The following is a 57671-nucleotide window of genomic DNA, read 5'->3' on the forward strand; positions in this document are numbered from 1 at the left end:
TCACTTATGCTCTGGACTGAGCGCGGTGCTGCCAATCACGCGAAGATGTTAGAAACGGATCAGGCGTGGGAATACTACAACGACCTCACCGAGTTTTACTTTACTCGACGTGATGCTTTGCCTGCAACAGTAGATCAATCTTCCGTTGGTCGTAAGCAATTAGCACTGATGGTATTGGAGGCTGAGGAAAAAATAGAAGCTCTGGGACTGCACAACCAAGAGCTGGCTATTGCCGTCGATAGTCTGGAAAAGCACTTTGCCAAGGGCATGACAATTCCCTCGTTCTGCAAATGCCTGAATGGTGTGAATACCAGCAAAGTTATGTGGTGGACATTCGAACGTGATTGGATTTTCAACGAACAGCGCGATCCAGAGAAAGACCCTCGCTGGCGGGTGGCTTCTTATGCTCGTGATAAATATCTCACCGAAGAAGAAACCGAGATCAAGCCACACGGTAAAGAACCTTTCCGTAAAAAGACTCCTGTGCTGCTTGAAAAGGGCTGTCACCGAATTTATGCGCTCTATCTGAAAGGTGAATTGCCAATGAAACAGACATGGAACGGCGATTTTAGTCACGACAAAGCGGTTTATACCCCGGAGGCAAAATAATGGAAAACCAATTACTCCCATGCCCGCTGTGTGGCAATGATGAAATCGAACTTAACCCAGTAATACATGAAGGTGAACCCATGTTTATTGTTCGCTGTGATTGCTGCGGAGTACATCTGCCCCCTGACACCAGAAGTCGCAACGTTATGGTTTGGAACCAACGAGCGCCGCGCCCAGTTGATGCCTCAGTACCTTATGAAGTGCGTGAGCATCCAGTAATGGGACGCTTTCAGATTATCAAACCAGGGGAGACAAAATAATGTTTATTCCAACTGATATCCTTCGCGCCGCCCTGCTCTGTGTTGCTGGGGAGAAAGAAACCCGCGAATACCTGAAAGGGGTGTACATCACCCCAACCCATATCAAGGCTACTGATGGTCGTGCGCTGGTGATGATGGAGCATGGCTGTGAAGTCGGTAATGATATTGATGGCGTGTTTGTCTTTGATGGTGACATTCCTGACGAAGCCGTCGAGGCCGAAATGACTGCGATTATCGCTGACGGCGGCAACTGGTATGCAGTCCATTACGATGAAAACGAGAAGCCAATTTGTTCAAACATGCTGGAACTACTCGATTGCCAATATCCCGACTTCAGCAAGGTGCTACCGCCAGATCCTGAGCAATGCGACGAGTTACCCATGTTTGGCGCTCAACTTCTGGCATTGCCTTACCTTATGTTCCGTCACGGCTTTGGCCCTGTGAAATTTAAACCTTACGGGAAAAGAGCACCGTGTCAGCTACTACTCGACCCAGCCACTAATCACCTGTACGGAAATCCGTTCCTTGTGATTATGCCGCTACATTCAAATGCCTTTGAACTCTGCCAGGAGGCGCTCAATGAAAAAGGTATTTGAGCTGATCATGTGGACGCTGTTCTTTTCTACCCTCGGCGGCGTTGGACTTACTTCTGGTTTCTATGCCTGGCTTGGCTGGGTCACTTGGTTGCGGGAGGTGTTGGCATGAAATTCGATTATCAAGATTTTGGCGCGGTGGCCACTATCACAATCACCAGCACGATATTTGAGTTTCGTAAGCATAACCGTGTGGTTGATACGACGCTGCTCATGGCAGATGTCAGCCCACACAGAACGGGCTCATTCTTTATGAAAACCGTGCTTTCAGGTCGCACTGCGGCGGTGCTCAGGGCTTACAAGGTTGTTGTTCGGGAGGCTACGCGATGAAGATTATCACTAAAAACTTCCGATTGAATGCGCTGGCTAACCAATATTCAGCAGCAATTTATGACCATGTGAAGCAACAGAACGGCGGTGATTTCTTCATGGTGGATGCTGGCAGCTTCCCTTTGCGTATTGAGATTGTCGGTGGTGTGTCTGGGGTTCGTAGCTTGGTTGACGCCTACTACTTGGAGGCCTTAAAGCTGAATTACACAGAGTGGGAAAAGCTGGCAATCAAATTACTGAGTAAATTCCTTGATGGTAACAACCTGACGCAAGACGGCCGTGAAATATGGGAAAGCATGGCTTCTGACATTGGTTCTACGGTATCCGGAGGTGCACAATGAAGGCAATTGAAGAACTCATTTGTAGTAAATATAAAGGGGTTGTCGCACCAGCTCCCGCCAATAGCAAGGCTTGCAGCCCACTTGTGCAGCAAAGCATTTTCCAACTGGCAAGCATCATCAAATCAGCCGGCAGTGATCCAAGTGATATCACAACCGCTATCTGGGCCGCCCACTATCGGAAGCCAGAGCGCAGCGCTGATGAAATTACTGATTTGACAATGAATATCATCGGTAACCACTGCATGGATTTTCTACCTACCGATGTCTGGCCGGAAACACTAGACGGGGTGTTTCAATTTGAACTTGGTGTGTTGGTTGACGAATTCTATTCGGTAAACCCACTTCCGGGCAAAATCGCTAAAGCAGTATTGGCAGCCGGTTACCGTCTGAATGAAAGCATTGCAGCACAGAGAGCCACAGAAAGAGATATAGCGGTCGATGAAATGCACGTCATGTATGTCAATGCGCCTGATACCACCAGCGTTCGACAGTACCTTGAAATGCTATATGACGCCGGATATCGCAAGGGGGTTACCAATGGGTAAGCAAGCCGATATCCATGATACCCAGGTGCGGGCCACTGTGATTGTTGATGATGGGTGTGATTGGACGAAATACCTTAACTGGCTAGCCAAGGCAAAATACCGCATCCGAAACGGGATAAATGAAGCTCCACCAGCCAGGCCAAAGGTAGCACCGGTAAGTTTCAAGTCGGTTAAGAAGCCCCGTAAAAAGGGCCACCGAGTGGTTCAACAAGCGATAGGGGCGGTGTGACATGAGCGAATTAACTTTGAGACAGCGGGAAGTTCTGGATTTGATTAAGGCATACATCAACACCCACGGCATGGCCCCGACAATGACTGAAATTGCTGACGGAATGGGGTTTAAATCTCCAAACGCTGCCAGCGTCCATATTGCCGCGCTGAAGAAGAAAGGGGCTATCAATGTAAGGCGTGGAGCCTCTCGCGGCATAACGCTCACTGACCCAACAAAAAAGACCGAAATGGTGCCGGTAATGCTCCCGCCCATGATTGATATCGAAGGGCTTGAGGGTGAGGATCTGAACGCCGCGAACCATTTCAACGCTGCTATTGCCATGTGCTCTATAGCAATACGGAAAGCGGGCTATCCGTCAGAGTGTTCACCAATGTTTTACCCTACAGATAAGCAAGGCGGCGTTATGGAGGTATCTGATGTCTAGCACCGATATGATTGAAGAAAAAGAAGTGATGGCTAAGCTCAGGATCTCTTCTCGTATGACAATTTGGAAATACACCAAGGTGTATAATTTCCCTCTACCAGTGAGGACGCATCCAAAGCAATACTTACTGGCAGAGGTTGAGCGGTGGATTCTTAACGGCGGGGTTAACCAGCGAGCTTCTTGATATGCCAAAATATCTTCTCGGCATAGAGTTCATAAGCAATACGCTGTTCTTCAATCCAGTCATGTTTGTTGTAAACAGCCATGATACCTCCAAGTTCGTGGCCCAGCATTTTCTCAATAACATGCGGGGCCACCCCTTCCTCCGACAATCTAGTAGCCAGGGTTCGGCGGAAATCATGCGCCGTCCACACCCCGGCATCAACAACCCCTCTGATCCTGCCAATATATCGATTAGCGGCAGCGATCGTCATTGGAGTGTTCAGCTTTTGCCCCGGAAATAGAACGTTTCCGTAAGTCAATTTTGCCTTTTCAAAAAGAGGGAGTACCTGAGTAAAAAGTGGGCGTCTAATTATTTTTTTAGTTTTGGACTTTTCCGCAGGAACTATCCAGAGCTTATCCTCTTCGTTAAAGTCACTAAGTTCTGATAGCCTTAATTCACCATTCCTTGCACCCCATAGCATGAGCATCTGGTGAAGCAACTTGTTAGATGTTGACGCCCTACTACGTTCAATCGCCAGCCATATGCGGGCTAGCTCATTATAAGTAAGAACCTTGTCACCTACTGCTGGCTTCTCACCAATATCCCGAGGGCTGATCTTCATAAGGCTACAGTCATCAATATATTGACGCCTAATACACCAATTAATCGCTGATCGAAGTTGTACTAAAAGATGGCGAGCTCGTCTCTGATTTATTTTTTCTTCTTCTGTAAATAAATCCATCCAATTTCGAACTGTTATTGCATCAACTGGCACGCCGGGGAAAGCGTTAGACATATGTTTTATGACAGTATATTTATAGAGTTCCTTTGTTTTCTCTCTCAATGATACGCTTACATAAGTCTCGTCCCAATAAGTAAGGCAGTCTTTGACGGTTGGTTTTTTCGTGCTTTTGTTTTGGTTGATAAGTAGCCGAGGATCTAATCCTCGAGCTAAATTCTCTCGGAAGTCAGCAACTTTGTTTCTTGCATCTTTTAATGTTACAGCCGGATAGCGCCCGATACCTATACGATGCTGCTTCCCCTGCCACCGGAAGCGATACTGAAAAGTGATAACGCCCTTTGGTGAGACCCTTATTCCAAGCCCATCCAAATCCGTGACTTCTGGCGCCCCTGAATATGGTTTACCATACAGAGAGCGTAACTTTGTATCACTGATAGCCATTTTATTTTTTGTACTCAACATTAATGATGGTTTTGTACTAACTTGGTACTCAATATCACATGGACTATCTTAAACATCAATATACCAATATGTACTATGAGTTACATGGATATACAAAAAACACATTAAGATATTGAAATTAATGTACAAACTTGGCAAATAAAGAGCATATGAATACAGTGAAAGACAAGCCAATACATAAGACATTTTACATTGGTGATTATCTGCCTTACCCTCTTGCTGCCTCTAAGTAGATTAATTTTCGGTTTTTATCTTCTGTCACTTCAGTTTTTTTGATAAAAACCGACAGTTTTACTTGCTAACAACTTCTCAACTTCTCCACTAACATTATTCCATCAACTCAGGGAACTGACGGAGTAATACCGGCCGGTAACCACACACAAAACATTTTTTATTAACTTTCAAAACAATTAACGCCCGCCGAGCCTGGCATTAATGGAGAAGTCTTCAATGAATAAATTACAAGATACTGGCCTGTTGGTTGCACGCATTCTGATGCCAATTCTGTTTATTGTGGCCGGTTACGGCAAAATGGGTGATGCCTATGCCGGTACCCAACAATATATGCAAGCAATGGGTGTTCCGGGCTTTTTCCTGCCACTGACTATTTTGTTGGAATTTGGCGGCGGTCTGGCAATTCTGTTTGGTTTCCTGACCCGTACTACTGCGCTGTTTACTGCCGGCTTCACTATTCTGACCGCATTGATCTTCCACACTAACTTTGCGGATGGCGTTAACCAACTAATGTTTATGAAAAACCTGACCATTGCGGGCGGTTTCATCGTACTGGCGGTAGCTGGCCCAGGTGGTTTCAGTATCGATCGCCTGCTGGGTAAGACGTGGTAAGACTGCTTTATCGCCACTATATAGCCAAGAGGTGAGGCCCATGGAAGGGCCGAGTAATGAGGGCAGCTAACAACGCTGCAATTTCAACAACCAAGGGGATTCGATGGGGCAGCTCGTAGACGGCATCTGGAAAGATACTTGGTATGACACCAAATCTAGTGGTGGTCATTTCAAACGCAGTACCTCACAGTTCCGCAATTGGGTGACTGCTGATGGACAAGCGGGTCCCCAAGGTAAAGCCGGTTTTAAAGCCGAAGCGCACCGTTACCATTTGTATGTTTCTCTCGCCTGCCCATGGGCGCACCGTACCTTGCTGATGCGCACCTTAAAAGGCCTGGGATCACTGATTTCAGTTTCTGTGGTGCATCCGCTGATGCTGGAAAATGGCTGGACGTTCGGTAACGATTTCCCTGCCACCACGGGCGATGAGCTTTATCATCTTGATTACCTTTATCAACTCTACCTGCGTGCTGACCCAGATTATAGCGGTCGGGTGACGGTCCCGGTGTTATGGGATAAACAGCAGCAAACTGTCGTCAGCAACGAATCAGCGGATATCCTGCGGATGTTCAATAGTGCTTTTGATGGGGTTGGCGCTAAAGCCGGCGATTATTACCCGCCCGCATTGCGCGACAATATTGATGATATTAATGGCTGGGTTTACGATCGGGTCAATAATGGCGTGTATAAAGCAGGATTTGCTACGACCCAGCAAGCCTATGACGAGGCAGTCAATACCTTGTTTGATGCATTGACCCAACTGGAACAGTTGCTGGGAAAACACCGCTATCTTAGCGGTGACCAACTGACAGAAGCGGATTTACGCTTATGGACCACACTGATACGTTTTGACCCAGTATATGTCACGCATTTCAAGTGTGATAAACGCCGTATCAGCGATTATCTCAACTTATACAGCTTTTTACGGGATATTTATCAAATACCAGGTATCGCCGAGACGGTAGATTTTGCCCATATCCGCCATCATTACTACCGCAGCCATGGCACCATAAACCCCTATGGGATTATCTCCATCGGCCCACAGCAAGATCTGCTGGAGCCACATGGCCGAGATACCCGCTTCGCTTAATTAACAGGTTAACGCGCAGCAGCCGCTTAACAACTCAAGGTGTAGCGAGCGAAAGTAGTTTGGGTGCGGCCTGCGCACAGCCACCGGAGCGTACACGCAGTACGTGAGGATGGTGAGCACAGCCCAAGCTCAAAATACGCACGCGCAGCAGCCGCTTATTTATTCGCAAACAACTTAGGGATCTCGCGTAAACACCACGACTTAGCCTCTCCCATACTATCGCGTCGCCACGCCATAATAATATCGGCCTCACGGCGGTATTCAGGCCCTACCACCCTTAACCGCCCTGCTTCAATATCTTTTTCCACCATGTCATAAGGCATGGTTGCCACCCCTAAACCGGCTAATAATGCCCGCCGTTTATCTTCAATAGTACTGACCGTCAGCCGCTGCTGTTTATCCAGCAACTGCACCGTAATAACCGGCCGCTCACGGGCGGTATCTGCCACGGCGACGGCACGGTATTTAACCCGAGTTAGCTCAGAGAGCGGTTCCGGCTCCAGATGGATTGGATGGCCAGGACTGGCCACATAAACGCTGGTCACTTTGTACAGTTTACGGCTGTTAATCTCCGAAGATGCACGAAAGTGCATATCAGGTGCAATCACGATATCTGCCCGCCCCTGCTCCAAACGCTCCCATGCACCCGCCAAGACTTCGGTGAGAATAGAAACCTGAGTGTTGGCTTTGAGTGCCAGTTTGTCGATAAGTGGGAACAGTTTCCACGCCGGAGACAACGCCTCGCTAACGATGGTGATATGGGTTTCCCAGCCGCGTGCCAATGCCTCGGCATCGGTAGTCAGCTTATCTGCCGCTTCCAGCAGTACCCGCCCGCGATCCAGCAGCATGCGACCCACATTGGTAAACTTGGTGCGATGCCCGGAACGGTCGAACAGTACCACATCCAGCTCTTCTTCAAGCTTCTGCATGGTGTAGCTTAGCGCTGAGGGTACCCGCCCCAATTCATCGGCAGCCGCTGCAAAACTACCACGGCGATCAATGGCATCCATCACTCTCAATGCTTCTAACGTCAGCGCCCGATCTTTGGCCATCATTTTCTCAATCAGGAAATTTGAATATAGCGACCAGATTAACTGGCTAACAATCCGGCGTCCAGACGCTTACCATTTGTTTACAGATTAATGTCTACAAATTATGCCCAAAGTCATTATGTTTGAATACAGCCAACACACCTGCAACTTGAAGGATGACGGGTATAGGAGCCATCATGATCACATGCAGAACAGCAAAACAGTGCGGGCAAGCTGACTTTGGTTGGCTTCAAGCCCGTTATACCTTCTCATTCGGCCATTATTTTGACCCAAAGTTATTAGGTTATGCCTCACTACGGGTTTTGAATCAGGAAGTGTTAGCGCCCGGTGCTTCATTCCAACCGCGAACTTATCCGCAGGTTGATATTTTAAACCTTATTTTACAAGGAGAAGTCGAGTATCGGGATAGCCTGGGTAATCATGTGCGCGGTAAAACCGGCGATGTACTGCTATTTTCTACGCAGCCAGGTGTCAGTTACAGCGAGCATAATCTCAGTACTGATAAGCCATTAACCCGAATTCAGTTATGGCTCAATGCCTGTCCAGAGCAAGAGAGTCATCTCGCTCAGCGCATGTCTTTATGCACTCAGCCATTGCGGTTATTGGCTTCCCCTGACGGTGAGCAAAGCAGCCTGAAGCTGCGCCAACAAGTCTGGATCCATCATCTGGACCTAGCCGCTGGGGAACAATATACGATTAACCTGCACGGCCAGAGGGCTTATCTGCAATCGATTCACGGAACTGTTACGGTGGATGGCCCGCAAGCCGGTGAAGCTCAGTGTCTAACCTGCGGCGACGGGGCTTTTGTGCAAGAAGAACAGCATCTGGTGATTAAAGCGGAAACACCACTACGGGCACTGTTAATTGATTTGCCTGAGTGAGAGCGGGCAGTCAATATTGCCGATATTTAATGGGCGGAACAAGACGTTCCACCCGAGTTGGCCCTGTATATGATTATGCTTTTAAAGAAGCCATATCAATCACGAAGCGGTATTTCACATCGCTTTTTATCATGCGTTCGTAGGCGTGGTTAATATCCTGAATATTGATCATTTCTATATCAGAGGCGATGCCGTGTTTGGCACAAAAATCCAGCATTTCCTGGGTTTCAGCAATACCACCGATACATGAGCCAGCCACCGAACGCCGCGCCAGAATCAATGGCATGGTGTTCAACATCGGGCTAAGATCCCCCAAGAAACCGACGAACACCAGCGTACCATCGACATTCAGTGTCGGCATATATGGGTTGATATCATGTACATAAGGCACGGTATCGATAATCAGATCAAATTGCCCTTTGGTCGCCGCCATTTGTTTATCATCGGTGGATAACACAATGTGATGGGCCCCCAAACGGCGGGCATCGGCTTCTTTACTCGGTGAGCGGGTAAATAACGTCACTTTTGCGCCCAGCGCATTCGCCAGCTTCAATGCCATATGGCCCAAACCACCCAGACCGACTACCGCCACTTTGCTGCCTTTACCTATTTTCCAATGACGCAACGGTGACCAGGTGGTGATACCGGCACACAACAGGGGCGCGGCAGCTTTCAGATCCAAACCGGCCGGGACTTTCAGCACAAAATCTTGTGATGCAACAATAGTTTGTGAATAGCCACCGTAGGTTGGCAGATGATCATGGCGATCAACACCATTGTAAGTTTGCACATTGCCTTCTTCACAATACTGCTCCAGGCCCTGCTTACAGGGCTGGCACACACGGCAGGAATCCACCATGCAGCCAATGCCAGCGGGATCACCCACTTTAAATTTAGTGACATCCTTGCCGACCGCAGTAACTCGCCCAATCACTTCATGACCGGGTACCAGTGGATAGGTGCTAACCCCCCAGTCGTTACGGGCTTGATGCAAGTCAGAATGGCAAACACCGCAATAGAGCACCTCCATGACCACATCATCAGGGCGAGGATCTCGGCGGGTAAATTCTAACGGTGCAAGAGGAACTTGTGCTGACTTGGCAGCATAACCGAGTACTTTCATTGTCATGTTGTATCTCCGGTATCATAAACACTGTGATTTTAAGCTCGATAAGCCTTAAAGAACGTCGAGGATAAACTGTTTGAGTATAAGGACAGTTGGCTTCAAGGAGATGGTTACCGGGAGAGCAGAAGCATACCAGGTCACCATCCTACCTCTATTTCTGATACTGCTCGTCGCTGACTTTTTCCATCCACTCAACCGGGCTGCCATTGAGGGATTCAGCGATAGCAAGGTGAGTCATGGCGGTGTCCGGTGTCGCCCCATGCCAGTGTTTAACCCCTTCGGGGATCCAGACGATATCACCTTGATTCATCTCTTTAATTTCGCTACCCCACTCCTGGATCCAGCCGCGCCCTTGGCGAATAATCAAAGTCTGACCCAGTGGGTGAGTATGCCAGGCAGTACGAGCACCAGGCTCGAATGTCACTGAAGCGCCGCCGACACGAGCAGGTGGTGTTGCCTGGAAAGGAGCATCAAGACGAACCTGACCGGTAAAGTAATTTTCCGGGCCTGGTTGAGAAGGTTGGGAACCGCTACGGATAATTTTCATTTTTCCACCACTCCGACAAATGCTGCTGGGTTTAACATAGACAAGATAACTGTAGACGCTATGAGTGATTTCATCGTTATTACTGGTCATGTTCAGATGGCAGATCGAAGACCAATAAGTTTTCCAGTACTTCGGAATAACGAAAGACTCCGGTGTGAGTCGCGAAAGCCATCACGGGAAAGGCGGTGGTCAGGGGGGATCAGGATAAACATTAATTAGACCTTATTCTGTTATAAACAGAGAATACAACAATGCAAAAATAAGGAGATAACGCGGTGACAGAGTCAGAAATGGAAAAAAATCCATTAGATAATGGATTTACGGTCAAGAATATTGAGCACATGAGAAAAATAATTTCGCGCGATGAAATGAAAAAAGAAACCTATTCCAGGTTACTCCAAGATTTAAAAAAGCGTTTATTTTTCTGTAATAATCAGCAGGTAAATATCTGTATAGTCTCCATGCATCAGGTTTTAACGACAGTTTAATTACACCATAGAAGGATGTGATTAAATTCATCGTATAATAGGCCAACATACCGGTTTTTCTTTCAAATCCAATATACGCTCCATACTTTAGGATTATTGCTCGGTAAAAATAGGATTTATTCAGATATTTGGGGAGGGGGTAAAACCAAGCGCACCGCAAAGAAGATCGGCAATACAGCGAGGTATGAAACCTATAGCCCAAAAAATAGGTGTGCAGGTACCTTTAACCGAAAATGAGGACCCTGTTAAATAAATCGAACTCAGAACAAAAAAATTCGTTGAAACCTATGATAAATTTCGGAGTAGCGGTGCTCTACTACCGAACGAGAAAACAGGTTGATGCAGTTAACTAACATTGCTCAGATTGAGCAAACACACGGGTCTTGTAATAATGTCATCTCTCTATCGCAGTCAAAAATTCAGTACCAACCAATTTACCGGGGATACTGTAGAAAATTGTCAGTTTATTGAATGCGATTTTTCTGGCAACGACTTAACCGATACACAGTTCATAAACTGCCAATTTTACGATCAAGAAAATCAGGTAGGATGTAACTTTAAGCGCGCAACATTAAAAGATGCCAGTTTTAAAAACTGCGATTTAACCATGAGTAACTTCATGAATATTAATGCATTAGGCATAGAAATAAGAAATTGCAAAGCGCAAGGCACTGATTTTCGCGGTGCCAGTTTTATGAATATGATCACCGCACGGAGCTGGTTTTGTAGTGCCTATATCACTAACAACAATTTAAGTTATGCTAATTTTTCAAAGGTGGTGCTGGAAAAATGTGAGTTATGGGAAAACCGTTGGGTTGGTACCCATGTTTTAGGGGCAACCTTTAGCGGCTCTGATTTATCTGGCGGTGAATTCTCATCTTTTGACTGGAGTTCAGCAAATTTTACCCACTGTGACCTGACTAATTCTGCGGTAGGTGAACTCGACATTCGTAGAACCGATTTGGAGGGAGCCAAACTCGATACTTATCAGGTATCAGAGCTAATGGGGCGTCTGGGGATCATCGTTATAGAATGATCGGCACAGCCAGGTTAGCGGAGAAGCCAGTGCCTGACTGGCTCCCGTTGCATCTGCTGTTTTTTAACCCCCAGCGTGCCCCACACCTTTCATGGTCTGCAATATCACGGATAAAGAGGGTTAAAAAGCATAAACCAAGGCTAAGTTACCACCATAACCGTGATGACCTTGGCCTCCGGTTGCATCACCGCCGGCAATCAAAGTGAGTGGGCCACGGCTGACCGCCATATTTACCCCCCCTTTAAACTGATTACGGCTATCGAATGCAGCACGTTGTTCTATACCGTAATCATAAATTTGCCCTTGGCTACGGACGTCAGGTGAACTGAGGGTGTGTTCATAACCCAGCTTAATCATAGGTGCCACTGTCCAGCCAGCAGAAATGAAGGGTTTAACACCCAAATTGATATTGGCGACTGCACTGGTCATTGTTTTATCAAAACCCTGCACATTGAGCGCCAATTCACTGCCGGTCTCTTGGAAATTATTGAGATGGAGGTGTGACACTCTCATTCCTACTGAGGGTTCCACCGTTATAGTGGATGTTGTATACACATATCCCAGCGCTATTTTGGCACCCAGTTGATTACCCCGTGTATCGCCATGGGTTCTACCCAGCCCATCGCCTATTTCGCGTTGGCTCTGGTAGTCGATGACTCCCGCATTAAATCCTAGCTCGGTGTACAACCCCTGTTCAAGACGATTAAAACCGTAACGGCCACCAAAGCCGATAAAGGTCGTATTGGTATCAATATGACCGCCACCGCTTTCCACCTTCCCACGCGCATATCCCAGATCACCGTAGGTACTCAAGTTCTCATTTAGCCGGTGGGTCAAGCCTAATAATATTCCATAAGTCTGTTCGTCACTACTGACTGCCTGTTTCGAACCATCGGCACTAATATAATCTGCCAGCATATGTGCCCACACTTTATTTTGGCCGACATCAAGTTCAATACCATTAATATAAGGTTGTAACGCGCGATCAATAGTTGCGGGCTGCCGTAGCAAGTAGCTGGCAGTATCAGCATAAACTTGGCCACCCACGGTGGTCTCAACGCCGCCTAATGTTTCTGCTTCGATAGCCGATTGTAAATAATAGTTATAAGCCGTATAGCGACCGGATAATTCACTATTCTGCAACTTCTTCAATAAATTAATCCCAGCGGCGGCATTACCTATACTGTTTTCCTGGCCTGGCAGAGCATGATATTCAACCATTCTTGCACGCAATACATAGATCGTTTCTTGCGAAAGACCCAGACCGGTTTTTAAATAGTGGTCCATATCACCATATTGTTTTATAACCTCATCCAAACCAGCTTGAAGATAACTGGCATCTACGGTGAGCATAGGTTCATACACAGCAGCGGCTTCAACAGGTAGCGCGGCCAGCGTAGCATCGACCCGCGTTTTGGCATATTCATTAGTCGCCAAATAATCTGCCATAATAGTCTGGCTGTCCACGCCAGCAATACTCTGCAAGATTGCCGCTGTCCAACCGGTACGGTCTTTACCCGCGGTACAATGGAATAATGCCGCACCTTCTGCGGTCGCCAGTTCATTAAACAATAAACCGAATTTATCACGCATCTCGTCATTGCTGACAAAGTCGACGTTAACGCGTTGCATCATTGCCATGGATTCAGCAGCCGTCGTCGGCCTTACGCTACCTATATTACTGCCAGAATCATTATTGCCGAGAATATCTATATGCTGATAACTCGCTCCCGTGGGCAATATATCGGGAATTTCAGCTATTTCATCCTGCGTACGCAAATCAAAAACTGTATTAATGCCAACAGCATTAAATGCAGTTAACTCACTATCAGATGGCACCAATGCATTGGAACGATAAAATACGCCTGAGCGCATGGTTCCATTATAACGGGTACTGTTGGCGGTTTGAGTCCCTGCTACATCGCGGAAATTATCAATACTACTGAACCTTGGCGTGTCGAGCACCATATCAGCGGCAAGAGCAGTAGTCATTGATAAACTGATTAATGATAAGGAAAAAACGAAGCGATTAATCATAATAAACTCTCCATGTCAAAATATTAATGAGACTTTCTGCGAGCATTATCTATATAAAATAGGGATTAATACATGTGCTTAAGTAAGCTATTTTTTGAGTTTTTACTCATTAAAATACCAAGGTTATTGCTATTTTTAGCCTAACCATAATTTTATGTACAATATAAATAGCCAGAACAATTAAATACACTTACCGAATTTAATTCAGAAATATATCTAATTTTATATCCGACGGATAGCGTCTGGAAGTCAGTGTACAATAAATATAATTATTTATACAACATTAGCGCGCATTATAAATAAAGTAAAATACCTTACCTATATGTTGCAATATTTGCCATTTATTTAAGATAAATGATTGATATATTATAACTTACGAAAATAAATATTACATCAGGATACATCGCTGTAATATTTATCACTCGTTTTTAATATTTCAATAAAGTATCAATGTGAATATATAATAAATAACACTCTTAATGTTTAGGTTGTTAACAACAAAAACACGAATTTATTACATTCACTTTTGAATAAAATAAGTGATTATTTTATTACTTATTAAGTATAATAAGTATTTACGCCTCCTTTGTCAGTTATTTCCTACATTATATTGGCGAAATTTCTTACGTGATGTGGTGCGGGAAGGAAGCCAACTTATTGATATTAGCCATGAGAGTGCGGTAAAAATAGTCGTACTGGAGGCTAAACTCGTCAGTCACATCCCGCTAAAAACATTCACCATTACCCAGGCATAATGTATTCATTCCATACCTGACCGGCCGAGTGAGACCACTCTTAATAATTAACATTTATCTGACACTATTAATTAACTACTCTCGCGCTAAGTAATATTAATGTAATCTTCATGGGCGTTATTTGTTATTGAATTGGCTTTGGGAAATTTCCTACAAATAAATAGCATGGTCTTATTATTATCACCCCATAGCCCTGTTAGTCTTCGTTAAGAACATCCCACCTTAGAAAGTCAATCGTCGACAGACGTAACTTTAAAAATTAATCAGACGCCTCACTTTTTGCTGACAATGTTTAGAGAGAAAGAGAACAATTCTTTTTCATCCGAAATAAGCTAAGGATCTGCAATAAATTGGGCAAGTTAATATGGTAACTTTATGTTCAAACACTTCAGACAATATCTTTCTACCACGAGTATTCAACCCGATGCAGAGTGCAAACAAGTTTCCTCGCGAGTTCCTGCCGCCGCGATCAACCCCATAACATTGGCGATGGTGGTTGCGTTCTCTGCCATTGCTTTACCACAAACCGCACTGGCAGCCTGTACCAGCACTGGAGTGGGCACCTATCTCTGTGAAGGCGTAAATACGGCTGGGATCACCCTGAGCGGTACAGACATCGCGGTTGAGACCCAACCGGGTTTCAGTATAATCGAGCCGAGTAATACGGACTCTGCGCTGTCGTTAATCGGTTCTGGTGCCATCAGCTACCTGGATACCCACGGCTCTGTACTCGATACCGCAGGTGCCAATTCCCTGCATATCGAGAATGATACCTACCCAACCGGGCAATCGGCGTCCACTCACGTTCAGGCCAACGGTTCGATGGGCCGTGGTATATTCATCAACAACAGTAGCGCTACCGACTCCGCCATACGGGTGGATGCTTCCGCGATGATATCCAGCGGCCTGGGTGACTCTACCGCCCTTGACATCTATTCATATGCGATGGGAGACAGCACTGTCTCACTGAATACCCATGCTATTTCTGGATTTGTCGGTATTCAAAGCTCCAACTATTCAACCAACGGAACAGCCATCACCAACATCAATATTGCCGATGATATCAACGTCAAAAATATAGGTGCGTTTATCAACAATAGTAGTTATGGTTACGCCGGTATAGTTAATTTCGACTCAAAAAACATCAGTGCAGAATCCGGTGCTTTGAGTATTTATAATACCGGTAGAACGGTTATAACCAATATCAATGTTGATGGTGATATTAATTCAACAGATAGCCAAGGCTCCTATTTTTATAACTCTGCGGACGACGGTCTTTCAAGCTTTACGCTGCGGGCAAATAATGCCACTGATTTATTATATGTCCTTAATAACAGCGATCAGGGCGCGGTGATAACCGATATTATATTGACCGGTGATCTTACCGGTATTTCAGGGGGGCTGGGTGTCGATACTTATTCGAACGACGGAGACGTCAAGACATCAGTCAAATTAGCGAACGTTAATATTGAAGACGGTAATATAAATATTAACGCCAGAAGTCAAAATGGTAACTCGCTCGTAGGCCTTGATATTTCGGGTAATGTTAGTAGTGAAAATCACGGAGATGTGTTCATTAATGCGAGCGGCGTCAATTCCACCATCATCGCCAATGTAAATAACATTTATTCCCAGGCTGGCAACTCAGCGCTCGAAACCTACAACACGGGCCTTCACGGTTTAATTTTATCGGCCATTACCGCAACTGGAGATCTCATCACTGATGGCATAGGAGCAAGGTTCCAGAGCTATGTTAATCAGGGGGATGCCACCGCAATAATTAATCTCAATAATGTCACCTCAGTTTCCGAAGGTGTGGATATAACAACCTTCTCAATTGAAGGAAATTCAGCAACCTCTCTCACCGTGGCGGGGCAGATTAATTCCAGCGAAGGCAAAGGTATTCTGCTTAGATCTTCGGCAGAGAGCGGCAATACACTGATCAACGTGGATGCCAATAATATCGTCAGTAAAGATGATGCCATTTATATTAGCGACGATTCCTACAATAATACCGGCCTATCTGCCATCGACATCATCACCCGTGGCGCGCTGGTCTCGCAAGAAGGCTACGGGATTAATATCGAAACCAATACCGCAGAGAGCTATGTCACGGTAGGGGGTTTGGTGCACGGCGGCAATGGCACCGCTATTGGCATTCATCGGCTGGATAATATTAATAAATCAGCCACGTTAGAACTGCAATCCGGTTACGCCCTTGAGGGGGCCACACAGGCGCTGGTATTTAATGGCAACTATGTCGATCTGAGCAATGCCTCGCTGGATCTGGCCAACAGTCATTTGGTGCTGGGCGGCACCGGCGGGGCCACTTTCGACCTCAGCCGTATCGATAATCGCGAAGAGGCTATTCTGGATGGCGAGGCCAACCGCATCACCGGCTTCGGTACCCTGACCAAAACTAACAATAGCATCTGGACGTTGACCGACGCCAACATGAACAACGGCAGCGTTAATGCCTTCCTGTCTGCCAATATCGCTGCCGGTATTTTAGTCCTGGATAACGCCACGCTGGGTTTGACCTCTACACTGGCTAATACCGCGACTGTGGCGTTAAGCCGTCTCAGTGCTGCCGATATCGCCGTTGATCCTACCCTGGTCGCTACTGAAACCGGTGCGTTGACACTGGACAACGGTGCGGCGCTGTCTTCACTTGGCGCATCGACCCTGATCGGTAACCTCACCAGCGCCGGTGAGATCCTGTTATCAAACCGCTATACCGGCGGTAATGGATCCGCTACCGATGACCGACTGACCGTGACCGGCAACTACGCGGGTGAAAACGCATGGCTGACGTTCGATACCGTGCTCGGTGACGACAACTCGGCCACCGATACCTTAGTCATCGAGGGCAATGCGACTGGCACCACCTCCGTTCGGGTTAACAATGCGGGCGGTCTGGGCGCTGATACTGTTAAGGGTATCAATCTCATTGCCGTGGGCGGTCTGGCACAGGATGGTACCTTCTTACTGGCCGGGGACTATGTCACCACCGATGGTTATCAGGCGGTGGTGGGTGGGGCTTATGCCTATACCTTACACGCGGATGGGCAGGCAACCACCGCAGGCCGTAACTGGTATCTCTCTTCTGAACTTCCGGATCCAGAAGGCCCGGGACCAGAAGGTCCAGATCCGGATGGGGGTGACGGCTCAGGTCCGCGCTATCAGGCGGGTGTCCCGCTGTATGAGCAATATCCACAAATATTGGCGGCGTTGAACACCCTGCCAACCCTGCAACAGCGTGTCGGTAACCGCGACTGGTCACAAGGCGCATTGACTGAACGGAGTCCAGATAGCCTTGACAATAATCAATGGGCCTGGGGCCGTATCGAAGGCAGTCGTCAGGTCACTGACCCGGCGCGCTCTACCAGTGGTTCGCAACGTGATATTGATATCTGGACGTTGCAGACCGGTATTGATATGCCGTTATATCAGGGCCAGGATGGTTCACTACTGGCCGGTGGGGTGAATTTCTCCTACGGTAAAGCCAAAGCAGACATCAGCGCGTTCTTTGGTTATGGCAGCATTGACACCTCGGGTTACGGTATCGGCACCAGTCTGACCTGGTATGGCAATAATGGCGTGTATGTCGATGGTCAGTTGCAGACGATGTGGTTTAACAGCGACCTGAACTCCAGTACCGAAGGGCACTCTGTGGCCAGCGACAATAATGGCCGTGGGTATGCCTCGGCGATCGAAACCGGTAAACGTTACTCATTGGGTCACGGGCTGTCGCTGACACCACAAATGCAGGTGACCTATTTGCGGGTAGATTTCGATACCTTCCGTGATCCGTTTGGCAGTGAGGTTTCACTGCAAGACGGCGACAGTCTGCGCGGGCGGGTTGGCGTCTCACTGGATAAAGAAACGGCCTGGACGGCGAAAGATGGCACTACCCGCCGCACACATATTTACAGTAATGTCGACCTGCACAATGAGTTTCTCAATGGCAGCAAAGTGCACGTTTCCGGTGTTGAGTTCGCTACCCGAGATGAGCGTCAGTCGGTCGGTGTCGGCGCGGGCGGCACCTATGAATGGCAAAATGGACGCTACGCAGTGTATGGCAATGTAAACCTGCTCAGTGCCACCCGGAATGCCGGTGACAACCATACCGTCGGCGGCACAATCGGCGCGCGGGTCAGTTGGTAAGTCAGGATTAGGTTGTGTTATATCGGGGTATCAGTATGCAGATACAGTACTGATACCCTAACTTAGCGGTTCCGCAACACTCGGATATTATCGCCCCTTCCCCGCATCATCAATCAGCTACCCATGAATTTAAACGGGAATGTCTCATCGGCCCTGCGATGTAGCGAGCCGACGTTACTCCGGTATTTACCCATAACGGCTCCACATCGACATATCATGCGGCTACGTTTGCCACGCACAACACAAAACCCCCGCCGAAGCGGGGTTTTATGGAATGAGTGGAGTTGACCGGTAAGCCGGGTTCTGTCGTGGACAGTCATTCCTCTAGGCCAGCAATCGCTCACTGGCTCAAGCAGCCTACCCGGGTTCAGTACGGGCCGTACCATGTGAACCCCTATTTGGCCTTGCTCCGGGTGGAGTTTACCCTGCCACGAACTGTTGCCAGCCGCGCGGTGCGCTCTTACCGCACCCTTTCACCCTTACCTGATCCCACTTACGCGGGCCATCGGCGGTTTGCTCTCTGTTGCACTTGTCGTAGGCTTGCGCCTCCCAGGCGTTACCTGGCACCCTGCCCTATGGAGCCCGGACTTTCCTCCCCTTCACCTGTCTCCCCCGAAAGGGACGGCAGCGAAGCGGCGACTGTCTAGTCAACTCCGCGGCGGATTATAGTCATATTAGCGCTGAATGTCATCTTCCAGCGGCAATAAAGATTCAGCACGCTAAATTAGCGGTTTTCATTTCTATGCGGTTTAAATAATGTAAAGCTTATTGTAAATAAATTTACAATAATTTTCTTTTAAGTCATGAGGATAGATAATATTTATTGACTAGAATTAAAGATAGTCACCACCACTAGAGCAAGATTAATTGATTTCCTTATTTTTGCTCGGGAGCTTTACCATGAAACGTTCAGTCGGTTTTATCATCCCGCTAATTACTGTTGCACTATTAAGTGGCTGTGTCGTCGAGCCAACACGGTATGCGGAACCCGGAATGGTGGTTGAACCAAGCGTGATTGTGGAGCCAGATGTCGTCACCCCCCCTGGGGTCGTCTATGTGGAACCCAACTACCCAAGGCCCGCACGGGGCTATGTATGGCGCTATAGGGAAGGATATAACTGGGGTTGGTATCACCCACAATATGGCTGGCATCATCGCGGCAGGTAAAACTAAAAGCGCCCTGAGGCTGGCTATCATGCCTCAGGGACTCAATGCTTACTCGCCGCCGCCCTGCTCTTGAGCATTTTGCTCAAGTGCGTGCTTATAGAGTGCATTCTTTTTCACGCCATGAATTTCCGCAGCCAAGGCAGCGGCTTTTTTCAGTGGCAGCTCTTTTTGCAACAGTGCCAGGGTGCGTAACGCAACAGCAGGTAAGGCATCATCGGCCTGCACTTTATGCCCTTCAACAATCAAGACCATTTCGCCACGGCGGCGGGTTTCTTCTTCCTGAACCCAGGCCAGTAACTCGCCGACCGGCGCGCCGTGAATAGACTCCCAGGTTTTGGTTAATTCTCTGGCCAGTACCACATAGCGTTGCGGGCCAAGTACGGTTACCATATCCTGTAAACTATCCAACAAGCGATGCGTTGATTCATAGAAGATCAGTGTTCGAGGTTCCTCAATCAGCGCTTGCAGAGTATCCTTACGACCTTTGGTTTTCGCAGGCAGGAAGCCTTCGTAGCAAAAACGATCTGAGGCAAGACCGGCGGCAGAAAGTGCTGTAATCGCCGCACACGCGCCCGGTAATGGCACAACTCTGATGCCAGCTTCACGGCAACGGCGCACTAAATGGTAGCCCGGATCGTTGATAAGTGGTGTACCTGCATCTGAAACCAGCGCAATACTCTGGCCTGCTTGCAGTTTCTCCAGCAAATGATCGGCTTTTTGTTGTTCGTTATGGTCATGAAGTGCAAACAGACGGGCGTTGATCGCAAAATGCTGTAACAACAACCCTGTATGACGTGTATCTTCTGCCGCAATCAAATCAACGCCTTTCAGTACCTCTAACGCCCGGTGGGTAATATCCCCTAAATTACCGATTGGGGTGGGTACCACATAAAGCGTAGATGCAGAAATCACTGCTCGATCGTGTTGATTCATTGTTTCATCCGAATTACCGATTTAATATTGAGCATCTTGAAAAAAACATCACTGGATACAGTATGCTTTCCTCAACATTCGTTCGTTCCAAAGCAGGGCTTGTCCCTGTTGTGCTGGCTGCCCTGATACTGGCTGCCTGTTCAGGCAGAGCACCACAGACGCCGCCACCCGTAAATATACAGGACGAAGCAAGCGCTAACTCTGACTATTATCTGCAACAGTTACAACAGAGCGATGATGATAACAAGGCTGGCTGGCAATTACTCGCCATTCGTGCCCTGTTACGCGAAGGGAAAACCCCTCTGGCGGCTGAACAGCTGGGTGTTTTACCGGCAAATCTGAGCGATGCACAGCGCGAGGAACAGCAATTATTGACCGCAGAACTGCTGATTGCTCAGAAAAACACCCCTGCCGCAGCCGATATACTCGGTAAGCTGGATGCCAGTAAGCTCTCGGCTAACCAACAGGTTCGCTTCTATCAAGCCCAAATTGCTGCCAATCAAGGTAAAGCGACACTGCCCCTGATCCGTGCGTTTATCGCTCAGGAACCGTTGCTGAAGGATAAGGCTCATCAGGATAACCTTGATGGCACCTGGCAATCGCTGGCACAGCTGACACCGCAAGAATTAAATAATATTGTGATTAATGCCGATGAAAACGTGCTGCAAGGCTGGTTGGATTTACTGCATGTGTATCAGGATAACAAGCAAGACCCTGAGCTGCTGAAAGCCGGTATTAAAGACTGGCAGAACCGTTACCCACAAAACCCAGCGGCGAAAAACCTGCCAACAGCATTAACTCAGATCAGTAACTTCAGCCAGGCATCTACGGCAAAGATTGCGTTATTGCTGCCATTAAGTGGCCCGGCCCAGGTATTTGCCGATGCTATCCAGCAAGGTTTTACTGCGGCACAAAATGGTTTACCGGTCACAACCCTGGCCTCCGTGACACCTGATGTCACCGCAAGCGCACCAACCAATGCAACTGCGGTAACACCTACAGATGTGGCCGCCACAGTCGTACCGGCTCCAGTGGCCGCCCCTGTTGCGACTAACAATGTACAGGTGAAGGTCTATGACACCACAACTCAGCCCATGGCGGTATTATTGGCACAAGCCCAGCAAGATGGCGCAACACTGGTTGTCGGCCCATTGCTGAAGCCCGATGTTGAACAGTTGAGCGCCACGCCAAGTACACTGAATATTCTGGCATTGAATCAGCCGGAAGTCAGTACCAACAGCCCAAACATCTGTTACTTCGCGTTATCTCCAGAAGACGAAGCCCGCGACGCCGCACATCATCTGTGGAGTCAGGAAAAAAGAATGCCATTGTTGCTGACCCCACGTGGAGCCTTTGGTGACCGCGTCGCCAAAGCCTTCGCAGAAGAGTGGCAGAAACAGGGCGGGCAGACGGTATTGCAGCAAAACTTCGGTTCTACTGCTGAACTGAAACAAGCTATCAACAGTGGTGCCGGTATCCGTCTGACCGGTCAGCCAGTGACCGTTTCGGCTACACCTGCCGCCGCACCGGCATCGGTTACCATTGCTGGCCTGACGATCCCGGCTCCCCCGGTCGATGCACCAGTAGTATCCACCTCTGCGGGGGGTAACATTGATGCGGTTTATGTCATTGCCACTCCCGCCGAACTGACGCTGATTAAGCCAATGATTGATATGGCCACCAGTACACGCAGCAAACCGGCGTTGTTTGCCAGCTCACGTAGCTATCAGGCAGGGGCTGGCCCGGATTACCGTCTGGAGATGGAAGGCATTCAGTTTAGCGATATTCCATTGATGGCAGGCTCTAACCCCGCGCTGATGCAACAAGCGGCAGCCAAATATGCCAACGACTATTCGCTGGTGCGTTTGTATGCCATGGGTATTGATGCGTGGACATTGTCGAATCATTTTGCTGAAATGCGCCAGATCCCTGGTTTCCAGGTCAGCGGCACCACCGGTGATTTAACCGCATCAGCGGATTGTGTTATCACTCGTAAATTACCTTGGCTGCAATATCGTCAGGGGATGGTGGTACCGGCAGCGTAATTTGACGACGTACAATTTGATAATATACCCAAAGAACGTGGAGTTGCAGGGAGTGCAAATGAGCCAACGGAACACTGGCACCCATTACGAGAATCAGGCTCGTCGCCATTTGGAGCGGGCTGGCTTAATGTTTAAGGCGGCCAATGTCAGCTATAAATGCGGTGAAATTGACCTTATTATGCGCGATGAGTCAACCTGGGTATTTGTTGAGGTTCGCTTTCGGCGCAATGACCTTTTTGGTGGGGCCGCTGCCAGTGTCACCTATCGCAAGCAGCAACGGTTACTCCAGGCCGCTACGATATGGCTGGCGCAGCGAGGTGCCAGTTTTGCCTCAACAGCGTGCCGTTTTGATGTTTTTGCCATCACAGGCAGTCAGGTAGAATGGCTGCCTAACGCCTTCAATGCAGATTGACAATCTTTTCTCCGGTTTGATACCGGGTAAATAATTTTACTGAGTGGGTTAACGTGCTGGATAGAATCAAAGGCTGCTTTACAGAAAGTATTCAAACCCAGATTGCCGCGGCTGAGGCTCTGCCTGATGCCATATCCCGTGCAGCGATGACGTTGGTTCAGTCACTGCTCAACGGCAATAAAATTCTCTGCTGTGGTAACGGCACATCGGCGGCTAATGCACAGCACTTTGCTGCCAGCATGATAAACCGTTTTGAGACCGAACGGCCAAGCCTGCCGGCTATTGCTTTGAATGCGGATAATGTTGTTTTGACTGCCATTGCTAACGACCGTTTGCACGACGAAGTCTATGCCAAACAGGTGCGGGCACTCGGTCAAGCTGGCGATGTTTTACTGGCTATTTCTACTCGCGGCAATAGCCGTGATATTGTAAAAGCGGTCGAAGCGGCAGTCACCCGTGATATGACCATTGTTGCCCTGACCGGTTATGATGGCGGTGAGCTGGCTGGGCTGTTAGGCCAGCAGGATGTTGAAATCCGGATACCTTCGCACCGTAGCGCACGCGTTCAAGAATTACACATGCTCACAGTGAATTGCTTGTGTGACTTAATTGATAACACTCTATTTCCTCATCAGGACGATTAAAGGAGCACCAATGAAGGTCGGTTATATTTTTGCCATGCTATTCAGCGCCCTGCTATTGCAAGGCTGTATCGGTGCCGTGGTGGTAGGCAGTGCAGCCGTTGCAACTAAATCGGCTACAGACCCACGTTCTGTCGGCACTCAGGTAGACGATGGCACGCTGGAGGCCAGAGTCGTCAACGCGCTGAGCAAAGATCAGCAGATAAAAAGCCAGACACGCTTTGTGGTGACAGCTTATCAAGGGAAGGTTTTGCTGACCGGGCAATCGCCAACCACAGAATTGTCTGACCGCGCCAAACAAATTGCCGCAGGTGTCGATGGTGCAACGGAAGTGTATAACGAGATGCGCCTGGGTAAACCGGTCGATCTGACCACCGCATCGATGGATACCTGGTTAACCACTAAAGTCCGGTCACAATTACTGACCGCCGATTCAGTTAAATCGTCTAATGTGAAAGTCACTACCGAGAACGGCGAAGTATTCCTTTTGGGTCTGGTCACTCAACAGGAAGGGCAATCGGCGGCACAGATCGCCAGTCAGGTCAGCGGCGTTAAGCACGTCACCACCGCGTTCACTATTGTGAAATAACGCCGTCGTTTAAAAAGATAAATCCTATTATGGGCCGGGAGAAATTCAGGCCCATTTTTAGCTACCCAAAACATCAAACCATTAATCTAACTCATTCGCCTGTATGAATTCCTTCCCACCCAATTGCCGCATCTGGCGCAAAATCCACTGCTGGCGGGAAATAACATAACCCGATGGCGCATTTACCTTAAAACGTAACGGATTGGGCAACACTGCGGCCAACAAGGCGGCCTCTGAGGCGCTTAATTTGCTGGCCGGTTTGTTGAAGAAATGACGTGAGGCCGCTTCGACGCCAAAAATACCGTCGCCAAACTCTGCAATATTCAGATAAACCGTCAGGATGCGGCGCTTGGTCCATATCAGTTCGATACTGGCGGTCAACCCCACTTCCAGACCTTTACGCACCCAGCTACGACCATTCCACAGGAACAGGTTTTTGGCCGTTTGCTGCGACAGTGTTGATGCGCCACGGATACGATTTTGATTGCGCTGATTATGGGATAACGCTGACTCGATGGCACCAACATCAAACCCCCAATGCTCGGGGAACTTTTGATCTTCAGCCGCCATTACCGCCAGCGCCATATAAGGTGAAATTTCATCCATTGGCACCCAATCAGAATGGGCCACATACGAAAAATCCCCCGTTAACCAGGCCCCGAGTTGCCTTTCGATCATCACCATAGAAAAAGGGACCGGCAAAAAGGCAAAAATCAAAATGCCCGCCAGCCATAGCGCAGCGATGCCGATAACGCCCCGTTTCCCCCAATACCAAAGCCAACTCAAACCGCGCCTGACTGACATCATTCAGCTAAATCCAGTACCTTTGTCACCAGTTTATCGATTCCTTTTGCTGCTTCAGAAATTGATGCTGCCAGCATGTAGGCCGGGGTTGTCACCACTTTATTCTCGACATCGACCACCACATCATCGACAGGGCATACAACATGCTCTCCGCCCATAACTTCAATTGCATCAATAATACCGAGATCGTTACCCATCGTCAGACGGATAGATTTACCCAATAATTTGGGTAGCATCACCGGCGAAATACACATAAACCCAATGGGTTTACCCGACTGATGCATTGACTGAACTAACGTGACTAAATCCGGATCTATAGTGCATTCAGCCCCTTTAAGGGCAAAATCGCTGAGGTTCTTTGCCGCGCCAAAGCCACCGGGGACAATCAGTGCATCCAATTGCGCTGAATCGGCGGAGGAAAGAGGCTTGATAGCGCCACGAGCAATGCGGGCCGACTCCACTAATACATTCCGCTGCTCGGCCATTTCCTCGTTGGTAATATGATTAATAACATGCAGTTGGGGTTTATTTGGGGCAAAGAACACAACCTCTGCGCCAGCACGATCCAATGCCAATATTGTTAAGACAGATTCATGTATCTCAGCTCCGTCGAAAACACCACATCCGCTAAGTACTACACCGACCGTTGTCATCACACTTCTCCTTTTTGTACGCTGTCAATCGCTTAACCCGTTCTAGTAACAAAGACCAATCTCTATCACATATTTTAATGAATCTTGTAACAAGAGCGCTTACATTTGCTATGTTATTGCTTGTATGATGTATGGACGAATCCTTACAACCTGCGAATCCACTCGAAATCGAAATAATATACCCTACATAATTCGAGCTACAGGAAGGCGGTAACTGAGCGAGTCTCCAGGAGCTTACATCAGTAAGTGACCGGGGTGAATGAAAGCAGCCAACGCACATGTCCCTTGAAGTATGACGAGTATCGCAGGTTAACGATTTCCCTGGTGTTGGCGCAGTATTAGCGCACCCCGGCCTCGGTCGGGGTTATTTTTTTTCAACTTCCGCTACCCACTCACGTAATACCTGCACATCATTGCGCCATTCTAATTTTACTTCATCGACCCAATCTTGCACGTTGTCCCACCATGCTGGCAGTGTTGGTGTTTGGATCTGCTGTGCAAGCTGCTGGATATGGCGCAAACCAACAGAGCCGGCGGCACCTTTAATCTTATGTGCTTCTTCGGTAATCCCTTTTTGATCCCGCGCGGTCATGTTTGAGTCCAGCAGCGCTAAATATCCCGGCATCATCTGTTCAAACATTTCCAAGCTTTGATGAATCAATTGTGGACCAACCAAATCGATGTATTGTTCCAGCATCACAGTATCAAGTAACGATTCATGGGTTTGCATCACAATATGTTCCTGTTTTTTTGCGGAGGAAGGAGGCTTATGATCCCAGAACTGCTTAATCATGGCCGTGAGTGCCGGAACCGACAACGGCTTGCTCAGCACGTCATCCATCCCTGCATCTAAATACTCTTTTTTGTCTTTGAGGACGTTGGCGGTCAATGCCACCAGTGGCGGCAGTGATTGTGGGTCATATTCCGCCCGAATTTGCCGGGCAATATCCAACCCGCTCATATCCGGTAACTGAATATCCAGTAGTACTAAATCAAAATCATCCGGTTTGAACATCGCCAAGGCATCATGGCCGTTCATCGCCACCTCAACGCTGTTACCTAATTTTTCCAACACCGAGCGCGCGACAATGACATTCAGCTCGATATCTTCCACCAGCAATATATGCAGAGCTGGCAGGGGCATATCATCACCTGACGGTGTGCTGGAGGCTTGCTCTACCACTGGTGCTTGAATGGTCAGGGTAAAACATGAACCTGACCCTTGCACACTTTTCACCGTGATATCACCCCCCATGCTTTGCGCCAACCGTTTAGAAACCGCCAGACCAATGCCAGTACCGGTTGCCGGGCGGCCACCATTGCTGTCTTTCACCTGATAATACATGGCAAAAATTTTGTCTTGTTCATCTTCAGGGATACCCATGCCTGAATCTTCCACTTCAAATATCAAGCGATCATTGCTCTCACGCCGTACCCGCACCACAATTTTACCTTGCTGGGTAAATTTCACTGCGTTGCCGATTAAATTCCACAGGATCTGGCGCAAACGGGTACCATCGGTAATCACCTTATCTGGCAAGGGTAATTGCGGTTCCATAATGAACTTCAGCCCTTTTGGCTGTACCAGCAGACCGGACAGATTTTCCAGATCAGCCATAAAACCAGTAAAATCAATCGGCTGGTTATCTAGCTGAACTTTTCGTCGTTCCAACTTATCCATCTCAATAATATCGTTGAAGATATTGCCAAGAGTGATAGCACTGACATGAATGGTTTTCAGGTATTTCAGTTGCTCGCTGTCTAATTCAGTATCCAGCAGGATACGACTCAGCCCCACAATGCCATTAAGCGGCGTACGCAACTCGTGGCTAATGGTTGAGATGAAGGTGGTCTTATCCCTACTGGCATTCTCCAGCGCGTCCTGATAGCGCTTACGTTCCGTTATATCGCGCCCAAAGCCCATCAATCCGTGCCGCTTACCGACACGGTCATAAAACGGCACTTTACGCAGTTCAAAGCAGGCTTTCCGCCCGTCGGGATAAACCAGCCACTGCTCGTAGGTTAGAGAAACGTTATGGCGGAAGACTTTCTCGTCCGTCTCCATGACTTTTTCCGCAATATCAGGCGCATAGACATCTTTAGGTGTCAACCCGACCAATTGCTTCTCGCTTTTGCCGGTTAGCAATTCCATCGCCCTATTGCAGCCAGAGAACTCATTATCTTCGTTGCGGTAATAAACCAGATCTGGCGAGGCATCTAAAAAGGAACGTAATAAAGCAGACTGCTGGCCCAGTTCAATCTGAGCCTGTTCACGGTGGCCCATCTCTTCTTTCAGTTTATCGACCACTTGCAGATGCGCTTTCTCTGCTTTTTCACGCTCAACAATTTCCTGATTAAGTTGAGCAATATTTTCTGTCAGTTGTTGATTCAGTTCTAAATCACGATAACGCATCACTTCAAGCTTATCCACCAGACGCGACAGGCGCTGGCGCGACTCTTCCAGTTGCTCAACCACCACCGACAAGAAATACACCGCCCAGGGTGTTATCAGTAAACCAAAGAAGATAGAACGCACTAAATCGAGGGTTTCAACAGCGCCACTCAACACAAAAGTCACCGCCATCTGCACCACCATGGCCAGTAACACCAGCACAGAAGCCAGAAGCAGTGAGAAACGAACCAGTCCTAACTTAACCATTAAATCAACGTAGTATTGGGCTAATACCCTGATTTGCTTCATAGCAACCCCTGTCAGTGTTTCTGGATATCCCCTGGAATCTATACCCAAAGTTATTGGAGTTGCAGGTAGGCAGCCAGCAAGCGAATCCCGATGAGCTTACTCAAGTAAGTGATTCGGGTAAGTGCGCACAGCTAACAACCCTGCGACTTCAAATACGAAGGGTATAAATCATACCGTAAAACCGGCAAGAGATAAGATGGCTTCCTCAGAAGTGTGGAAAAGATTGCAAATCATGGAGAGAGATTGCGAAACAAGCCAATTATCTGCCAATAAACGGTAGGCATAGCCAAAATAAGGTGGGGGGCAAAACTTACGGCGTAGCGAGCTAAGCCAGACTGAGCACGGCATAATCTCAGTATGACGACGCGCAGTAGCCGATCACAACCCCGATGCTTGCCCGCCATGAGCAAGCATATAGTTATTCAGCTCATTCATGCCGGTCCACCGGTTTGCACACCATAACGGCGCTAATAATGTGGGCCTGCGCGCACTGGCAGAAATCCGATGATAAACAATATCGGCTGGGGTATGGCGGATCATTTCACCGGCGGTAAACACGTAATCTTCCAACACTAATTCCTGCAAACGCCCTGCCCGCCATGCTTTCCCCAGGGTGCTACCTTCCACAATATGCAGCGGATGTAGTTTCAAACCATCAACACCAGTTGCGACCACTTTTTCCAGCGTGTCCATGCACTGCCCCTGATCCTCACCGGGCAAGCCGACAATCAAATGGCAGCACACTTTCAGACCTCTGGCACGAGCGCGGCGCGCAGTTTGCTGATAGCAGGCAAAATCATGGCCACGATTAATACGCTTTAGGGTTTTATCATTTGCCGTCTGTAGCCCCAGTTCAAGCCAGACTTCGTAACCTTGCCGATGATAACCACTCAATAAATCCAACACCGCATCCGGTACACAATCAGGCCGGGTTCCTACACATAAACCGACAATATCAGCCTCGGCCAACGCCTGCTCATACATCGCCGCAAGCGCATCCACCTCTGCATAAGTACTGGTATAAGCCTGAAAGTAAGCCAGGTAACGTTTTGCCCGATTGGTTTTTTTCGCCTGTGCCGCCAGTTGTTGCGCAATACTCTGTTGCTGCATTTGCTCATCCGCAAATGAAGCCACCTGGCAAAAAGTGCAACCGCCACGACCTAGCGTTCCATCACGATTAGGGCAGCTAAACCCGCCGTGCAGCGTGAGTTTATGTACTTTCTCACCGTAGCGGCGCTGTAAATCCGCACCAAACATATTGACTAATTGTTGCAACTGCATAATCTTGATGCTGCCTGTCGAAAAAGAGTCAGTAGACTACTCACCAGCGACCTAATGCGCGATGACAGAGATCAACTCCCATGCTCTTGGGTGCAACTCCGCATAACCATTCACTATAAGTGCAAATAAAATCATTTGACCGATGATTAAATTTTCTTATTTACACCAACCCCTTAGCGCTTCTGTTACAATTCAGTGAAAAACAGTTTTAAATACCAATAAATATAAAAAATTTAGAATATAATTCCAACATCCCCGCCAGCACTAGCAGGGTGCAGAGATTTGTCGATTGCACTATAGTGAGACAGCTCACACTTTAACACCGACACCATCGGGTACCTAACAGGCAAAAAAACCAATAAAATTATATTATTCATAGTGATAACCCATTTATTGCTTTAAAGATAACTCTTAAGCCTATATTTGACCTGAGTATTCTTTCTCGCTAAGTTGGAGGTCCGCTGGAAGCTTTCTAGACGGGCAAACGTCTAGTCATAATTATGCAGTAATTTAAGACTCCCTCTTAAAACAAGTCTTTTACCACTTGTGAGAACCGTCACAAGAGGCCATTGGCGGAGGGCGGAAAAGCAGATTGGCCGAGAAATACACGCCTGTCAGCCCATACCGTCTGATGTAACCATGTCCTTTTGGAGTCGATTTGTGAGAGTCGCGCAGAGCCTGGGGAGGTTCACAAATATGTTGTACGATAAATCCCAAGAGAGGGACAACTGTGGTTTCGGCCTAATCGCCCACATAGAAGGCGAACCTAGCCATAAGGTGGTGCGTACAGCTATACACGCGCTGGCCCGAATGCAGCACCGTGGCGCGATCCTTGCTGATGGCAAGACCGGCGACGGTTGTGGTTTGCTATTACAAAAACCGGATCGTTTTTTCCGGATGGTCGCTGAAGAACGCGGATGGCGTTTGGCCAAAAACTATGCCGTAGGCATGATGTTCCTTAGCCAGGACGAAGAACTCGCCAAGGTAAGCCGCCGCATCGTAGAAGAAGAATTGCAAAACGAAACGCTGTCGATTATTGGCTGGCGTGAAGTGCCGACCAACCCGGACGTTCTTGGTGAAATCGCCCTCTCCTCCCTGCCTCGGATTGAACAAATTTTTGTGAACGCCCCTGCGGGTTGGCGTCCACGCGATATGGAGCGCCGTCTGTTTGTCGCGCGTCGCCGTATCGAAAAGCGTATTTCAGATGATAAAGATTTCTACGTGTGTAGTTTCTCTAATCTGGTGACGATCTATAAAGGCTTATGCATGCCTGCGGATCTACCACGCTTCTATCTTGATTTGGCTGACCTGCGCCTTGAATCGGCAATTTGCCTATTCCATCAGCGCTTCTCAACCAATACCGTGCCACGCTGGCCACTGGCTCAGCCGTTCCGCTATCTGGCCCATAATGGCGAAATCAATACCATCGCCGGTAACCGCCAATGGGCACGGGCACGGGCTTACAAATTCAAAACCCCATTAATCCCGGATTTGCAGGATGCCGCGCCATTCGTTAATGAGACCGGTTCGGACTCCAGTTCACTGGATAACATGCTGGAACTGTTCCTCAGTGGCGGTATGGACTTGATCCGCGCCATGCGTCTATTAGTGCCACCGGCCTGGCAAAACAACCCGGATATGGACACTGACCTGCGCGCCTTCTTTGACTTCAACTCCATGCATATGGAGCCGTGGGATGGCCCGGCCGGGATCGTGATGTCAGATGGCCGGTATGCGGCCTGTAACCTTGACCGTAATGGTCTGCGCCCTGCGCGTTATGTCATCACCAAAGACAAATTGATCACCTGCGCCTCTGAAGTCGGTATCTGGGATTATCAGCCCGATGAAGTGATCGAGAAAGGCCGTGTTGGCCCTGGTGAACTGATGGTGATCGATACCCGCAGCGGTAAGATCCTGCACTCAGCCGAAACCGATAACGATCTGAAAAGCCGCCACCCGTATAAAGAGTGGATGGAGAAGAACGTTAAGCGCCTGGTACCCTTCGAAGATCTACCCGAAGATCAGGTGGGCAGCCGTCAGTTAGATGATTCGACGCTGGAAACCTATCAGAAGCAGTTTGGTTACAGCAGTGAAGAGCTGGATCAAGTCATCCGCGTACTGGGTGAAATTGGTCAGGAAGCGACCGGTTCGATGGGTGATGACACCCCATTTGCCGTACTTTCCAGCGGCCCGCGCATCATTTACGATTACTTCCGTCAGCAATTTGCGCAGGTCACCAACCCGCCAATCGATCCGCTACGTGAGGCGCACGTCATGTCACTGGCCACCAGTATCGGTCGTGAAATGAACGTATTCTGCGAGGCTGAAGGTCAGGCGCACCGTCTTAGCTTTAAATCACCGATCCTACTGTTCTCCGACTTCCAGCAATTGACCACGCTGGAAGGGGAACACTATCGCGCTGATCGTCTGGACCTGACCTTTGACCCGTCAGAGACTGATTTGGAACAAGCGGTTCTGGCGTTATGTGAAGAAGCTGAGCGTAAAGTGCGTGATGGAGCCGTCATGTTGGTGCTCTCTGACCGCGCAATTACCCCGCATCGCCTGCCGATGCCAGCCCCCATGGCGGTCGGTGCTATCCAGACTCGTCTGGTAGAAAAAAATCTGCGCTGCGACGCCAACATTATCGTTGAAACCGCCAGCGCCCGTGACCCACATCACTTCGCGGTGTTGCTTGGTTTCGGTGCCACTGCGATTTACCCTTATTTGGCTTATGAATCATTGGCTAAATTGGTTGATACCAAAGCGATTGATAAGAAGTATCGCGATGTGATGCTTAACTATCGCAACGGCATCAATAAGGGCCTGTACAAGATCATGTCCAAAATGGGCATCTCGACAGTGGCCTCTTATCGCTGCGCCAAATTGTTCGAAGCCGTTGGCTTGCATCGTGACCTGTCTGAGCTCTGCTTCCAGGGGGTGGTTAGCCGCATTGGCGGGGCCAGCTTCAGTGATTTCCAACAGGATCTACAGAATCTGTCCAAACGCGCCTGGCTGAAACGCAAGCCATTAGATCAGGGCGGTTTATTGAAATTTGTCCATAACGGGGAATACCACGCGTACAACCCGGATGTGGTCAGTACCTTACAAAAAGCGGTTCACAGCGGCGAATATAGCGACTATCAGGCCTATGCCAAACTGGTCAATGAGCGGCCGATCGCTACGCTGCGTGATCTGCTGGCGATTAAACCGCAAGGCACTCCGATCCCAGTGGATCAGGTTGAACCAGCTGAATCACTGTTTACCCGCTTTGATACTGCGGCAATGTCTATCGGGGCACTGAGTCCGGAAGCACATGAATCACTGGCCATCGCCATGAACAGCCTTGGTGGTTTCTCTAACTCTGGCGAAGGTGGCGAAGATCCAGCTCGTTACGGCACCAATAAGGTTTCCCGTATCAAGCAGGTGGCGTCTGGTCGTTTCGGTGTAACACCGGCGTATTTGGTAAACGCCGATGTTATCCAGATCAAAGTGGCACAAGGTGCAAAACCCGGTGAAGGCGGCCAGTTACCGGGTGATAAAGTCACGCCGTATATCGCCAAACTGCGTTATTCCGTGCCGGGTGTGACCTTGATCTCACCACCACCACACCATGATATTTACTCGATCGAAGACTTGGCACAGCTCATTTTCGACTTGAAACAGGTCAATCCGAAAGCCCTGATTTCGGTGAAACTGGTCTCTGAACCGGGTGTGGGTACCATTGCTACCGGTGTGGCGAAAGCCTATGCCGACCTGATTACTATCGCCGGTTACGACGGTGGTACCGGTGCCAGCCCGCTGTCGTCGGTGAAATATGCCGGTTGCCCGTGGGAACTGGGGTTGGTTGAAACTCAACAAGCACTGGTCGCCAACGGCCTGCGCCATAAAATCCGTCTGCAAGTGGATGGCGGCCTTAAAACCGGCGTCGATATTGTTAAAGCGGCTATCCTGGGTGCCGAAAGCTTCGGCTTCGGTACCGGCCCCATGGTGGCGCTGGGCTGTAAATACCTGCGTATCTGTCACCTGAATAACTGCGCCACCGGTGTAGCAACTCAGGATGAGAAACTGCGACGCGACCACTATCACGGCTTGCCTGAGCGTGTGGTGAACTACTTCCAGTTCATCGCGCGGGAAACCCGTGAAATCATGGCCGAGTTGGGGGTAAGTCAACTGGTTGATTTGATTGGCCGTACCGATATGTTGCTGGAACTGGATGGTATCTCAGCCAAACAGAACAAACTGGACCTGTCGCCGTTGCTGCAAACCGCCACGCCGCATCCGGGTAAAGCACTGTTTTGCACTGAAAGTAACCCGCCATTCGACAAAGGGACGCTAAACAAAGAATTGCTGTCGCAGGCTGCGCCACATATCGAAGCCAAACACAGCAAAACCTTCTACTTTGATATTCGCAATACAGACCGTTCTGTCGGGGCCGCCTTATCCGGCGCGATCGCCACTAAACATGGCGATCAGGGCATGGCAACTGATCCAATCAAAGCCTACTTTTCCGGTACTGCCGGTCAAAGCTTTGGGGTCTGGAATGCGGGTGGGGTTGAACTAATGCTGACTGGTGATGCCAACGACTATGTGGGCAAAGGGATGGCGGGTGGCCGTATCGCGGTGCGTCCTCCAGTGGGTTCCCACTTCCGCAGTCACGAAGCCAGTATTATCGGCAACACCTGCTTGTACGGTGCTACTGGCGGTAAGCTGTTTGCCGCAGGCCGTGCCGGTGAACGCTTCGCAGTACGTAACTCCGGGGCCATCACCGTTGTTGAAGGTATCGGCGATAACGGTTGTGAATATATGACCGGCGGGATCGTCTGCGTACTGGGCCGCACCGGGATTAACTTCGGTGCCGGTATGACCGGTGGCTTCGCTTACGTTCTCGATGAAGACGGTGAATTCCGTAAACGTGTTAACCCTGAGCTGGTAGAAGTCTTGGATGTCGATCAATTGGCAATCCACGAAGAACATCTGCGCGGGCTGATCACTGAGCATGTCCAGTTGACCGGTTCTGGCCGTGGCGAAGAAATTCTGGCTAACTGGCCGGAGTGGGTGACCAAGTTTGCTTTGGTTAAACCGAAATCCAGCGATGTGAAAGCACTGTTGGGCCACCGTAGCCGAACCGCCGCCGAGTTGCGGGTTCAAGCGCAGTAAGAGGTTGAAATGAGTCAGAATGTTTATCAATTTATCGACCTACAGCGTGTAGATCCGCCGAAAAAGCCGCTGAAGATCCGTAAAATTGAATTTGTTGAAATTTACGAGCCATTCTCGGAAACACAGGCTAAAGCACAGGCAGACCGCTGTTTGTCTTGCGGTAACCCTTACTGTGAATGGAAATGCCCGGTTCATAACTACATCCCTGACTGGCTGAAACTGGCCAATGAAGGGCGGATTATGGAAGCGGCGGATCTGGCCCACCAGACGAACAGCTTGCCAGAGGTTTGTGGCCGCGTGTGCCCGCAAGACCGTCTGTGTGAAGGGTCTTGTACTCTGAACGACGAGTTCGGCGCGGTAACCATCGGTAATATCGAGCGTTATATCAGTGATAAAGCGATTGAGATGGGCTGGAAGCCTGATATGTCCCATGTTCACCCTACCGGTAAACGTGTCGCCGTTATTGGTGCTGGCCCTGCCGGGTTGGCCTGTGCTGACGTATTGGCGCGTAACGGTGTGCAGGCGGTGGTATTTGACCGTCACCCAGAGATTGGAGGCTTACTGACCTTCGGTATTCCGGCCTTTAAGCTGGAAAAAGAAGTGATGATTAAGCGCCGTAAAATCTTCTCTGAGATGGGTATTGAATTTCAGCTAAATATCGAAGTTGGCAAAGATATCACCATGGATGCTCTGCTGAAGGAGTATGACGCGGTGTTCCTTGGTGTGGGGACTTACCAGTCTATGCGCGGTGATCTGGAAAACGAAGATGCATCCGGTGTGTATGATGCGCTGCCGTTCCTGATTGCCAATACCAAACAGTTGATGGGCTACGAGGCAACCGCTCACGAGCCATACATCAGCATGCAAGGTAAACGCGTGGTGGTACTTGGTGGTGGCGATACCGCTATGGACTGCGTTCGTTCCTCAATCCGTCAGGGGGCAACAGACGTGGTCTGTGCCTACCGTCGTGATGAGGTCAACATGCCAGGCTCCAAGCGGGAAGTGAAAAATGCCCGTGAGGAAGGCGTTGAATTTAAATTCAACCTGCAACCATTGAGTATTGACGTTAACAGCAACGGCAAAGTCTGTGGCGTAAAAATGGTTCGTACTCAACTGGGCGCACCTGATGCACGGGGCCGTAGCATGGCTGAGCAGATCCCTGGTTCAGAACATGTTCTGCCCGCCGATGCCGTGATAATGGCGTTTGGCTTCCGCCCACACAGTATGGAATGGTTGGCCGCTCACGACGTAGCGCTGGATAAACAGGGCCGTGTGGTCGCACCTGAAAGCACTGATAATGCCTTCCAGACCAGTAACCCAAAAATCTTTGCCGGTGGCGATATTGTCCGTGGTTCTGATTTGGTGGTGACTGCCATTGCTGAAGGCCGCAAAGCCGCAGAAGGCATCATGAATTATCTGGCAGTCTGATAGCCAATATCCATCGATATATCCAAAGAAATCAAGGGCTGGTTATCCAGCCTTTTTTTGTTGCTTCCCGCCCGTCCTCACTCAAAATTTTGTAACAATCTCAATTCGCCTTATTTGCAGCATTTTGACCATGAAGCGCTATAGTAAGGGCCGAGTTTGTATTTATTTATGCTTTATGGGCCAACTTCACTGGCCTGCATATAATGTTACGCCTTGTTTTAGAGAAAGGATCATCTGTTATGAAATCTCACTTACTTTTTATTGCTGGCGGATTGCTGGCTATAAGCGGCAGCGCATTGGCGATGTCTCTTAATTATCAAGAAGTTGGCTATAATATTGAGGCGCGCGGAGCCAGAGCTGTGGTGGCAGAGCTGGCAAAAGCTGGCCAGTTACCTGCGGTGGAGAATAATATTAAGCTGGGTGATGATAACTGGATTGCCATGGCCCCTAAATTGGCCGAAGGCGGAAATACGAGTTTCACTGCTGGAGTAAAGTCAGCCCTCTCTTCCGCGCTGATATATAACCCCGCGGCGGTGCTAAAAGCGGTAAGCAATAGTAAAACACTGACGTTGTCAGAGGTTTGTACCGCACCGGCAGATGCCAAAGACAGTGCTGCCAAAACCAGCTTCCAGCAACGTGCTTCCCATACTTTATCGACGATCAGAAATAGCGATATGATGAGCCAGCGTGATAACTGCCTAGCCGAATTGAAAAAGATTGGGCGTTAAAAAATTAGCTTAACGATGGCTGAGTCAAAATAATAAGGGCGGCAAAAATGCCGCCCTTAATTGGGTATAACTCTTTACCTGAAAATGAAAGCAGTTACTTAACGACCCGTAATGCCGGACGACTACCACCGCGCGGAGGCTGCGGCGGATCATTCGGCGAATTATCATCGTCCGGTGAGGACGGGGGAACGTCTGTGACTAACATCAGGCTTTCAGTTGGCGCAGCCTCGCTATCTTCCTCTGCGATGCCATCAAAATTACCATTAGCATCAGGATCGTAAGCTTCTTCAGGCTCAAACATCGTGCCAGAACCGTTTTCACGCGCATAAATTGCCATGACTGCAGCAATAGGTACGGTCACCTTACGAGGAACACCACCGAAACGGGCATTGAAACTCACGCCGTCGTTACCCAGTTCCAGGTTGCCCACGGCACGCGGTGCCACATTCAATACAATCTGCCCATCACGGGCAAACTCCATCGGCACCGAAACACCCGGAAGGGTAACATCCACCACCAGATGTGGCGTCAGTTGATTATCGATCAACCACTCATAAAATGCGCGCAACAGATAGGGACGGCGCGGAGACATATCCGACATCTCCATGATGATTAACCCCGAGTTGCCAGGCACATTTCACGTTCAGCTTCAGTCAGAGAAGCCAGGAACGCATCACGCTCAAACACCCGTTTCATATAGACTTTCAACTCTTTAGAACCCGCACCGGTAAACTCAATACCTAACTGCGGCAAACGCCACAACAGCGGAGCCAGATAGCAATCAACCAGGCTGAATTCTTCGCTTAGGAAGTAAGGCGTTTCATTAAACACCGGAGCGATAGATAACAGTACTTCGCGTAGCTGCTTACGTGCTGCTTCTGCTTCCTGTGCATTACCTTGCTCGATTTTATGCATCAGGGAATACCAGTCACGCTCAATGCGGTGCATCATCAAGCGGCTGCTACCACGCGCAACAGGGTATACCGGCATCAACGGCGGATGAGGGAAACGTTCATCCAGATATTCCATGATGATACGGGATTCATACAATGTTAATTCGCGATCAACCAAAGTAGGGACGGTCTGATAGGGATTGAGATCAATCAAGTCCTGCGGCAGATGATCCTTTTCAACCAGCTCAATTTCAACACTGACACCTTTTTCCGCCAGTACGATGCGCACTTGATGGCTAAAGATATCGGCCGGGCCGGAAAACAGCGTCATTACCGAACGTTTGTTGGCAGCGACAGCCATGAAAACCTCCAAGATTATCTAGAAAACAGTGCGAATAGCCTACGGTTAGGTTGCTATCCTGAGTCGTTTTACCGCCGGTTCGTTATCTCAACAGCTGCTGCCGTAAATAAGCCTTGGTCGAGATAATCATTCAGCCAGGGGAGATACACGGACGCCAACAGTTCGCCGAACAGGCACAAAAGTGAGTGATAGTTTACCAGATTTTGCATGTTTTGTGGGGATGGTACTGCGATTTCGTGATCAATTGTTTATCTGACAACGGTTTAGCAGCAAAAATATAATGAATCACATGGCGGGAGGGTATTTTTTAGGTATAAAAAAACCCGGTGAAACACCGGGTTTTTACCATTAATCTGATGCCGTAAAGGCAAAAAATTAACGTTTGGAGAACTGTGGACGGCGACGTGCTTTCCGCAGACCCACTTTCTTACGCTCAACTTCACGCGCATCACGCGTTACGAAGCCCGCTTTACGCAGTTCTGGGCGCAGAGTCTCGTCATATTCCATCAGTGCACGGGTAATACCGTGACGGATAGCACCAGCTTGACCAGAAATACCACCACCTTTAACAGTGATGTACATGTCAAACTTGCTAACCATATCTAGCAGTACGAGCGGTTGCATAACAACCATACGGCCAGTTTCACGACCGAAGTACTCTTCGATGCTACGTTGGTTAATAACGATATTACCGCTACCCGGCTTAAGAAAAACGCGTGCAGCAGAACTTTTGCGGCGACCAGTGCCGTAGTATTGATTTTCAGCCATTGCCATAATCCCGATTAAATGTCCAGAACTTGCGGTTGCTGCGCCGCATGATTGTGCTCAGTACCTGCGTAAACTTTAAGTTTACGAAACATTGCACGGCCCAGCGGACCCTTCGGCAGCATGCCTTTAACCGCGATTTCAATCACACGCTCAGGACTGCGGGCAATCATCTCTTCAAAGGTCGCTTGTTTGATACCACCGACGTAGCCGGTATGACGGTAATAAATCTTGTCTGTACGCTTGTTACCGGTTACAGCAACTTTTTCTGCGTTCAGAACGATGATGTAATCACCAGTATCAACGTGCGGGGTGTATTCCGCCTTGTGCTTGCCGCGTAGGCGACTAGCCAGTTCAGTAGCGAGGCGACCTAAGGTCTTACCGTTCGCGTCAACAACATACCAGTCACGTTTTACAGTTTCTGGTTTCGCTGTGAAAGTTTTCATTATAAAAGCTTACCCAATTAATAAGTTACACGTTGGTGAACACCCAAACGTTCAAAAACAGTTGAGGCTCACACGACCATCAGTCCAGCAAACCTACCCCTTCGAATAGCCAATGCCGGCACTATCAAAGTTTTTGGGAAAAAAACTTTGTTGTAACGTGGGGTCGCAAGATTATAGAGAAGTCGACGTTAAAAATCGAACTGTTTTTGACGAGAAAGGCATAAATTAAACATGTTAGATAAGGACGAAGGAAAATCGCCCCCAATAGAATAGCATTTCTATGAGTAAAAAGTGAATATACCCTTTGTATTTGAAGCTAAAAGGGGGTTAGCGACCCTCGTTACTCGACCCATCCATGGCCTCACCGCGGCCAACCGCGTTCACATCACTGGCCTGTTTATGGCAGGTGCGGTAAAGAGAGATACTCTTCACTTTGCATTTCTTGTAACCGCGACAAACAGCGCTGATATTCGAATTTAAGGCGCTCACCACCATAAATCTTGAACATCGAGACGTCTGCCGCAATAATCAATTTCACCCGCCGTTCATAAAACTCATCGACCAAGGCCAGAAAACGTCGGGCGGTATTCTCATCCCGCGTCTCCATACGATGGACGTTGTGCAGCAATACCGTGTGATAGAGTCGAGACAGCGCAATGTAATCCAGTTGACTGCGTGCTTCTTCACACAAAGTGTGAAAATCCACCGCCAGAACCCCCTGTGCTGAGCAGATAGCGGGCAATGGCCGATGATTCACTTCCAGTACTTGCCCTTTATCCCCATCGTTACCGGCCAGTTTGACAAAAATATCCTCCATGGCCTGCTCAGTTTGTGAATTCAGCGGTGTCAGGTAAAGATTAGCCTGAGTCAAAGTGCGCAAACGGTAGTCAATACCGGCATCAACATTCATCACGTCGCAATATTGCTTAATTAACTCAATGGCAGGCAAGAAACGAGCACGCTGTAAACCGTTATGATACAAATTATCGGGCGGGATATTGGATGTAGCGACCAACGTGATACCCTGGGCGAATAACGCCTGCAATAATGTTGCCAGCAACATTGCATCGGTAATATCCGAGACAAAGAACTCGTCAAAACACAGCACATCGGTCTGAGCTTTGAAACCATCGGCAACGATTTCCAATGGATTTTCATGGCCTTGCAACTCAGTCAACTCTTGATGTACCCGCAACATAAAACGGTGAAAATGCAGTCTAAGCTTGCGTTCACTGGGTAAACTGTGGAAAAACAAGTCCATCAGCCAGGTTTTTCCGCGCCCGACACCGCCCCACATATATAACCCCTGAACCGGGCGTATCGCGCTACGTGGGGCCGTTCGAACGATCAAACGGCTCAGCCGCCCACGCAAACCCGCACGGGCCGGTGGCGTGCTTAGCTGTTGATTCAATGCCTGATAAATCGTATCCAGTCGTGCCACCGCACGCCGTTGTACATCGTCAGGTTGGTAGTCACCGGCATCAAGTGCCTGCTGGTAAAGCGCGGTTGGTGTACTTGGTTGCATGTTTATCAACAATCCCTGATAAAATAGTTATCTACTTTTAGCGACGCTTTCTTGCTGATTTATCGGACAATCGTAGCATTTACCGACTCTGCTACGACGAAAGAAACCTGATAACCTTAGCCAAAGTTGCATCAGGATTCCACTCAGACAAGGTTAACGGTTATAGTGGGTATTATTAAGTGAAAAAGTCCTGCTGAACAATGAAGTCAAACAAGGAGTCATCATGACCTGGGAGTATGCGCTTATTGGGTTGGTTGTGGGTATTGTGATTGGCGCAGTGGCTATGCGCTTTGGCAACCGCAAATTGCGTCAGCAGCAAGTGCTGCAAAATGAGCTGGAGAAGAGCAAAACAGATTTGGAAGAATATCGTCAGGAACTGGTTGGGCACTTTGCCCGCAGTGCTGAATTGCTGGATAATATGGCTCGAGACTATCGTCAGCTTTATCAGCATATGGCGAAAAGCTCCAATAACTTATTACCAGATTTACCGTTGCAGGATAACCCGTTCCGCTACCGCCTGACCGAATCTGAAGCCGATAATGATCAGGCTCCGGTTAAAATGCCACCTCGTGACTACTCTGAAGGGGCATCGGGCTTATTGCGCCCGGAACATCAGACCCGCGATTAAACACGAACTGACTGCGGTGGGGTATTCCTCGCGCCACCGCAGTCAGTACATTTACACTTCTATACTTACCTCTCCTTGAATTGCGCTACCGCGAACCTTATATCAAACGATATCTTAAGATACTTATTTTAAAACAGCAGTAGCCTTTTGAAATAAGTGAATTTTTTAACTTACTTAGGGTCTGAATTTACATCGGGCCTGTAACAGCCATCCACCCTATTCATTCACCGTTAGGTATGAGAGAGTTTAAACCAATGAAGAAAACATCTTTATTCCTTAGTGCGCTGGCAATGAGTGTCGGCTTAGGTCTCGCGTCCGTTCCTATGGTGAACGCAGCAGCACTTCCCGTGGCGGTAGCCGGGCAAGCGGTTCCGAGCCTGGCACCTATGTTGGAAAAAGTGTTGCCTGCGGTAGTCAGCGTTCATGTTTCAGGCACTCAGGCACAGCAACAACGTTTACCGGAAGAGTTCAAATTCTTCTTTGGCCCGAATGCGCCGACCGGTAAAGACAGCAACCGTCCATTTGAGGGGCTGGGTTCTGGCGTTATTATCAATGCTGAAAAAGGCTATGTACTCACCAATAATCACGTCATCAATAATGCGGATAAAATCCGTGTGCAGCTCAATGATGGTCGTGAATATGATGCCAAACTGCTGGGGCGTGATGAACAAACCGATATCGCGTTATTACAGCTAATTGATGCTAAAAATCTGACCGCCATTAAAATGGCAGATTCCGATAATCTGCGGGTAGGTGATTTTGCCGTCGCAGTGGGTAACCCATTTGGTCTGGGGCAAACCGCAACTTCAGGGATTATTTCGGCCCTTGGCCGTAGTGGCTTGAATCTGGAAGGGTTAGAAAACTTTATCCAGACCGATGCCTCCATCAACCGTGGTAACTCTGGTGGTGCGCTGGTTAACCTCAACGGCGAATTGATTGGCATTAATACCGCTATCCTGGCGCCTGGCGGCGGGAACATCGGTATCGGCTTTGCCATCCCAAGCAATATGGCGCAAAACCTTAGCCAGCAACTGATTGAGTTTGGTGAGGTGAAACGCGGGCTGTTGGGGATCCGTGGCAGCGAAATGTCCGCTGACATGGCAAAAGCCTTTAATATTGATGCTCAGCGTGGTGCCTTCGTCAGCGAAGTGTTACCAAAATCAGCGGCAGCTAAAGCCGGTATCAAAGCGGGCGACGTGTTGGTTTCCGTTGATGGCAAAGCCATCAGCAGCTTCGCTGAGCTACGTGCCAAAGTAGGGACAACCGGGCCAGGTAAAACCATTAAAGTTGGCTTGCTGCGCGATGGTAAACCACTTGAAGTAGCAGTGACGCTGGAAAACAGCAGTCCGACTTCAACCAGTGCAGAAACCTTGTCTCCATCATTGCAGGGGGCATCGTTGAGCAATGGTGAAATCAAAGGCGGCAGCAAAGGGGTCAAAGTTGAGAGCGTGACGAAAGGCTCACCTGCGGCGCAGTCTGGCTTGCAGAAAGACGATGTGATTATTGCCGTAAACCGGGTCAGGGTTCAGGATATCACCCAGTTGCGGAAAGCTCTTGATGCGAAACCGGCTGTAATTGCACTGAATATTGTGCGTGGTGAAGAGAATATTTACCTGTTAATACGCTAATTCGTAGAAAAATCGGACACAGCACAATGCTGTGTCCGTCAAACTCATGTTATCCTCCGGTCATCCATTTACTCATGCCTTAAACCTCATGTTTATTAAGCTATTGCGTTCTATTATTTTAGGGCTAATTGTTGCCGGTATTTTGCTGGTCGCTATGCCTATGCTCCGCAGTCCGGGCCATTTTTTTTCCGGTAACAGCAATAGGTTAGATGAAGAGGCCCCCGCCAGTTATAACCAGGCGGTACGCAGAGCCGCACCTGCGGTTGTGAATGTGTATAACCGTAGCCTAAGCTCCACACAAGAGGGGCTGGCCATCCGCACATTGGGTTCTGGCGTAATCATGAGTGATAAGGGCTATATCCTTACCAATAAGCACGTTATCAATAATGCTGAACAAATTATTGTGGCGTTACAAAATGGCCGAATATCAGAGGCGCTGCTGGTAGGTTCGGATAATTTGACTGATTTAGCTGTTCTGAAAATTGATGCCGTGAATTTGCCGGTGATCCCTATCAATATTAATCGTGAACCGCATATTGGTGATGTGGTGCTGGCAATCGGCAACCCTTACAACCTTGGCCAGACGGTGACTCAGGGGATTATCAGTGCCACCGGGCGCATTGGTTTAAGTGATTCAGGGCGACAAAATTTCCTCCAGACCGATGCCTCAATCAATCAGGGTAATTCCGGTGGTGCACTGGTGAATACGCTGGGCGAATTGATGGGAATTAATACGTTATCCTTCGATAAAAGCAGCAACGGTGAAACACCTGAGGGCATTGGTTTTGCTATCCCGACGGCACTGGCGACCAAAGTGATGGAAAAACTGATCCGTGACGGGCGGGTGATCCGGGGTTATATCGGGATTACCGGCGGGGAGTACCCTCCATTCAATGCCAATGGCAACAGTGCGGATCGGATCCACGGTATTAAAGTGAATAAAATATCGCCCGATGGCCCGGCGGCACATGCGAATGTGCAAGTGGGTGATATCATTCTTAGCGTTAATAACAAACCTGCGACTTCCGTGAAAGAAACCATGGATCAGGTAGCAGAAATCCGCCCTGGGACCATAATTCCGATTTTATTGCTGCGTAACGGTCAGCAAATAGCGGTACAGATTACCATCACAGAATTAGATCAAAATGAAGTGCTTGGTCAACAGCCGACACCCTGACTTATCATTGAAATACAATAAAAAATGCCAGCCCGATATCAACGGCTGGCATTTTTTTATCAGCTATTCAGCGGATGACTTATTCGTCCTTCACTCGCTCAATCTTGGCACCCAACGCCCGCAGTTTATCTTCGATACGTTCGTAACCACGGTCGATATGATAAATACGGTCTACAATAGTCACGCCATCAGCAATACAACCGGCTAAGACCAAACTGGCGGAAGCACGCAAATCAGTTGCCATCACCTGAGCACCAGACAATTGCTCAACGCCATAGCAAATCACGGTATTGCTCTCGATTTCTGCATGTGCACCCATACGAATAAGCTCAGGTACATGCATGAAGCGGTTCTCAAAAATGGTCTCGGTGATCACACCCGTTCCTTCAGCCACCAAATTCAATAAGCTGAACTGAGCCTGCATATCCGTCGGGAAACCAGGGTGTGGCGCAGTGCGGATAGTAACCGCTTTAGGCCGCTGCCCATGCATATCAAGGCTTATCCAGTCGTCGCCGACCTCAATATCAGCACCCGCTTCGCGTAGCTTGGCCAATACAGCATCCAGCGTTTCAGGGCGAGTTTGACGGCAGATAACTTTACCGCCAGAGACAGCCGCTGCAACCAGGAAAGTCCCGGTTTCGATACGGTCAGGCAACACACGATAAACACCACCACCCAGACGGGCAACGCCCTGGATAGTAATTTTGTCGGTACCTGCACCACTGATTTTAGCACCCAGCGTGTTCAGGAAATTCGCCGTATCGACAATTTCAGGTTCACGGGCTGCGTTCTCAATCACAGTGGTACCTTCCGCCAAGGTTGCTGCACTCATAATGGTCACTGTTGCGCCAACGCTGACTTTATCCATTACGATATGCGCGCCTTTCAGGCGGCCATTGACGGAGGCTTTAACATAGCCTTCCTCCAGCTTGATTTCAGCACCTAGTTGTTCCAAACCGGTAATATGCAAATCAACCGGGCGTGCGCCGATAGCACAACCACCCGGTAAGGAAACTTGCCCTTTACCAAAACGCGCCACCAGCGGCCCTAACGCCCAGATCGAGGCACGCATGGTTTTCACTAAATCATAAGGCGCACAAAACTCATTAACACCACGGGCATCAACAAAAACAGAACCTGAGCTAGCACGTTCAATTTTAGTCCCTAATTGACTGAGCAATTTGATAGTAGTATCAATGTCTTTGAGCTTTGGGACGTTTTGTAACTCTACCGGCTCTTCCGCCAATAATGCGGCGAACAATATGGGCAATGCGGCGTTTTTCGCACCGGAAATAGTGACTTCACCACTTAGGCGGGTCCGCCCCTCTACACGAAATTTATCCATTATGGCCACTCTCTGTTATCAATTCGAATTCACTGCCCGCCTTAAAACTGCTAACGATAGGGTTAAACAGTTTATGGGCCAACAGCATTAAAAGCCGTTTAGCTTGCGATCTCGCTGCCATTCTTGCGGCGTATACGCCTTAATGGATAGGGCATGAATACGGTTATCAGCGATATACTCCATCAGCGGCGCATACACAGCCTGCTGTTTTTTCACCCGGCTCATCTCGGTAAACAACTCGCCCACCGCAATCACCTGAAAGTGGCTGCCTTCACCGGTAACATGTACTTCTTGCAGTGCCAATGCGTTCATCAGCACGTCTTTAATTTCGTTAATATCCATAAGATTCATTCTATTTTAAGAGGAGCATAACCAGCCAAACATATTAGTGGAATACGGCTTGCTCTGAAACTAAAGAAAAGCCCCTGTTTTGCTATTACGCACAGGGGCCTGATTATCTTACCCTTCTTACTCAGCACTGGGCGCTGTTAGCGCGGCTCTAGCAGCCGAATGACCGATGGATGGATATAGGCGGCCGCTAACTTAATTCCAATGGTTATTCTTTGGCCGTTTCCACCGGAATGATTTGCTGGAGATTGTATAGTTCAATCAGAGTAGATAACCGATCGCTGACACCGGTAATGGTGAGTAAGACACCCTGCTTGCTCCGCAGTTCACGAAAATGCACCAGCAATGCCAGACCAGATGAATCAACGCGCTGTAATTGGCTGACATCAATATGCGTCTTATCGGCCAACAATGCATCACGCTGTTGCCACAGGGGCAACAGCGTTTCACGGTCTAATTCACCTTGGAGTACCAGCGTTTCTTGCTGAGACTGCCAGCTTAGTTTATCAGCCATAATTATTGTTTATCTAACGTAATCGGTTGTTTTGCTGCAATCAGCAGCTGTTGCGTCAAGCCATCAACACCTTTCTGACGCAGGATAGAGGCCCATTCATTCTGTTTGGTGCTGATCATGCTAACCCCTTCGGCTATCATGTCATACGCCTGCCAGTGACCGGTTTGGCTATTTTTACGCCATTGGAAATCTAAACGCACTGGCGGACGACCATTTGGATCCAGGATTGTCACGCGGATAGCCACGATATTGGCATCACCCAGTGGTTGATCGGGTGCAACATCGTAGGTTTGACCGTGGTATAGCGCCAATGCCTGGCCATATGCCTGCTCCAGATACTGGCTGAAAGCATTGAAGTATGCTTCGCGCTGAGCAGGTGTTGCCGCTTTATAGTAACTACCGAGCACCAGTGCACCGGCATATTTAACTTGAACGAATGGCAACAGCTCTTCACGCACGATAGTCCGTAAATAGTCTGGGTTCTGTTTGATCTTCGGTTGTTCGGTCTTCAGACGCGTGAATGTTCTTTGCGCAGCTTCATCCATCAGACGGTATGGATTAGTTTGATCGACAGCGTTAGCCAGTGGAGCAACCACCAGCAACGCAACCATAAGTAGACGTTTAAACATTCAGATACCCTCTTAAGGATGTTGAGTTGCAGGTACACTTTCTGCCGGTGTTGGAGCCACAGCCGTTGGGGCTGCCGGTTCACTTGCTGGCGTATCAGAATTACCATCCCCGCCACTCTTGTACAAGAACTGACCGATAAGATCTTCTAGTACCAAGGCAGATTTGGTGTCTTGGATGACACCGCCATCTTTCAAAATACTGGTACCCATTTCAGGGTCTTCAAAACCGACACTCAACGCCAGGAACTGTTCACCCAATAAACCCGAAGTCCGTACTGCTAATGAACTGGTATCCGGAATATGGTTATAACGTTGTTGAATATCGATAGCCACACGTGGGCTGTAGTTTTTGGTATCCAGCGTGATTTCCGCCACCCGCCCGACCACAACACCGCCAATTTTGACCGGCGAATTGGTTTTCAGGCCACCAATATTGTCAAAATTTGCGTAAATCCGGTAAGTGGGCTGATTGCCAACTGATTTGATATCCGCCACTTTCAGGCAGAGGAATACGACCGCCAGGATAGCAATCAATATAAACACGCCTACCCAGACTTCACTTTTCTTCGTTTGCATCGACTCAGTTCCCAAACATCAGTGCTGTCAGCACAAAATCTAATCCCAATACCGCCAGTGACGAATGCACCACGGTACGGGTCGTTGCCCGGCTAATCCCTTCAGACGTTGGGATCGCATCATAACCATTGAACAGCGCAATCCAGGTCACGGTAATGGCAAATACCAGACTCTTAATCAGGCAATTCAGTAAATCCGTACGCCACTCAACGGCATTTTGCATGGCGGACCAGAAGAAACCTGCGTCGATCCCTTTCCAGTCAACACCCACTATAGAACCGCCCCAGATACCTACGGCAACAAAAATCGCGGTTAATAATGGCATGCTGATAACACCTGCCCAGAACCGGGGCGCGACCACCCGACGCAGCGGGTCGATGGCCATCATTTCCAGACTGGAAATCTGCTCAGTGGCTTTCATCAAGCCAATTTCAGCCGTCAGGGCAGAACCGGCACGCCCGGCGAACAACAGTGCCGTCACCACCGGGCCTAACTCACGTAATAGTGACAAAGACACCATCATGCCGAGGCTGGCTTCCGCACTGTAGGTGGTCAGGATCAAAAAGCCCTGTAAGCCCAAAACCATGCCGATAAATAAACCGGAAACCACAATAATCAATAGGGATTGTACCCCAACGCTATAGAGCTGTTTGATTAATAGTGGCCACTGTTTTCGCGGTTCAGGCCGCCCGACAAGAGCATTGAACAGCATTAAACCTGCGCGACCAAAGGATGCGCAGACATTAATGCCCCGGCGACCTAAAGACGCTAATGTCTGTACTAACATGAATACTCCATCTATTAGCCTAACAGCTCAGTTTTATAATCCCCAGCAGGGAAACGGAAAGGCACCGGGCCGTCAGCAATGCCATCAAGGAACTGGCGTACCCGCATATCCGCATTGGTTTGCAACTGCTCAGGGGTTCCTTCGGCAATAACATGCTGATCTGCCACAATATAAGCATAATCTGCAATACTGAGGACTTCAGGCACATCGTGAGAAACCACCACACAAGTGACACCCAATGCATGATTAAGCTCATCAATCAGTTTTACCAGCACACCCATGGTAATAGGATCCTGACCAACAAACGGCTCATCAAACATAATCAATTCAGGATCAAGGGCAATCGCCCGTGCCAGCGCCGCACGGCGAGCCATGCCGCCAGACAGTTCGGCGGGCATCAGATGAGCAGCACCACGTAACCCCACAGCTTCAAGCTTCATCATCACCGTACTGTGCAGTAGTTCCTCAGGCAAGCGGCTATGCTCACGTAAGGGGAACGCCACATTTTCAAATACGGTTAAATCGGTGAATAACGCGCCAGATTGAAACAGCATGCTCATTTTTTTGCGCACATCATACAAACGCTGACGTGAAAGCGCCGGAATATTATCACCATCAAACCAGATTTCACCTGCATCCGGTGCAAGCTGCCCACCAATCAGGCGCAACAATGTGGTTTTACCAATCCCTGATGGCCCCATAATCGCGGTGACTTTGCCGCGCGGGACCGTCATGTTGATATCGGCGAATATCGGACGCTCACCACGAGTAAAACTCATTCCGCGGATCTCTATCAAATTCGACGCCAGTTGGTTCATTATCATTCGTCCCTTAGGGATTGGGTTACTCATCTGCCGCCAATGCTACATCAAATGGCGACAATGAGCACAATGAGGAAGTCATTTGGCAACTTATTACCGTTTTTTCGTCGCCAAAGTTGCCATAAGTTTTACTTTTCTGACGCTCACAGTCAAAATTAGGGTTAACCAACAAAGAGCGTAACGCGTTTTTAATGGTTTTTGCCAACGGGCTATCGGTTACCCATTGACAGAGTCTGCCAACGGATCGGGATTATACCTAATAAAGGACTTTGCATGTTTTTTGCGATAACACTATTAATTATTGGCTTGGTTTTATTAGTGTACGGTGCTGATCGATTAGTCTATGGCGCTGCCGTGTTATCCCGCTCTTTTGGTATCCCCCCACTCATTATCGGGATGACCATTGTCGGTATCGGCACATCGCTGCCGGAATTAATTGTTTCGGTGACTGCAGCACTGAATAATCAAACCGATATGGCAGTCGGGAATGTCCTTGGCTCTAATATTACCAATCTGTTGCTCATTGTAGGGGGGGCTGCTCTGATACGCCCGCTGACCATTCGCTCAGAGATTTTACGCCGCGAACTGCCCTTGATGTTAGTGGTCACGGTGCTGTGTGGTTTTCTGCTGGCAGATAACCATCTCAGCCGTGGGGATGGGGTTATTTTGCTGGTGGCAGCAGCAGCTTTTATTATTCTGATGCTAAAAATTGCACACCTGGCTCACGCGGAAGGAAATGACATCCTAACCCGCGAACAGTTGGCCGAATTACCACAGGACAGTAGTAATACCGTCGCTTTATTGTGGTTGGTGCTGGCATTTATTATTTTGCCACTGTCGGCCAAAATGATTATCGACAACGCCACAGTTATTGCCAGAGTCGCTGGGGTAAGCGAACTGATTATCGGCCTGACAGTCATTGCCATTGGTACCAGTTTACCTGAACTGGCGACTTTCATCGCCGGTGCGTTAAAAGGGGAAAATGATATGGCAGTCGGTAATATCATTGGCTCAAATATTTTCAATATTGTTATTGTGTTAGGTGTTCCCGCACTGCTGTCTCCCGGTGATATCGATCCTGCGGCTTTCCAGCGTGATTATTGGGTGATGCTCGGTGTCAGTGTAATCTTCACCCTGCTTTGCCTGGGGCGTCAACATCGAATCGGCCATATGGCAGGCGCTCTGTTATTTTGTGGGTTTATCGCTTATCTTGCGATGCTGTTTTTCGCGCCATTTAATGTGGCATAACATAGACAATGCCGCATACAGGAACCAAATATGTCTACTTTTGATTTACAGCCGGATCTCGATTTACAGCGAGGAATGAATTTCCAGCAGGCGGGTAAACAGGTATTACACATTGAGCGCGAAGGATTAGCACAACTCGATCAATACATTAATGACGATTTCGCCAAAGCCTGCGAGGCAATATTTAACTGCCATGGCAAAGTGGTGGTTATGGGGATGGGCAAGTCTGGCCATATTGGTTGCAAAATTGCCGCGACCTTCGCCAGCACCGGTACTCCGGCATTCTTCGTCCACCCCGGCGAGGCGAGTCATGGCGATCTCGGTATGGTTACACCACAAGATATTGTGTTAGCCATCTCTAATTCAGGCGAGTCTAACGAAATCCTCGCGTTGATCCCGGTGCTTAAACGCCAGAATATTCCGCTGATCTGCATGAGCAACAACCCCGAAAGCAGCATGGGTAAAGCGGCCACTATTCACTTGTGCATTAAAGTCCCACAAGAGGCTTGCCCGTTGGGGCTGGCCCCCACCACCAGCACGACTGCCACCTTAGTGATGGGCGACGCGCTTGCCGTTGCCTTGCTACAAGCCAAAGGCTTCACTCAGGAAGATTTCGCCCTTTCCCATCCGGGCGGAGCTCTGGGGCGCAAGTTGCTATTACGGATCAGCGATATCATGCACACTGGCGCAGGTATCCCCCGCGTTAGTCCTGACGCATCATTGCGCGATGCCCTACTGGAGATTACTCGGAAAAATCTGGGTTTAACCGTAATCTGTGATGATCTGATGATGATTAAAGGTATCTTTACCGACGGTGATTTACGCCGGATATTTGATATGGGGATTGATTTGAATAACGCGAAAATCGCCGATGTGATGACCCGTGGCGGAATTCGAGTTCCTCCAACCATGTTAGCGGTAGACGTACTTAACCTGATGGAGTCCCGTCATATTACCGCCGTACTGATAGCCGACGGTGACCAATTGTTAGGCGTGGTGCATATGCACGACATGCTAAGGGCCGGAGTCGTCTGACCGACTGGCTGCATATTCAAGTAAGAAGGGTAAAATGGATAAGATGGTATATCTGGACACCTGCTACGGACCCGTAGCCGACAGCACTATGCAACGTGCGGGGAAAATTCGCCTGCTGATCTGTGATGTTGATGGTGTCATGTCCGATGGCCTGATTTACATGGGTAACCAAGGCGAAGAGCTGAAAGCTTTCAACGTGCGTGATGGCTACGGTATCCGCTGCCTGATAACCTCAGGTATTGAAGTGGCCATTATTACTGGGCGCAGCGCCAAATTACTGGAACACCGCGCCAACACCTTAGGCATTACCCACCTTTATCAGGGGCAATCTGATAAGCTGGTAGCCTATAACGAATTGTTGGTAGCATTAAAATGCCAGCCCGAGCAGGTTGCGTATATTGGCGATGACCTGATTGATTGGCCGGTGATGGCGCGAGTTGGGTTATCTGTTGCGGTGGCGGACGCCCATCCGTCACTTATCCCCAAGGCGCATTATGTTACGCGAATCAATGGCGGGCGCGGTGCAGTACGCGAGATATGTGATTTGATATTATTGGCTCAAGGTAAACTCGAAGGTGCCACAGGATTGTCGATATGAGTAAAACAAGACTATGGATAACGGTATCTCTGGCACTGATTACGTTGGCATTAATTGGCTGGAATCTGTCCGGTTTTAATCAGCAGAATACGCAGACAGTGGTAGCTGATGATGAACCCTCCTCGCAAAGTCAGCATACTGTGACCGTCGTTTTCAATCCGGTCGGGAAACTGAGTTATAAATTGGTAGCAGAAAACGTTCAGAATTTCAGCACCCAAGAACTGACCTGGTTTACTAAGCCGGTCATGACCCTATTTGGTGACAATACTGTCGCCACTTGGACAGTGCGAGCAGATCGCGCCAAGCTGACCAATGATAAAATGCTTTATTTGTATGGGCATGTTGAGGTTGATAGCCTGACCGCCGACGCACAGTTACAAAAAATCAAAACCGATAACGCCCAGGTTAATTTGATCACTCAGGATGTATCCTCAGACGATGAAGTTACCCTCTTTGGTGTTGGATTCACATCTAACGGCATGAAAATGCGTGGGAACTTGCGGGACAAAACCGCCGAGCTGATTGAAAAGGTTAAAACCTCTTATGAAATTCAAAAATAAAATTCGTCATTTGTTGCTTGCCAGTTCACTGTTGGCCGCAAGCCTGCCTGCGTTTGCTTTAACGGGTGATACAGAGAAACCCGTTAAAGTGAAGTCTGATAAACAAGACATTAAGATGTTGGAAAACACCTCCACCTTTAGTGGTAACGTGGTTATCAAACAAGGCACGATTGAGATCAAAGCAGATAAAGTGGTCATCACACGTCCAGATGGTGATCAAAGCAAAATGTTCATTGAAGGTTTTGGTAACCCGATAACCTTCTACCAGATGCAAGACAACGGTAAACCCGTAAAAGGACACAGCCAAAAATTGCGTTACGAAGTTACTAATGAGTTCATAACGCTGACGGGTGACGCGTATCTGGAGCAGCTTGATAGCAATATCAAAGGGGATCGCATCACTTATCTGGTGAAAAAACAGCAGATGGAAGCCTTCAGTGACAAAGGCAATCGCGTCACAACCGTGTTATTACCGTCCCAATTACAAGACAAAGGGCCAGCAGCGTCAGGCCAAAAGAAGAGTAAGTAATCATTTATGGCAACATTAATCGCAGAAAAGCTGGCTAAGGCGTACAAAGGCCGTAAAGTGGTCGAGGACGTGAGTCTGAATGTGAAGTCCGGTGAGATTGTGGGTTTGCTTGGGCCGAACGGCGCGGGTAAAACGACCACTTTTTATATGGTCGTCGGCATTGTCCAGCGTGACGCCGGGCGTATTGTGATTGATGACGAAGATATCAGCCTCTTGCCTCTCCATGAACGCGCCCGTCGCGGGATTGGTTATTTACCACAAGAAGCCTCAATCTTCCGCCGCCTGAGTGTATTTAACAACCTGATGGCGGTGCTGGAGATCCGTAAAGATCTTTCTGCTGAACAGCGGGAGGAACGGGCTGAGGAATTAATGGAAGAGTTCCATATCACCCATTTACGTGACAATCTGGGGCAATCACTGTCCGGCGGTGAACGCCGTCGTGTTGAAATAGCCCGTGCGCTGGCGGCAAATCCTAAGTTTATTCTACTGGATGAGCCTTTTGCCGGGGTTGACCCCATTTCCGTTATTGATATTAAAAAAATCATTGAGCATCTGCGCGATAGTGGCCTCGGCGTATTGATTACCGACCATAACGTGCGTGAAACGTTAGACGTTTGTGAGCGGGCTTATATTGTAAGCCAAGGGCACTTAATCGCTCACGGTACACCACAGGAAATTTTGGCTGACGAACAAGTTAAACGGGTTTATCTGGGTGAAGAGTTCCGCCTCTGACCGCATGATCCACCGGGTAAGTCGTTTCGTCATCCATTAAGGAAAATTGATACTGCATTATGAAGCAAGGTTTGCAACTCAAGTTCAGCCAACAACTGGCAATGACTCCGCAACTACAGCAAGCTATTCGCTTGTTGCAGCTTTCTACGCTTGAACTCCAGCAGGAGATTCAGTTAGCGCTGGAGAGTAACCCCCTGCTTGAGCAAACGGATCTTCATGAAGAGATAGATGCCAAAGAAACCATAGACAGTGAATCGCTCGATACTCGTGAGGCACTGGAACAGAAAGAGATGCCGGAAGAGTTGCCGCTGGATGCCACCTGGGATGAGATTTATACCGCAGGTACACCATCAGGTATGGGCAACGATTACAGTGATGACGAATTACCCGTCTATCAGGGTGAAACCACCCAAACGCTGCAAGATTATCTGATGTGGCAAGTTGATTTGACTCCGTTCTCAGATACCGATGTTGCCATTGCAACCTCAATCGTTGATGCGGTAGATGAAACGGGCTATCTCACCGTTCCGCTGGAAGATATTCTGGAAAGCATGGGCGATGAGAACGTCGCGCTAGACGAAGTTGAAGCGGTACTTAAACGAATTCAACACTTTGACCCCATTGGTGTTGCCGCCCGAAACTTGCGTGAATGCCTGCTGGTACAGCTGTCACAATATGCCAAAGATACTCCATATCTGGCCGAAGCACGCCTGGTGGTCAGTGAGTATCTGGATTTGCTCGGTAACCATGATTTCCGCACAATGATCCGTTTAAGCCGGCTAAAAGAAGATACACTTAAACCAGCGATCGCCCTGATTCAATCTCTGGACCCACGCCCGGGCCAATCCATCAATACCGGCGAGTCTGAGTATGTCATTCCGGACGTTCTGGTGCGTAAAGACAAAGATCAATGGACGGTCGAGCTTAATGCCGATAGCATTCCGCGCCTAAAAATCAACCAACAGTATGCGGCGATGGGTAGCCGTACCCGCAATGATAGCGACGGGCAATTTATCCGCAGCAATCTGCAAGAAGCCAAATGGTTGATAAAAAGCCTTGAAAGCCGCAATGAAACGCTACTAAAAGTGGCTCGTTGCATTGTCGAGCAGCAGGTGGCATTTTTTGATAATGGGCCCGAATTTATGAAACCCATGGTACTGGCTGATATTGCCCAAGCCGTGGATATGCATGAATCGACAATATCCCGCGTGACCACGCAGAAGTTCCTGCACAGTCCCCGAGGTATTTTCGAGCTGAAATATTTTTTCTCCAGTCACGTCAATACAGAAAGTGGTGGTGAAGCTTCTTCCACTGCAATTCGTGCACTGGTGAAGAAATTGGTTGCGGCAGAAAACCCTGCCAAACCACTGAGTGACAGTAAGCTGACCACTTTATTATGTGAACAAGGCATTATGGTGGCACGCCGTACCGTCGCGAAGTACCGAGAGTCGTTATCCATCCCGCCGTCAAATCAGCGTAAACAGTTGGTTTGACCTGAACTGAGAAGGAAGACACTATGCAGCTCAATATTACCGGACATCATGTCGAAATAACCGAAGCACTACGCGAGTTTGTTAACACTAAATTTGCCAAACTTGAGCAATATTTTGATCGCATTAACCAGGTATATGTGGTTTTAAGTGTTGAAAAAATAAAACAAATTGCAGAAGCAACGGTACATGTGAATGGAGGCGAGTTGCATGCAAGCTCAGAGCAGGAGGATATGTACGCCGCAATTGATATTTTGGTTGATAAACTGGCCCGCCAGTTGAACAAACATAAAGATAAATTGAAACAACATTAGGGTTCCTTGCGGCTGTTTATTCACCGAATAAGGTTCTACACTCGCTACATAACCTCATCCTGCGGCGGAGAATACACTCCACCGTGGGTATCAGGTATACAACAGCGCTTAAGTGAAAGATGAGATGATCAACGATCTAGCATTGCAATTAAGCTCGGTATTAAATATCGAGTGCACCAAAAGCTCCGTACATTGCTCAAGTAAAAAACGGGCTTTGGAAATTATCAGCGAGTTGGCTGCCAAACAACTTAACTTGCCTTCACAGGTCGTTTTCGATGCTGTATTGACCCGCGAGCGTATGGGCAGCACCGGTATTGGTAGTGGTATTGCGATACCCCATGGCAAGTTGGAAGAAGACACACTACGTGCGGTAGGGGTATTTATCCGTCTGGACCAACCAATTGCCTTCGATGCTATTGATAACCAACCAGTTGATTTATTATTTGCCTTGTTGGTACCGGCAGATCAATGTAAAACTCACTTACACACATTGTCTTTAGTGGCCAAGCGATTAGCTGATAAAACAGTGTGTCGGCGTCTACGGGCGGCACAGAGTGATGATGAGCTTTATCAGATAATGACTGAATTACCGCCAGAAATAGCGTAATCCGGCAAATCACGTCTGTTTTATTCACTATGCCCGGCTGTTGTAGCCGGAATAAAGGGTTCTAATATATAGCCCAATAGATTTCAAGATTCAGGAAGGCGGCAAGGGAGAGACAAATCGGTCGGTGACCCGTTTATGCTAGCCCGCAGGGTGAGCCTCAAAGAGGCTCATTAATCCCGATGAGCTTACACTGGTAAGTGATTCGGGTGAACGAAAGCAGCCAACACACCTGCAACTTGAAAGATGACGGGTATAAAGGGGAGTTACTCACATGGTGCTGATGATTGTCAGCGGCCGTTCCGGTTCAGGAAAGTCTGTTGCTTTGCGCGCATTAGAAGATATGGGCTTTTATTGCGTCGATAATTTGCCCGTGGTTCTACTGCCGCAGTTGGCGAGTACACTTGCTGGTATGAATATCTCAGCAGCGGTGAGCATAGACGTACGCAATATGCCGGAATCTCCTGAGGTATTTGAACATGCCATGACTCAACTGCCAGACAGTTTTTCACCGCAGTTGCTGTTTTTGGATGCTGACCGTAATACCCTGATCCGTCGCTATAGTGACACCCGTCGCCTGCACCCACTTTCGGCTAAAAATCTGTCATTAGAAAGTGCTATCGATGAAGAGAGTATCCTGCTGGAGCCTCTGCGCTCACGGGCGGATCTGGTTATCGATACGTCTGAAATGTCAGTACATGAGTTGGCTGAGATGCTGCGTACCCGTCTGTTGGGTAAACGTGAGCGTGAGTTGACGATGGTATTTGAGTCCTTTGGCTTTAAACACGGCCTTCCCATTGATGCCGATTATGTCTTTGACGTTCGTTTTCTGCCAAACCCGCACTGGGACCCG

Annotated in this window: 59 protein-coding genes, 1 other RNA gene and 1 pseudogene (1 of these 61 running past the window's edge); 37 read left to right on the forward strand and 24 right to left on the reverse strand. The window is 48.6% G+C overall.

What is annotated here, in order from left to right; all coding sequences use genetic code 11:
- From AEP37_RS08850 to AEP37_RS08895, 10 genes are all read left to right on the forward strand, one after another.
- A partial coding sequence (locus AEP37_RS08850) for an antirepressor (RefSeq protein WP_049612478.1) occupies nt 1-609 on the forward strand: 609 nt, incomplete at its 5' end.
- Entirely contained in the window at nt 609-869 is a 261-nt protein-coding gene (locus AEP37_RS26945) for a hypothetical protein (RefSeq protein WP_049612480.1), read from the forward strand. The genes AEP37_RS08850 and AEP37_RS26945, both read left to right, overlap by 1 nt.
- Nucleotides 869-1465, forward strand: a complete 597-nt coding sequence (locus AEP37_RS08860) for a beta clamp domain-containing protein (RefSeq protein ID WP_049612482.1) — start codon at nt 869-871, stop codon at nt 1463-1465. The genes AEP37_RS26945 and AEP37_RS08860 overlap by 1 nt, the downstream gene beginning before the upstream one ends.
- Nucleotides 1449-1574: a hypothetical protein gene (locus AEP37_RS08865; protein ID WP_049612484.1), complete on the forward strand. Its 126-nt coding sequence runs from the start codon at nt 1449-1451 to the stop codon at nt 1572-1574. Before AEP37_RS08860 ends, AEP37_RS08865 begins: the two co-directional genes overlap by 17 nt.
- Entirely contained in the window at nt 1571-1792 is a 222-nt protein-coding gene (locus AEP37_RS08870) for a hypothetical protein (RefSeq protein ID WP_049612486.1), read from the forward strand. The genes AEP37_RS08865 and AEP37_RS08870 overlap by 4 nt, the downstream gene beginning before the upstream one ends.
- Nucleotides 1793-1794: 2 nt before the next feature.
- Nucleotides 1795-2133 carry a hypothetical protein gene (locus AEP37_RS08875; RefSeq protein WP_049612641.1) on the forward strand — a complete coding sequence of 113 codons (339 nt, stop codon included), beginning with the start codon at nt 1795-1797 and terminating at the stop codon, nt 2131-2133.
- A complete protein-coding gene (locus tag AEP37_RS08880; RefSeq protein ID WP_049612488.1) occupies nt 2130-2678 on the forward strand; it encodes a hypothetical protein in 549 nt (182 codons plus the stop codon). The genes AEP37_RS08875 and AEP37_RS08880 overlap by 4 nt, the downstream gene beginning before the upstream one ends.
- Nucleotides 2671-2907, forward strand: a complete 237-nt coding sequence (locus AEP37_RS08885; protein ID WP_049612490.1) for a hypothetical protein — start codon at nt 2671-2673, stop codon at nt 2905-2907. The genes AEP37_RS08880 and AEP37_RS08885 overlap by 8 nt, the downstream gene beginning before the upstream one ends.
- A gap of 1 nt (nt 2908) precedes the next feature.
- Entirely contained in the window at nt 2909-3334 is a 426-nt protein-coding gene (locus tag AEP37_RS24235) for a LexA family protein (protein WP_050691923.1), read from the forward strand.
- Entirely contained in the window at nt 3327-3518 is a 192-nt protein-coding gene (locus tag AEP37_RS08895; RefSeq protein WP_049612493.1) for a helix-turn-helix transcriptional regulator, read from the forward strand. The genes AEP37_RS24235 and AEP37_RS08895 overlap by 8 nt, the downstream gene beginning before the upstream one ends.
- On the opposite strand, the gene AEP37_RS08900 is transcribed toward AEP37_RS08895, so the two are convergent.
- Nucleotides 3499-4680, reverse strand: coding sequence for a tyrosine-type recombinase/integrase (locus AEP37_RS08900; protein ID WP_049612645.1), 1182 nt, complete (start codon nt 4678-4680; stop codon nt 3499-3501). The genes AEP37_RS08895 and AEP37_RS08900 overlap by 20 nt on opposite strands.
- Nucleotides 4681-5151: 471 nt before the next feature.
- Here AEP37_RS08900 and AEP37_RS08905 point away from each other — a divergent pair, with 471 nt between their 5' ends.
- Complete coding sequence (locus tag AEP37_RS08905; protein ID WP_049612495.1) at nt 5152-5547, forward strand: DoxX family protein; 396 nt, start codon at nt 5152-5154, stop codon at nt 5545-5547.
- A gap of 103 nt (nt 5548-5650) precedes the next feature.
- Nucleotides 5651-6637 carry a glutathione S-transferase family protein gene (locus tag AEP37_RS08910; RefSeq protein WP_049612497.1) on the forward strand — a complete coding sequence of 329 codons (987 nt, stop codon included), beginning with the start codon at nt 5651-5653 and terminating at the stop codon, nt 6635-6637.
- Nucleotides 6638-6792: 155 nt separating this feature from the next.
- On the opposite strand, the gene AEP37_RS08915 is transcribed toward AEP37_RS08910, so the two are convergent.
- Nucleotides 6793-7689 carry a LysR family transcriptional regulator gene (locus AEP37_RS08915; protein WP_049612499.1) on the reverse strand — a complete coding sequence of 299 codons (897 nt, stop codon included), beginning with the start codon at nt 7687-7689 and terminating at the stop codon, nt 6793-6795.
- 176 nt (nt 7690-7865) lie between these two features.
- Between AEP37_RS08915 and AEP37_RS08920 the strand changes: the two genes are divergently transcribed.
- Nucleotides 7866-8570 (forward strand): pirin family protein, encoded by a 705-nt coding sequence (locus tag AEP37_RS08920; RefSeq protein WP_049612501.1) that lies wholly within the window; start codon nt 7866-7868, stop codon nt 8568-8570.
- Nucleotides 8571-8643: 73 nt separating this feature from the next.
- Here the strand turns inward: AEP37_RS08920 and AEP37_RS08925 are convergent, their stop codons facing one another.
- Entirely contained in the window at nt 8644-9699 is a 1056-nt protein-coding gene (locus AEP37_RS08925) for an NAD(P)-dependent alcohol dehydrogenase (RefSeq protein WP_049612503.1), read from the reverse strand.
- 148 nt (nt 9700-9847) lie between these two features.
- Nucleotides 9848-10243 (reverse strand): (R)-mandelonitrile lyase, encoded by a 396-nt coding sequence (locus AEP37_RS08930; protein WP_049612647.1) that lies wholly within the window; start codon nt 10241-10243, stop codon nt 9848-9850.
- A 275-nt stretch (nt 10244-10518) separates the two neighbouring features.
- On the opposite strand from AEP37_RS08930, the gene AEP37_RS27855 reads away from it, so the two are divergent.
- Entirely contained in the window at nt 10519-10731 is a 213-nt protein-coding gene (locus AEP37_RS27855) for a hypothetical protein (RefSeq protein WP_050691924.1), read from the forward strand.
- Here the strand turns inward: AEP37_RS27855 and AEP37_RS27705 are convergent.
- Nucleotides 10634-10852: pseudogene (locus tag AEP37_RS27705) on the reverse strand (DUF4225 domain-containing protein); the annotation flags it as partial. The gene AEP37_RS27855 and the pseudogene AEP37_RS27705 overlap by 98 nt on opposite strands.
- A gap of 270 nt (nt 10853-11122) precedes the next feature.
- Between AEP37_RS27705 and AEP37_RS08940 the strand changes: the two are divergent.
- Nucleotides 11123-11767, forward strand: a complete 645-nt coding sequence (locus AEP37_RS08940) for a Qnr family pentapeptide repeat protein (RefSeq protein ID WP_049612505.1) — start codon at nt 11123-11125, stop codon at nt 11765-11767.
- Between the two features lie 120 nt (nt 11768-11887).
- Here the strand turns inward: AEP37_RS08940 and AEP37_RS08945 are convergent, their stop codons facing one another.
- Nucleotides 11888-13804, reverse strand: a complete 1917-nt coding sequence (locus tag AEP37_RS08945) for a tyrosine-protein phosphatase (RefSeq protein ID WP_049612507.1) — start codon at nt 13802-13804, stop codon at nt 11888-11890.
- A 1130-nt stretch (nt 13805-14934) separates the two neighbouring features.
- Between AEP37_RS08945 and AEP37_RS08950 the strand changes: the two genes are divergently transcribed.
- Nucleotides 14935-18726: an autotransporter outer membrane beta-barrel domain-containing protein gene (locus tag AEP37_RS08950; protein ID WP_049612509.1), complete on the forward strand. Its 3792-nt coding sequence runs from the start codon at nt 14935-14937 to the stop codon at nt 18724-18726.
- Between the two features lie 276 nt (nt 18727-19002).
- Here AEP37_RS08950 and rnpB read toward each other — a convergent pair.
- An RNA gene (rnpB, locus tag AEP37_RS24255) (RNase P RNA component class A) lies at nt 19003-19381 on the reverse strand.
- Between the two features lie 245 nt (nt 19382-19626).
- On the opposite strand from rnpB, the gene AEP37_RS24770 reads away from it, so the two are divergent.
- Nucleotides 19627-19893, forward strand: coding sequence for a hypothetical protein (locus AEP37_RS24770; protein WP_072086268.1), 267 nt, complete (start codon nt 19627-19629; stop codon nt 19891-19893).
- A gap of 48 nt (nt 19894-19941) precedes the next feature.
- On the opposite strand, the gene rsmI is transcribed toward AEP37_RS24770, so the two are convergent.
- On the reverse strand, nt 19942-20826 hold the full coding sequence (gene rsmI, locus AEP37_RS08960; protein ID WP_049612512.1) for a 16S rRNA (cytidine(1402)-2'-O)-methyltransferase: 885 nt from the start codon (nt 20824-20826) through the stop codon (nt 19942-19944).
- A gap of 62 nt (nt 20827-20888) precedes the next feature.
- Here rsmI and AEP37_RS08965 point away from each other — a divergent pair, with 62 nt between their 5' ends.
- The 4 genes from AEP37_RS08965 to dolP are packed head-to-tail and all read left to right on the forward strand — an operon-like array spanning nt 20889 to nt 24513.
- Entirely contained in the window at nt 20889-22871 is a 1983-nt protein-coding gene (locus AEP37_RS08965; RefSeq protein ID WP_049612650.1) for a penicillin-binding protein activator, read from the forward strand.
- 58 nt (nt 22872-22929) lie between these two features.
- Nucleotides 22930-23283, forward strand: a complete 354-nt coding sequence (locus AEP37_RS08970) for a YraN family protein (RefSeq protein WP_049612513.1) — start codon at nt 22930-22932, stop codon at nt 23281-23283.
- A gap of 53 nt (nt 23284-23336) precedes the next feature.
- Entirely contained in the window at nt 23337-23927 is a 591-nt protein-coding gene (gene diaA, locus AEP37_RS08975; RefSeq protein WP_049612515.1) for a DnaA initiator-associating protein DiaA, read from the forward strand.
- A gap of 10 nt (nt 23928-23937) precedes the next feature.
- A complete protein-coding gene (dolP, locus tag AEP37_RS08980) occupies nt 23938-24513 on the forward strand; it encodes a division/outer membrane stress-associated lipid-binding lipoprotein (RefSeq protein WP_049612516.1) in 576 nt (191 codons plus the stop codon).
- Between the two features lie 81 nt (nt 24514-24594).
- Here dolP and mtgA read toward each other — a convergent pair whose 3' ends face one another.
- From mtgA to AEP37_RS09000, 4 genes are all read right to left on the reverse strand, one after another.
- On the reverse strand, nt 24595-25320 hold the full coding sequence (mtgA, locus tag AEP37_RS08985; RefSeq protein ID WP_049612518.1) for a monofunctional biosynthetic peptidoglycan transglycosylase: 726 nt from the start codon (nt 25318-25320) through the stop codon (nt 24595-24597).
- Nucleotides 25317-25970, reverse strand: coding sequence for an isoprenoid biosynthesis glyoxalase ElbB (gene elbB, locus AEP37_RS08990; RefSeq protein ID WP_049612520.1), 654 nt, complete (start codon nt 25968-25970; stop codon nt 25317-25319). The genes mtgA and elbB overlap by 4 nt, the downstream gene beginning before the upstream one ends.
- Before the next feature lie 364 nt (nt 25971-26334).
- Nucleotides 26335-28671: an aerobic respiration two-component sensor histidine kinase ArcB gene (gene arcB / locus AEP37_RS08995; protein WP_049612522.1), complete on the reverse strand. Its 2337-nt coding sequence runs from the start codon at nt 28669-28671 to the stop codon at nt 26335-26337.
- A gap of 378 nt (nt 28672-29049) precedes the next feature.
- The gene (locus AEP37_RS09000) at nt 29050-29952 is read right to left on the reverse strand and encodes a TIGR01212 family radical SAM protein (protein ID WP_049612523.1); all 903 of its coding nucleotides are present in this window, start codon (nt 29950-29952) and stop codon (nt 29050-29052) included.
- A 696-nt stretch (nt 29953-30648) separates the two neighbouring features.
- Between AEP37_RS09000 and gltB the strand changes: the two genes are divergently transcribed.
- The 3 genes from gltB (at nt 30649) to AEP37_RS09015 (ending at nt 37265) form a co-directional block, all read left to right on the forward strand.
- A complete protein-coding gene (gene gltB / locus AEP37_RS09005; protein ID WP_049612525.1) occupies nt 30649-35109 on the forward strand; it encodes a glutamate synthase large subunit in 4461 nt (1486 codons plus the stop codon).
- Nucleotides 35110-35118: 9 nt separating this feature from the next.
- Nucleotides 35119-36537: a glutamate synthase small subunit gene (locus tag AEP37_RS09010; RefSeq protein ID WP_049612527.1), complete on the forward strand. Its 1419-nt coding sequence runs from the start codon at nt 35119-35121 to the stop codon at nt 36535-36537.
- 239 nt (nt 36538-36776) lie between these two features.
- Nucleotides 36777-37265 carry a hypothetical protein gene (locus tag AEP37_RS09015; protein WP_049612528.1) on the forward strand — a complete coding sequence of 163 codons (489 nt, stop codon included), beginning with the start codon at nt 36777-36779 and terminating at the stop codon, nt 37263-37265.
- 94 nt (nt 37266-37359) lie between these two features.
- Here AEP37_RS09015 and sspB read toward each other — a convergent pair whose 3' ends face one another.
- The 5 genes from sspB to zapE form a co-directional block, all read right to left on the reverse strand.
- Complete coding sequence (gene sspB, locus AEP37_RS09020) at nt 37360-37872, reverse strand: ClpXP protease specificity-enhancing factor (RefSeq protein ID WP_049612530.1); 513 nt, start codon at nt 37870-37872, stop codon at nt 37360-37362.
- A 5-nt stretch (nt 37873-37877) separates the two neighbouring features.
- Nucleotides 37878-38519 carry a stringent starvation protein SspA gene (sspA, locus tag AEP37_RS09025; RefSeq protein ID WP_049612532.1) on the reverse strand — a complete coding sequence of 214 codons (642 nt, stop codon included), beginning with the start codon at nt 38517-38519 and terminating at the stop codon, nt 37878-37880.
- Between the two features lie 375 nt (nt 38520-38894).
- Nucleotides 38895-39287, reverse strand: a complete 393-nt coding sequence (rpsI, locus tag AEP37_RS09030; protein ID WP_049612534.1) for a 30S ribosomal protein S9 — start codon at nt 39285-39287, stop codon at nt 38895-38897.
- Nucleotides 39288-39301: 14 nt separating this feature from the next.
- Nucleotides 39302-39730: a 50S ribosomal protein L13 gene (rplM, locus tag AEP37_RS09035; protein WP_049612536.1), complete on the reverse strand. Its 429-nt coding sequence runs from the start codon at nt 39728-39730 to the stop codon at nt 39302-39304.
- A gap of 397 nt (nt 39731-40127) precedes the next feature.
- Nucleotides 40128-41255 carry a cell division protein ZapE gene (gene zapE / locus AEP37_RS09040; protein ID WP_049612538.1) on the reverse strand — a complete coding sequence of 376 codons (1128 nt, stop codon included), beginning with the start codon at nt 41253-41255 and terminating at the stop codon, nt 40128-40130.
- 223 nt (nt 41256-41478) lie between these two features.
- Between zapE and zapG the strand changes: the two genes are divergently transcribed.
- From zapG to degS, 3 genes are all read left to right on the forward strand, one after another.
- On the forward strand, nt 41479-41883 hold the full coding sequence (zapG, locus tag AEP37_RS09045) for a Z-ring associated protein ZapG (protein WP_004714934.1): 405 nt from the start codon (nt 41479-41481) through the stop codon (nt 41881-41883).
- A gap of 254 nt (nt 41884-42137) precedes the next feature.
- The gene (gene degQ, locus AEP37_RS09050) at nt 42138-43511 is read left to right on the forward strand and encodes a serine endoprotease DegQ (protein WP_049612540.1); all 1374 of its coding nucleotides are present in this window, start codon (nt 42138-42140) and stop codon (nt 43509-43511) included.
- Between the two features lie 88 nt (nt 43512-43599).
- On the forward strand, nt 43600-44688 hold the full coding sequence (gene degS / locus AEP37_RS09055; RefSeq protein ID WP_049612542.1) for an outer membrane-stress sensor serine endopeptidase DegS: 1089 nt from the start codon (nt 43600-43602) through the stop codon (nt 44686-44688).
- Between the two features lie 79 nt (nt 44689-44767).
- On the opposite strand, the gene murA is transcribed toward degS, so the two are convergent.
- The 7 genes from murA to mlaF all read right to left on the reverse strand — a co-directional run bounded on the left by murA (nt 44768) and on the right by mlaF (nt 49705).
- Nucleotides 44768-46033, reverse strand: a complete 1266-nt coding sequence (murA, locus tag AEP37_RS09060; RefSeq protein WP_049612544.1) for a UDP-N-acetylglucosamine 1-carboxyvinyltransferase — start codon at nt 46031-46033, stop codon at nt 44768-44770.
- Between the two features lie 87 nt (nt 46034-46120).
- A complete protein-coding gene (gene ibaG, locus AEP37_RS09065; RefSeq protein WP_049612546.1) occupies nt 46121-46375 on the reverse strand; it encodes a BolA family iron metabolism protein IbaG in 255 nt (84 codons plus the stop codon).
- A gap of 214 nt (nt 46376-46589) precedes the next feature.
- Nucleotides 46590-46895 carry a lipid asymmetry maintenance protein MlaB gene (gene mlaB / locus AEP37_RS09070; protein WP_049612547.1) on the reverse strand — a complete coding sequence of 102 codons (306 nt, stop codon included), beginning with the start codon at nt 46893-46895 and terminating at the stop codon, nt 46590-46592.
- Between the two features lie 2 nt (nt 46896-46897).
- The gene (gene mlaC, locus AEP37_RS09075; RefSeq protein WP_049612549.1) at nt 46898-47524 is read right to left on the reverse strand and encodes a phospholipid-binding protein MlaC; all 627 of its coding nucleotides are present in this window, start codon (nt 47522-47524) and stop codon (nt 46898-46900) included.
- Between the two features lie 12 nt (nt 47525-47536).
- Nucleotides 47537-48100, reverse strand: coding sequence for an outer membrane lipid asymmetry maintenance protein MlaD (gene mlaD / locus AEP37_RS09080; protein ID WP_049612551.1), 564 nt, complete (start codon nt 48098-48100; stop codon nt 47537-47539).
- Nucleotides 48101-48104: 4 nt separating this feature from the next.
- Complete coding sequence (gene mlaE, locus AEP37_RS09085) at nt 48105-48887, reverse strand: lipid asymmetry maintenance ABC transporter permease subunit MlaE (RefSeq protein ID WP_049612553.1); 783 nt, start codon at nt 48885-48887, stop codon at nt 48105-48107.
- A 14-nt stretch (nt 48888-48901) separates the two neighbouring features.
- Nucleotides 48902-49705 carry a phospholipid ABC transporter ATP-binding protein MlaF gene (gene mlaF, locus AEP37_RS09090; protein WP_049612554.1) on the reverse strand — a complete coding sequence of 268 codons (804 nt, stop codon included), beginning with the start codon at nt 49703-49705 and terminating at the stop codon, nt 48902-48904.
- Between the two features lie 276 nt (nt 49706-49981).
- Between mlaF and AEP37_RS09095 the strand changes: the two genes are divergently transcribed.
- The 10 genes from AEP37_RS09095 to rapZ form a co-directional block, all read left to right on the forward strand.
- The gene (locus AEP37_RS09095) at nt 49982-50956 is read left to right on the forward strand and encodes a calcium/sodium antiporter (protein WP_049612556.1); all 975 of its coding nucleotides are present in this window, start codon (nt 49982-49984) and stop codon (nt 50954-50956) included.
- 30 nt (nt 50957-50986) lie between these two features.
- Nucleotides 50987-51991, forward strand: coding sequence for an arabinose-5-phosphate isomerase KdsD (kdsD, locus tag AEP37_RS09100; protein WP_049612558.1), 1005 nt, complete (start codon nt 50987-50989; stop codon nt 51989-51991).
- 34 nt (nt 51992-52025) lie between these two features.
- Nucleotides 52026-52589, forward strand: coding sequence for a 3-deoxy-manno-octulosonate-8-phosphatase KdsC (gene kdsC / locus AEP37_RS09105; protein WP_049612560.1), 564 nt, complete (start codon nt 52026-52028; stop codon nt 52587-52589).
- Nucleotides 52586-53149 (forward strand): LPS export ABC transporter periplasmic protein LptC, encoded by a 564-nt coding sequence (gene lptC / locus AEP37_RS09110; RefSeq protein WP_049612562.1) that lies wholly within the window; start codon nt 52586-52588, stop codon nt 53147-53149. The genes kdsC and lptC overlap by 4 nt, the downstream gene beginning before the upstream one ends.
- Entirely contained in the window at nt 53133-53678 is a 546-nt protein-coding gene (lptA, locus tag AEP37_RS09115) for a lipopolysaccharide ABC transporter substrate-binding protein LptA (RefSeq protein ID WP_049612564.1), read from the forward strand. Before lptC ends, lptA begins: the two co-directional genes overlap by 17 nt.
- Nucleotides 53679-53684: 6 nt before the next feature.
- Nucleotides 53685-54410: an LPS export ABC transporter ATP-binding protein gene (lptB, locus tag AEP37_RS09120; protein WP_049612566.1), complete on the forward strand. Its 726-nt coding sequence runs from the start codon at nt 53685-53687 to the stop codon at nt 54408-54410.
- Nucleotides 54411-54469: 59 nt separating this feature from the next.
- Nucleotides 54470-55903, forward strand: a complete 1434-nt coding sequence (gene rpoN, locus AEP37_RS09125) for an RNA polymerase factor sigma-54 (protein ID WP_049612569.1) — start codon at nt 54470-54472, stop codon at nt 55901-55903.
- Between the two features lie 23 nt (nt 55904-55926).
- Nucleotides 55927-56214: a ribosome hibernation promoting factor gene (hpf, locus tag AEP37_RS09130; RefSeq protein WP_049612571.1), complete on the forward strand. Its 288-nt coding sequence runs from the start codon at nt 55927-55929 to the stop codon at nt 56212-56214.
- A gap of 124 nt (nt 56215-56338) precedes the next feature.
- Nucleotides 56339-56821 (forward strand): PTS IIA-like nitrogen regulatory protein PtsN, encoded by a 483-nt coding sequence (ptsN, locus tag AEP37_RS09135; protein WP_049612652.1) that lies wholly within the window; start codon nt 56339-56341, stop codon nt 56819-56821.
- A gap of 271 nt (nt 56822-57092) precedes the next feature.
- On the forward strand, nt 57093-57671 hold the 5' portion of the coding sequence (gene rapZ / locus AEP37_RS09140) for an RNase adapter RapZ (RefSeq protein WP_049612573.1). Its footprint extends 273 nt past the window's final position; 579 of the gene's 852 nt are visible here — the first part of the coding sequence; it begins with the start codon at nt 57093-57095; its stop codon lies off the right edge, out of view.

Source organism: Yersinia pekkanenii, assembly GCF_001152565.1.
In the GTDB taxonomy this organism is placed as follows: Bacteria; Pseudomonadota; Gammaproteobacteria; order Enterobacterales; family Enterobacteriaceae; genus Yersinia; species Yersinia pekkanenii.

Excerpts from the sequence above, each read along its gene's own strand:
- kdsD (WP_049612558.1), top strand. The coding sequence starts at position 50,987 with ATGTCTACTTTTGATTTACAGCCGGATCTCGATTTACAGCGAGGAATG.
- mtgA (WP_049612518.1), bottom strand. The coding sequence starts at position 25,320 with ATGATGTCAGTCAGGCGCGGTTTGAGTTGGCTTTGGTATTGGGGGAAA.
- mlaD (WP_049612551.1), bottom strand. The coding sequence starts at position 48,100 with ATGCAAACGAAGAAAAGTGAAGTCTGGGTAGGCGTGTTTATATTGATT.
- ibaG (WP_049612546.1), bottom strand. The coding sequence starts at position 46,375 with ATGGATATTAACGAAATTAAAGACGTGCTGATGAACGCATTGGCACTG.
- rsmI (WP_049612512.1), bottom strand. The coding sequence starts at position 20,826 with ATGAATCAACACGATCGAGCAGTGATTTCTGCATCTACGCTTTATGTG.
- AEP37_RS08880 (WP_049612488.1), top strand. The coding sequence starts at position 2,130 with ATGAAGGCAATTGAAGAACTCATTTGTAGTAAATATAAAGGGGTTGTC.
- AEP37_RS09010 (WP_049612527.1), top strand. The coding sequence starts at position 35,119 with ATGAGTCAGAATGTTTATCAATTTATCGACCTACAGCGTGTAGATCCG.
- murA (WP_049612544.1), bottom strand. The coding sequence starts at position 46,033 with ATGGATAAATTTCGTGTAGAGGGGCGGACCCGCCTAAGTGGTGAAGTC.
- gltB (WP_049612525.1), top strand. The coding sequence starts at position 30,649 with ATGTTGTACGATAAATCCCAAGAGAGGGACAACTGTGGTTTCGGCCTA.
- AEP37_RS09000 (WP_049612523.1), bottom strand. The coding sequence starts at position 29,952 with ATGCAGTTGCAACAATTAGTCAATATGTTTGGTGCGGATTTACAGCGC.
- AEP37_RS08905 (WP_049612495.1), top strand. The coding sequence starts at position 5,152 with ATGAATAAATTACAAGATACTGGCCTGTTGGTTGCACGCATTCTGATG.
- ptsN (WP_049612652.1), top strand. The coding sequence starts at position 56,339 with ATGATCAACGATCTAGCATTGCAATTAAGCTCGGTATTAAATATCGAG.
- AEP37_RS08910 (WP_049612497.1), top strand. The coding sequence starts at position 5,651 with ATGGGGCAGCTCGTAGACGGCATCTGGAAAGATACTTGGTATGACACC.
- lptB (WP_049612566.1), top strand. The coding sequence starts at position 53,685 with ATGGCAACATTAATCGCAGAAAAGCTGGCTAAGGCGTACAAAGGCCGT.
- rplM (WP_049612536.1), bottom strand. The coding sequence starts at position 39,730 with ATGAAAACTTTCACAGCGAAACCAGAAACTGTAAAACGTGACTGGTAT.
- AEP37_RS09015 (WP_049612528.1), top strand. The coding sequence starts at position 36,777 with ATGAAATCTCACTTACTTTTTATTGCTGGCGGATTGCTGGCTATAAGC.
- rpoN (WP_049612569.1), top strand. The coding sequence starts at position 54,470 with ATGAAGCAAGGTTTGCAACTCAAGTTCAGCCAACAACTGGCAATGACT.
- sspA (WP_049612532.1), bottom strand. The coding sequence starts at position 38,519 with ATGGCTGTCGCTGCCAACAAACGTTCGGTAATGACGCTGTTTTCCGGC.
- zapG (WP_004714934.1), top strand. The coding sequence starts at position 41,479 with ATGACCTGGGAGTATGCGCTTATTGGGTTGGTTGTGGGTATTGTGATT.
- AEP37_RS08950 (WP_049612509.1), top strand. The coding sequence starts at position 14,935 with ATGTTCAAACACTTCAGACAATATCTTTCTACCACGAGTATTCAACCC.
- AEP37_RS08945 (WP_049612507.1), bottom strand. The coding sequence starts at position 13,804 with ATGATTAATCGCTTCGTTTTTTCCTTATCATTAATCAGTTTATCAATG.
- mlaF (WP_049612554.1), bottom strand. The coding sequence starts at position 49,705 with ATGAACCAACTGGCGTCGAATTTGATAGAGATCCGCGGAATGAGTTTT.
- AEP37_RS09095 (WP_049612556.1), top strand. The coding sequence starts at position 49,982 with ATGTTTTTTGCGATAACACTATTAATTATTGGCTTGGTTTTATTAGTG.
- AEP37_RS08940 (WP_049612505.1), top strand. The coding sequence starts at position 11,123 with ATGTCATCTCTCTATCGCAGTCAAAAATTCAGTACCAACCAATTTACC.
- AEP37_RS08930 (WP_049612647.1), bottom strand. The coding sequence starts at position 10,243 with ATGAAAATTATCCGTAGCGGTTCCCAACCTTCTCAACCAGGCCCGGAA.
- AEP37_RS08965 (WP_049612650.1), top strand. The coding sequence starts at position 20,889 with ATGCTTTCCTCAACATTCGTTCGTTCCAAAGCAGGGCTTGTCCCTGTT.
- mlaE (WP_049612553.1), bottom strand. The coding sequence starts at position 48,887 with ATGTTAGTACAGACATTAGCGTCTTTAGGTCGCCGGGGCATTAATGTC.
- AEP37_RS08970 (WP_049612513.1), top strand. The coding sequence starts at position 22,930 with ATGAGCCAACGGAACACTGGCACCCATTACGAGAATCAGGCTCGTCGC.
- hpf (WP_049612571.1), top strand. The coding sequence starts at position 55,927 with ATGCAGCTCAATATTACCGGACATCATGTCGAAATAACCGAAGCACTA.
- AEP37_RS08865 (WP_049612484.1), top strand. The coding sequence starts at position 1,449 with ATGAAAAAGGTATTTGAGCTGATCATGTGGACGCTGTTCTTTTCTACC.
- AEP37_RS08870 (WP_049612486.1), top strand. The coding sequence starts at position 1,571 with ATGAAATTCGATTATCAAGATTTTGGCGCGGTGGCCACTATCACAATC.
- mlaB (WP_049612547.1), bottom strand. The coding sequence starts at position 46,895 with ATGGCTGATAAACTAAGCTGGCAGTCTCAGCAAGAAACGCTGGTACTC.
- rpsI (WP_049612534.1), bottom strand. The coding sequence starts at position 39,287 with ATGGCTGAAAATCAATACTACGGCACTGGTCGCCGCAAAAGTTCTGCT.
- AEP37_RS08920 (WP_049612501.1), top strand. The coding sequence starts at position 7,866 with ATGATCACATGCAGAACAGCAAAACAGTGCGGGCAAGCTGACTTTGGT.
- AEP37_RS08860 (WP_049612482.1), top strand. The coding sequence starts at position 869 with ATGTTTATTCCAACTGATATCCTTCGCGCCGCCCTGCTCTGTGTTGCT.
- degS (WP_049612542.1), top strand. The coding sequence starts at position 43,600 with ATGTTTATTAAGCTATTGCGTTCTATTATTTTAGGGCTAATTGTTGCC.
- sspB (WP_049612530.1), bottom strand. The coding sequence starts at position 37,872 with ATGGAGATGTCGGATATGTCTCCGCGCCGTCCCTATCTGTTGCGCGCA.
- AEP37_RS08915 (WP_049612499.1), bottom strand. The coding sequence starts at position 7,689 with ATGGCCAAAGATCGGGCGCTGACGTTAGAAGCATTGAGAGTGATGGAT.
- zapE (WP_049612538.1), bottom strand. The coding sequence starts at position 41,255 with ATGCAACCAAGTACACCAACCGCGCTTTACCAGCAGGCACTTGATGCC.
- arcB (WP_049612522.1), bottom strand. The coding sequence starts at position 28,671 with ATGAAGCAAATCAGGGTATTAGCCCAATACTACGTTGATTTAATGGTT.
- AEP37_RS26945 (WP_049612480.1), top strand. The coding sequence starts at position 609 with ATGGAAAACCAATTACTCCCATGCCCGCTGTGTGGCAATGATGAAATC.
- mlaC (WP_049612549.1), bottom strand. The coding sequence starts at position 47,524 with ATGTTTAAACGTCTACTTATGGTTGCGTTGCTGGTGGTTGCTCCACTG.
- AEP37_RS24235 (WP_050691923.1), top strand. The coding sequence starts at position 2,909 with ATGAGCGAATTAACTTTGAGACAGCGGGAAGTTCTGGATTTGATTAAG.
- lptA (WP_049612564.1), top strand. The coding sequence starts at position 53,133 with ATGAAATTCAAAAATAAAATTCGTCATTTGTTGCTTGCCAGTTCACTG.
- kdsC (WP_049612560.1), top strand. The coding sequence starts at position 52,026 with ATGGATAAGATGGTATATCTGGACACCTGCTACGGACCCGTAGCCGAC.
- dolP (WP_049612516.1), top strand. The coding sequence starts at position 23,938 with ATGAAGGTCGGTTATATTTTTGCCATGCTATTCAGCGCCCTGCTATTG.
- AEP37_RS08925 (WP_049612503.1), bottom strand. The coding sequence starts at position 9,699 with ATGACAATGAAAGTACTCGGTTATGCTGCCAAGTCAGCACAAGTTCCT.
- AEP37_RS24770 (WP_072086268.1), top strand. The coding sequence starts at position 19,627 with ATGAAACGTTCAGTCGGTTTTATCATCCCGCTAATTACTGTTGCACTA.
- AEP37_RS08885 (WP_049612490.1), top strand. The coding sequence starts at position 2,671 with ATGGGTAAGCAAGCCGATATCCATGATACCCAGGTGCGGGCCACTGTG.
- AEP37_RS08895 (WP_049612493.1), top strand. The coding sequence starts at position 3,327 with ATGTCTAGCACCGATATGATTGAAGAAAAAGAAGTGATGGCTAAGCTC.
- elbB (WP_049612520.1), bottom strand. The coding sequence starts at position 25,970 with ATGACAACGGTCGGTGTAGTACTTAGCGGATGTGGTGTTTTCGACGGA.
- degQ (WP_049612540.1), top strand. The coding sequence starts at position 42,138 with ATGAAGAAAACATCTTTATTCCTTAGTGCGCTGGCAATGAGTGTCGGC.
- AEP37_RS08900 (WP_049612645.1), bottom strand. The coding sequence starts at position 4,680 with ATGGCTATCAGTGATACAAAGTTACGCTCTCTGTATGGTAAACCATAT.
- lptC (WP_049612562.1), top strand. The coding sequence starts at position 52,586 with ATGAGTAAAACAAGACTATGGATAACGGTATCTCTGGCACTGATTACG.